General features: G+C 38.2%; 39 protein-coding genes and 8 tRNA genes. 12 read left to right on the top strand and 35 right to left on the bottom strand.

Features of this window, described 5'->3' with window-relative positions:
* From EXE10_RS14825 to EXE10_RS14815, 3 genes are all read right to left on the bottom strand, one after another.
* On the bottom strand, positions 1-1,514 hold a 1,514-nt coding region (locus EXE10_RS14825; RefSeq protein WP_130113874.1), incomplete at its 3' end, for a DHA2 family efflux MFS transporter permease subunit.
* A gap of 6 nt (positions 1,515-1,520) precedes the next feature.
* Positions 1,521-2,678 (bottom strand): HlyD family efflux transporter periplasmic adaptor subunit, encoded by a 1,158-nt coding sequence (locus tag EXE10_RS14820; RefSeq protein WP_130113873.1) that lies wholly within the window; start codon positions 2,676-2,678, stop codon positions 1,521-1,523.
* Between the two features lie 326 nt (positions 2,679-3,004).
* A complete protein-coding gene (locus tag EXE10_RS14815; RefSeq protein ID WP_130113872.1) occupies positions 3,005-3,532 on the bottom strand; it encodes a thioesterase family protein in 528 nt (175 codons plus the stop codon).
* Positions 3,533-3,637: 105 nt separating this feature from the next.
* On the opposite strand from EXE10_RS14815, the gene hemB reads away from it, so the two are divergent.
* Positions 3,638-4,651 carry a porphobilinogen synthase gene (gene hemB, locus EXE10_RS14810; RefSeq protein ID WP_165382304.1) on the top strand — a complete coding sequence of 338 codons (1,014 nt, stop codon included), beginning with the start codon at positions 3,638-3,640 and terminating at the stop codon, positions 4,649-4,651.
* 320 nt (positions 4,652-4,971) lie between these two features.
* On the top strand, positions 4,972-6,078 hold the full coding sequence (gene thiO, locus EXE10_RS14805) for a glycine oxidase ThiO (RefSeq protein WP_130113870.1): 1,107 nt from the start codon (positions 4,972-4,974) through the stop codon (positions 6,076-6,078).
* A 235-nt stretch (positions 6,079-6,313) separates the two neighbouring features.
* On the opposite strand, the gene EXE10_RS14800 is transcribed toward thiO, so the two are convergent.
* The 3 genes from EXE10_RS14800 to EXE10_RS14790 all read right to left on the bottom strand — a co-directional run bounded on the left by EXE10_RS14800 (position 6,314) and on the right by EXE10_RS14790 (position 9,552).
* Complete coding sequence (locus EXE10_RS14800; protein ID WP_130113869.1) at positions 6,314-7,216, bottom strand: TIGR01777 family oxidoreductase; 903 nt, start codon at positions 7,214-7,216, stop codon at positions 6,314-6,316.
* 35 nt (positions 7,217-7,251) lie between these two features.
* Positions 7,252-7,701 carry an ABZJ_00895 family protein gene (locus EXE10_RS14795; protein ID WP_087553891.1) on the bottom strand — a complete coding sequence of 150 codons (450 nt, stop codon included), beginning with the start codon at positions 7,699-7,701 and terminating at the stop codon, positions 7,252-7,254.
* A 639-nt stretch (positions 7,702-8,340) separates the two neighbouring features.
* Entirely contained in the window at positions 8,341-9,552 is a 1,212-nt protein-coding gene (locus EXE10_RS14790) for a multidrug effflux MFS transporter (RefSeq protein ID WP_130113868.1), read from the bottom strand.
* Between the two features lie 146 nt (positions 9,553-9,698).
* Here EXE10_RS14790 and yccS point away from each other — a divergent pair, with 146 nt between their 5' ends.
* From yccS to EXE10_RS14770, 4 genes are all read left to right on the top strand, one after another.
* On the top strand, positions 9,699-11,873 hold the full coding sequence (gene yccS, locus EXE10_RS14785; RefSeq protein ID WP_130113867.1) for a YccS family putative transporter: 2,175 nt from the start codon (positions 9,699-9,701) through the stop codon (positions 11,871-11,873).
* 99 nt (positions 11,874-11,972) lie between these two features.
* Positions 11,973-12,551: a YcxB family protein gene (locus EXE10_RS14780; RefSeq protein WP_068975849.1), complete on the top strand. Its 579-nt coding sequence runs from the start codon at positions 11,973-11,975 to the stop codon at positions 12,549-12,551.
* A gap of 179 nt (positions 12,552-12,730) precedes the next feature.
* The gene (locus EXE10_RS14775; protein WP_130113866.1) at positions 12,731-15,370 is read left to right on the top strand and encodes a PepSY domain-containing protein; all 2,640 of its coding nucleotides are present in this window, start codon (positions 12,731-12,733) and stop codon (positions 15,368-15,370) included.
* Between the two features lie 162 nt (positions 15,371-15,532).
* On the top strand, positions 15,533-16,318 hold the full coding sequence (locus EXE10_RS14770; RefSeq protein WP_130113865.1) for a YdcF family protein: 786 nt from the start codon (positions 15,533-15,535) through the stop codon (positions 16,316-16,318).
* A gap of 46 nt (positions 16,319-16,364) precedes the next feature.
* On the opposite strand, the gene EXE10_RS14765 is transcribed toward EXE10_RS14770, so the two are convergent.
* From EXE10_RS14765 to EXE10_RS14720, 10 genes are all read right to left on the bottom strand, one after another.
* The gene (locus EXE10_RS14765; RefSeq protein WP_068975852.1) at positions 16,365-16,838 is read right to left on the bottom strand and encodes a DUF2750 domain-containing protein; all 474 of its coding nucleotides are present in this window, start codon (positions 16,836-16,838) and stop codon (positions 16,365-16,367) included.
* Positions 16,839-16,912: 74 nt separating this feature from the next.
* A tRNA-Val gene (locus tag EXE10_RS14760) sits at positions 16,913-16,988 on the bottom strand.
* A gap of 124 nt (positions 16,989-17,112) precedes the next feature.
* Positions 17,113-17,189, bottom strand: a tRNA-Asp gene (locus EXE10_RS14755).
* Positions 17,190-17,219: 30 nt separating this feature from the next.
* A tRNA-Val gene (locus EXE10_RS14750) sits at positions 17,220-17,295 on the bottom strand.
* Positions 17,296-17,429: 134 nt separating this feature from the next.
* Positions 17,430-17,506, bottom strand: a tRNA-Asp gene (locus EXE10_RS14745).
* A gap of 32 nt (positions 17,507-17,538) precedes the next feature.
* Positions 17,539-17,614: transfer RNA gene (locus tag EXE10_RS14740), tRNA-Val, on the bottom strand.
* A 125-nt stretch (positions 17,615-17,739) separates the two neighbouring features.
* Positions 17,740-17,816 (bottom strand) — tRNA-Asp (locus EXE10_RS14735).
* Between the two features lie 45 nt (positions 17,817-17,861).
* Positions 17,862-17,938: transfer RNA gene (locus tag EXE10_RS14730), tRNA-Asp, on the bottom strand.
* Between the two features lie 23 nt (positions 17,939-17,961).
* A tRNA-Val gene (locus EXE10_RS14725) sits at positions 17,962-18,037 on the bottom strand.
* Between the two features lie 283 nt (positions 18,038-18,320).
* A complete protein-coding gene (locus tag EXE10_RS14720; RefSeq protein ID WP_068975238.1) occupies positions 18,321-18,716 on the bottom strand; it encodes a YbaN family protein in 396 nt (131 codons plus the stop codon).
* 232 nt (positions 18,717-18,948) lie between these two features.
* Here EXE10_RS14720 and EXE10_RS14715 point away from each other — a divergent pair, with 232 nt between their 5' ends.
* From EXE10_RS14715 to dapE, 3 genes are all read left to right on the top strand, one after another.
* Complete coding sequence (locus EXE10_RS14715) at positions 18,949-19,803, top strand: DUF1853 family protein (RefSeq protein ID WP_130113864.1); 855 nt, start codon at positions 18,949-18,951, stop codon at positions 19,801-19,803.
* A 196-nt stretch (positions 19,804-19,999) separates the two neighbouring features.
* Complete coding sequence (locus EXE10_RS14710) at positions 20,000-20,140, top strand: entericidin A/B family lipoprotein (protein ID WP_068975225.1); 141 nt, start codon at positions 20,000-20,002, stop codon at positions 20,138-20,140.
* A gap of 153 nt (positions 20,141-20,293) precedes the next feature.
* Positions 20,294-21,430 carry a succinyl-diaminopimelate desuccinylase gene (dapE, locus tag EXE10_RS14705; RefSeq protein ID WP_130113863.1) on the top strand — a complete coding sequence of 379 codons (1,137 nt, stop codon included), beginning with the start codon at positions 20,294-20,296 and terminating at the stop codon, positions 21,428-21,430.
* 106 nt (positions 21,431-21,536) lie between these two features.
* On the opposite strand, the gene EXE10_RS14700 is transcribed toward dapE, so the two are convergent.
* From EXE10_RS14700 to pilG, 6 genes are all read right to left on the bottom strand, one after another.
* A complete protein-coding gene (locus tag EXE10_RS14700; protein ID WP_068975227.1) occupies positions 21,537-22,001 on the bottom strand; it encodes a hypothetical protein in 465 nt (154 codons plus the stop codon).
* A gap of 8 nt (positions 22,002-22,009) precedes the next feature.
* Positions 22,010-26,485 carry an Hpt domain-containing protein gene (locus tag EXE10_RS14695; protein ID WP_130113862.1) on the bottom strand — a complete coding sequence of 1,492 codons (4,476 nt, stop codon included), beginning with the start codon at positions 26,483-26,485 and terminating at the stop codon, positions 22,010-22,012.
* A 138-nt stretch (positions 26,486-26,623) separates the two neighbouring features.
* Positions 26,624-28,693 carry a methyl-accepting chemotaxis protein gene (locus EXE10_RS14690; RefSeq protein ID WP_068975229.1) on the bottom strand — a complete coding sequence of 690 codons (2,070 nt, stop codon included), beginning with the start codon at positions 28,691-28,693 and terminating at the stop codon, positions 26,624-26,626.
* Positions 28,694-28,735: 42 nt separating this feature from the next.
* Positions 28,736-29,272 carry a chemotaxis protein CheW gene (locus tag EXE10_RS14685; protein ID WP_068975230.1) on the bottom strand — a complete coding sequence of 179 codons (537 nt, stop codon included), beginning with the start codon at positions 29,270-29,272 and terminating at the stop codon, positions 28,736-28,738.
* A 3-nt stretch (positions 29,273-29,275) separates the two neighbouring features.
* Entirely contained in the window at positions 29,276-29,644 is a 369-nt protein-coding gene (locus EXE10_RS14680) for a response regulator (protein ID WP_087553898.1), read from the bottom strand.
* Positions 29,645-29,664: 20 nt separating this feature from the next.
* Positions 29,665-30,048: a twitching motility response regulator PilG gene (gene pilG, locus EXE10_RS14675; protein ID WP_004827613.1), complete on the bottom strand. Its 384-nt coding sequence runs from the start codon at positions 30,046-30,048 to the stop codon at positions 29,665-29,667.
* Between the two features lie 282 nt (positions 30,049-30,330).
* Here pilG and EXE10_RS14670 point away from each other — a divergent pair, with 282 nt between their 5' ends.
* Together EXE10_RS14670 and EXE10_RS14665 are read left to right on the top strand one after the other, a co-directional pair.
* Positions 30,331-30,969, top strand: coding sequence for a hypothetical protein (locus EXE10_RS14670; RefSeq protein WP_165383026.1), 639 nt, complete (start codon positions 30,331-30,333; stop codon positions 30,967-30,969).
* Between the two features lie 232 nt (positions 30,970-31,201).
* Positions 31,202-32,917, top strand: coding sequence for a proline--tRNA ligase (locus tag EXE10_RS14665; RefSeq protein WP_130113861.1), 1,716 nt, complete (start codon positions 31,202-31,204; stop codon positions 32,915-32,917).
* 89 nt (positions 32,918-33,006) lie between these two features.
* Here the strand turns inward: EXE10_RS14665 and EXE10_RS14660 are convergent, their stop codons facing one another.
* From EXE10_RS14660 to EXE10_RS14620, 10 genes are all read right to left on the bottom strand, one after another.
* Positions 33,007-33,957 carry a DUF6160 family protein gene (locus EXE10_RS14660; RefSeq protein ID WP_130113860.1) on the bottom strand — a complete coding sequence of 317 codons (951 nt, stop codon included), beginning with the start codon at positions 33,955-33,957 and terminating at the stop codon, positions 33,007-33,009.
* Between the two features lie 93 nt (positions 33,958-34,050).
* Entirely contained in the window at positions 34,051-36,438 is a 2,388-nt protein-coding gene (locus EXE10_RS14655; RefSeq protein ID WP_130113859.1) for a DUF6160 family protein, read from the bottom strand.
* Between the two features lie 32 nt (positions 36,439-36,470).
* Positions 36,471-37,220 carry a DUF6160 family protein gene (locus EXE10_RS14650; RefSeq protein ID WP_130113858.1) on the bottom strand — a complete coding sequence of 250 codons (750 nt, stop codon included), beginning with the start codon at positions 37,218-37,220 and terminating at the stop codon, positions 36,471-36,473.
* A gap of 16 nt (positions 37,221-37,236) precedes the next feature.
* Entirely contained in the window at positions 37,237-39,393 is a 2,157-nt protein-coding gene (locus EXE10_RS14645) for a hypothetical protein (protein WP_130113857.1), read from the bottom strand.
* A 253-nt stretch (positions 39,394-39,646) separates the two neighbouring features.
* Positions 39,647-39,925, bottom strand: coding sequence for a hypothetical protein (locus EXE10_RS21930; RefSeq protein WP_228256845.1), 279 nt, complete (start codon positions 39,923-39,925; stop codon positions 39,647-39,649).
* A gap of 3 nt (positions 39,926-39,928) precedes the next feature.
* A complete protein-coding gene (locus tag EXE10_RS14640) occupies positions 39,929-40,987 on the bottom strand; it encodes a hypothetical protein (protein ID WP_228256844.1) in 1,059 nt (352 codons plus the stop codon).
* A 291-nt stretch (positions 40,988-41,278) separates the two neighbouring features.
* The gene (locus EXE10_RS14635; protein ID WP_130113856.1) at positions 41,279-42,973 is read right to left on the bottom strand and encodes a hypothetical protein; all 1,695 of its coding nucleotides are present in this window, start codon (positions 42,971-42,973) and stop codon (positions 41,279-41,281) included.
* Between the two features lie 282 nt (positions 42,974-43,255).
* Positions 43,256-44,584 carry a hypothetical protein gene (locus EXE10_RS14630; RefSeq protein ID WP_130113855.1) on the bottom strand — a complete coding sequence of 443 codons (1,329 nt, stop codon included), beginning with the start codon at positions 44,582-44,584 and terminating at the stop codon, positions 43,256-43,258.
* Between the two features lie 349 nt (positions 44,585-44,933).
* Positions 44,934-45,503: a dCTP deaminase gene (gene dcd / locus EXE10_RS14625; RefSeq protein WP_067665328.1), complete on the bottom strand. Its 570-nt coding sequence runs from the start codon at positions 45,501-45,503 to the stop codon at positions 44,934-44,936.
* A gap of 160 nt (positions 45,504-45,663) precedes the next feature.
* Positions 45,664-46,257 (bottom strand): LysE family translocator, encoded by a 594-nt coding sequence (locus EXE10_RS14620; protein ID WP_087553906.1) that lies wholly within the window; start codon positions 46,255-46,257, stop codon positions 45,664-45,666.
* Between the two features lie 474 nt (positions 46,258-46,731).
* Here EXE10_RS14620 and EXE10_RS14615 point away from each other — a divergent pair, with 474 nt between their 5' ends.
* Positions 46,732-47,286, top strand: a complete 555-nt coding sequence (locus EXE10_RS14615; RefSeq protein ID WP_130113854.1) for a DUF2062 domain-containing protein — start codon at positions 46,732-46,734, stop codon at positions 47,284-47,286.
* A gap of 82 nt (positions 47,287-47,368) precedes the next feature.
* On the opposite strand, the gene EXE10_RS14610 is transcribed toward EXE10_RS14615, so the two are convergent.
* From EXE10_RS14610 to EXE10_RS14600, 3 genes are all read right to left on the bottom strand, one after another.
* Complete coding sequence (locus EXE10_RS14610; protein WP_068974797.1) at positions 47,369-47,725, bottom strand: hypothetical protein; 357 nt, start codon at positions 47,723-47,725, stop codon at positions 47,369-47,371.
* 67 nt (positions 47,726-47,792) lie between these two features.
* Positions 47,793-49,100: an iron-sulfur cluster carrier protein ApbC gene (gene apbC, locus EXE10_RS14605; protein WP_130113853.1), complete on the bottom strand. Its 1,308-nt coding sequence runs from the start codon at positions 49,098-49,100 to the stop codon at positions 47,793-47,795.
* Between the two features lie 515 nt (positions 49,101-49,615).
* A partial coding sequence (locus tag EXE10_RS14600; protein ID WP_213073856.1) for a hypothetical protein occupies positions 49,616-49,866 on the bottom strand: 251 nt, incomplete at its 5' end.

Below are 49,866 nucleotides of genomic sequence, written 5' to 3'. Positions count from 1 at the left end.
CCTGGCCCCACACTATTGGTTGGTTTAGGACACAACCAAATAATCAATCCAGCAAAGATAAACACCATCGCAAAAATCAAAAACACATGATTGACTGAAAGTGTTAAAGCTTCCTTATCCACCAAATTAGAAATCACCCCCAATGCCTTTTCAGGACTAAAACCATTGTTGATTAATTGAGTTTGAGTATCTTCAACATGCATAGTCGAAACAATTTCACTTCGTGCAAGTTTGGTATGGTCATCCCAGATTGTGACTGCAATCGAAGCACCAATCGCCCCTGCCATGGTTCGCATAAAGTTCATCAAACCTGCTGCCGAAGCCACTTCATCAGGACGAACCACACCCAAAGCGATATTTGACAATGGGATGAAGAAGAACGGTACAGCAAAACCTTGAATGATCTGTGGCAAAGCCAATGCCATAAAATCAGCATCACTGGTCCAGAATGAACGCATCAAGGTCACACCGCCCAAGATCATCAGACCAAAACTGGACAATGCCCTCGGATCATATTTGGTTGCAAGTTTTGCCACAATCGGCGACATCATCAAACTACCGAAACCCATCGTCGCAGTCAGATAACCCGCCCAAGATGCGGTATAACCTAAATTAATCTGCAACCATTGAGGAATTAGGACAATACTGCCAAAGAACGCTGCAAAGGCAAACGCCAGAGAAATCGTCGCAATAGTAAAGCCACGGTATCGGAAAATTTGAATATTGACGATTGGATGCTTTTCATAATATTCCCAAATGAAGAAAGCAATAAATCCAACCACCAAAATCACGGCGAGAATACAAATAAACGTACTACTAAACCAATCCCTTTCATGTCCCAAATCGAGCATTAACTGAAGTGCACCAATCCACACGATCAGCAAAGTCAAACCAATGGTATCAATTGGAAGTTTAGCGATCGGTGTTTCAGCAGTTTTCATCAAACGCATTACACCCACAGCGCACAACACACCTACTGGTATGTTAATGAAGAAAATCCAATGCCATGAGAAATTATCACTGATTGTCCCCCCGAGAATTGGTCCTAAAATTGGTCCAACTACAGTGGTCATTGCCCACATGCCCATCGCTTGCGAATGCTTTTCGGGTGGGAAAATGCGCATCAACAAAGTTTGACTGAGTGGCATGATTGGACCACCAAATAGCCCCTGCCCAATACGACAAATCACGAGCATGGCGAGGCTATTGGATAAACCACATAGAATGGAAAATGTCGTAAAACCAATCAAGCTAATGGTAAAGACTCGAACCGCACCAAAACGCCCTGCTAACCATCCTGTCAGAGGTACACAGATTGCTTCTGCAACAGCATAAGAAGTAATAACCCAAGTCCCTTGAGAACTTGAAACCGCCAAACTCCCTGTAATATGTGGTACAGATACATTGGCAATGGTCATATCGAGTACGACCATAAAATTGGCGAGCGCTAAAAAAAATGCGGCTAAAAGTAAACGCCCGCCTTTAAGCTCACCTGAAAAAGTTGCTGTATTCATAAGCGATTACTTCGCTGTTGAGGTATCAACCTCTGCATTCATCGACAAGCCAACGCGTAATGGATGTTCAGCAAGTTCTTTAGGATCAAGTTTGATACGTACAGGAAGACGTTGAACCACTTTGATCCAGTTCCCTGTTGCATTCTGCGCAGGAATTAAAGCAAAAGCAGAACCTGTACCACCAGAGAAACCAATCACAGTTCCGTGATATTCAACTTTTTTGCCATAAAGATCAGAAGTTAATGTCGCTTTTTGTCCAACTTTGACGTCTTTCAACTGACTTTCTTTAAAATTTGCATCAACATAAAGTTCTGAAATCGGAACAATTTTCATCAAACTAGAACCCGCAGCAACACGTTGTCCTACTTGAATACTACGACCAGCAATCACACCATCTAGAGGTGCTTTAATTTCAGTACGTTGTAAATCTAAAAGCGCTTGATCGACAACGGCTTGAGCCGCCAAAACATCGGGTGTCGAACTTTGCGAAGTACCACGAATTAAGGCTTCATTGGCATCCAAATTACTTTGTGCAGCTTTGCGTTTAGATTCAGTTTGTGCCAATACTGCTTTTGCAACATTCACACTGGCTTTAGCATTGTCTAAAGCACTTTGCGCTTTGCTAAATTCTTCTTTTGAAATTGCACCAGTCGCATTCAATTGCTGACGACGTGAAAATTCTTGTTGCGCTTGGGTATAAGCCACTTCAGCTTGCGCCACTTGTGCTTTGGCACTGTTAATGTCGTCGCTACTAATCAAAATTTGAGAAGACAAAGAACTGCTATTGGCTGAACTTTGGGTAAATTGACGTTTGGCTTTTGCCAATTGCGCTTCAGCTTGGGCAAGCGCAATTTTCGCATCACGATTATCAATAATTGCAAGCACATCGCCCTTTTTCACTTGTTGTGTATCACTGACCAATACTTTTTCAACCTGACCACTGACCATGGATGTAACCGCAGCTGTTTCAGCACCCACATAAGCATTGTCAGTTTCTACGGTATTACCAAAAACTAAAGCCCAAATGGCATAGAGTATTGCGATGGCAATAACGATAAAGGCAAAAATCTTCAGCATTTTTTTACGTTTTTGTTTAGCCTGCAAATCCGCTTGAGCTTCAAGCTCATCATTTGGAGAGGCATTCGTAGTGGGCGCGTCAGTCATCGCATCTTCCTGGCTTACTTTAAATGGGTCAAAACATCGGTACAGTCTGTGCCACTAAGCTGAATATTTGCTTAGTGAGAATCAGGCATATATTTGATGTGATGATTCAGTCAATTTATAAAAATTGTGATGGATAATTTTACAGGTAAAAATCATATGGTGAGAATAAAAATATAACTCTAGAGTTTATCTCTATATTTTAGAACAATGTTATTGATTTTAATATTATTTTACTCAAAAAATAAGTCACCAAAATGCTCAATTTAGTGACTTCTATTGACATAAATTATACAAAGTGTACTTAAGGGTACACTTTGTCAACTTGATCAATAGGCATAAGACGCGATCGCAGTTGCAATTGCCTTACCTTCATCATTCACCATGGTCATACGCATGGTACAGCCTTTACGTCCCATTCTCAGCGTTTCAGCTTTGGCAATAAAATACTCACCACGACCAGGTGCAAGATAATCGACACGCATATCAACAGTTGCCAAACGTGAAACTTTTTTCAACGTATCAGGTAATTGATCTGGTTCGGCACGTTTGTACAACTCACCCATCGCCACAATTCCGCCAATACTGTCGAGTAAAGTGGCAGCAACACCACCATGTAAGATTTGAAAAGCAACATTTCCAATCAGGAAAGGTTTCATTTCAATATAGCCTTCAATTTCATTATCCACCACACGCATTTGCATACTGTTGTGTGAAAAATACGGCGAACCATTAAAGGCTTTGGTGAGCTGATTAAGCACCACATTTAAATCTGCTTTCGCGCCTAAATGTAAATTACCAGTCCACTTTTTTTGTGATTCGCTTGGTGCAGAATCAGTTTTAGGAGAATCACTCATAAGAATTTCGAAACCAATATTGAGAAAAAAATGTAGCTTTTCCCCAAAAAATATATGAAAGGGCTACAATATGTTCCTAGTTTAATACTGAAAATCGAGATTGTTATGACTTATACGTTCAATCGTCCTGCTTTCCCAGCCACTCGTATGCGTCGTATTCGTAAAAACGACAAGTTAAGAGCAATGGTTCGTGAAACTCAACTCACAGCAGATCATCTCATTTATCCAGTATTTGTACTTCCTGGGCAAAACCAAACTCAAGATGTACCAAGTATGCCAAACGTGCAACGTTTGTCTGCTGATTTATTGTTGAAAAAAGCAGAAACATTACTTGAACTGGGTGTATCTAAATTAGCTTTATTCCCTGTTACACCACAAGAAGACAAAAGTTTAACGGCTGAAGCCGCTTGGCATGAAGATGGTTTAGTACAAAATACACTGCGTCTTTTGAAAAAAGAATTGCCAGAAATGGTACTGATCACTGACGGCGCACTCGACCCATATACCACACATGGTCAAGATGGCATCATTGATGAAACAGGCTATGTGCTCAATGATGAAACTGTACAATGCCTCATTAAACAAGCACTCAGCCATGCTGAAGCGGGTGCAGATGTGGTTGCACCAAGTGATATGATGGATGGTCGTATCGGTGCAATTCGCCAAGCTTTGGAAAGCAATGGTCATATCTATACCAATATCATGGCATATTCAGCGAAATATGCATCAAGCTTCTATGGACCTTTCCGTGATGCTGTAGGTTCTTCTTCCAACCTTAAAGGTGGTAATAAATACAATTACCAAATGGATGTTGGTAACCGTGCCGAAGCACTACATGAAATTGCCCTTGATATTCAGGAAGGTGCAGACATGGTCATCGTGAAACCTGGTATGCCTTATTTGGATGTGGTTCGTGAAGTCAAAGACACTTTTGGTGTACCAACATTTGTGTATCAAGTCAGTGGAGAATATGCAATGTTGGCTGCGGCAATCCAAAATGGTTGGTTGTCTGACAGCGTGATCATGGAATCACTTATGTGCTTCCGCCGTGCAGGTGCTGATGGGATCTGGACTTACTTTGCGGAAGAAGCAGCACGTAAATTGAAAGAAATGAAGTAATCGTTTTATTAGACAATTAAATATTATCTGATACGCGTGAACGTCATCCGCAACGTGTTTGAGACAGGACTACTTTTGATATTCAATGTTTTTGCAACTCAATTAATCAAAAGATGGTAGTGAACGAGTTTTGCGGATGACAATGGTTTTGCCTACTTTTCCCGAAAGAAAAGTAGGTCGAGCCGAAGGCTAATCCCATCATTAAAACTTTAGATGTAAGACACCGCCTTAACTTCTTCTTAAATAGAATCTTATTCTAAATACATGAATATCTGTACAAATGAATCTGATTTATAATTAAATTCGGTACAAAATACACCATGCACATCGCAATCATCGGAGCTGGCGTCAGCGGCTTACTCACTGCCCTTGAACTCGTCGAACAAGGTTGTTCAGTCACTATATTTGACCAACAACAAGCAGGACATGCTGCCTCATGGGCAGGCGGTGGCATTTTGTCCCCAATGTATCCATGGCGTTACCCACGTGAAGTCAATCACTTGGCACAATACGGTAAACAACTGTATCAACAATGGAATGAAAAACTCTTACCTGAAACAGGGATAGATTTTGAAATCCATGAAACAGGTATGCTCATTTTTGATGAAGCTGATTTTGAAATCGGGCTCAATTATAAAGACCGATACCAAGAGCCGATGCAACATTGTGAATACTTAGAACGAGATGCACTCGAACAAGTCAATCCTCATATTTCCAAACAATTCCAACACGCAATTTATTTCCCACAATTGGCGAATGTGCGTAATCCACGCTTACTCAAATCTTTGATTCGCTATTTAAAACAACATCCCAAAGTTGAAGTGTTTGAAAATACGTGGATTGAAAAGTTTAATCTTCAAAATAACCAAATCCAGTCTATCCAAACTTCAAATGGACAACATTTTCAAGCCGATCAATTTGTGATTACAACGGGGGCTTGGTCGAACTGCTGGTCTGAACAGCTACAATTGTCAATTCCTGTCGAACCTGTGCAAGGTCAAATGCTCTTGTTCAAAACCCCTGAAAATTGGTTACCGACCATGTGCATGAACAATGTTATGTACCTCATTCCGCGTATGGATGGTCATGTGGTTTGCGGTTCGAGTATGAATCATCTCGGTTTTGATCAGCGCCCAAGTGTACAAACACAGCAAAATATTTATAAAGCCTGTACCGAAATGGTGCCTGAATTGGCGAATTTTCCAATCGTAAAACAATGGGCTGGATTACGCCCTAGTTCACCTACTGGCATTCCTTATATTGGGCAAATGCCTGAGATCAATAACCTTTGGGCGAATTTTGGACACTATCGTAATGGTTTATGCATGGGACCCGCTTCTGCACAATTACTTCGTCAACTCATGCTCAAACAAGAGACTTTGGTCGATGCAACAGCTTATTCAACACAGCGTTTACAACCGAGCTGAAAGCAGAACATTACCTTAATGCTAGCCAGTTAAGGTTTTTTTAATCCTCCCCCTTGCGGAACATGTTTCTCACCTTTTTCAAAGGAGGGATGAGTAGCTCAGCTACGCAAGATTACTAAAAATCATTTTAGTTGCAAGAAGTTCCCCTCTTTTTCAAAGAGGGATTAGGGGAGATTTTAGGAATTTTTTCCAATAATTTTGCTTAACTGATCAGCATTAGAACATTGCCTAGAATTTAATTGGACGAATGTTGTGTAATCAGCCTTAAAGCACTTTCCAAATCTGCATATTGAAAATCAAAACCCTCAGCAAGCAAAGCTTTGGGCTGAACATACTGACCATTTAACACCAATTGCGCTTGCTCACCCATCAGCAAACGCATCACAAAACTCGGTAATGGTAAAAAGGGCTTACGTTTTAATACTTTGCTCGCAATATTTACAAATTGCATTTGAGAAAGATGATCAGGAGCAACCACATTATAAATTTTCTGATCTGATGTACTTTGAAATAAGAATAAAATTGCTTGGATCACATCATCCACATGCACCCAAGTCGTCGGTTGCAGACCTGAACCAATACATCCAATTAAACCCATTTTAATCGGTAAGAGCATTTGTTGAAGGGCACCCTTTTGACCAAATACCACACCTAAACGCATGATTTTAGTATTTTGAGTCATATCTGCTAAAGCTTCCGCTTCCCATCGCTGACACAGTTCAGACATAAAAATAGCTTGTGATGGCGCATTTTCATCACATTTATTTTGCCATTGTTCTGTAGGATCTATTCCGTAATAACCAATTGCAGAACCTGACACAATACACTGAGGTTGAATCTGATAATTTTGTAAAGCCTGATACAGTTGTTGCGTCGTTTTAACACGACTTTCAATCAAGCGTTGTTTTCTTTTCTCTGTCCAGCGACCTTGAGCGATGCCTTCCCCTGCCAAATTCACCACATAATCAATGTGTGTATTTTCAAGTTCAGTAAAATTTTCTATCCACGTTAATTTTGCTTCTTGCGAATGTCGTTTTTGTCGAGAATAGGCGATGACCTCAAAACCATGCTGAAGTAAATAATCAACCAAATGAGTACCAATAAAACCACTAGCACCTGTGATTAAAACCTTCAGCATAAGATCACCTTTTTTGATTTTGGCGAAGATTTAAATTACGCACCAAACATTTTCAATGCCATACGTTGTGCCTGTTTACCATAAAACCAATACGTTATTAAATACAAAGGAATCGCTAACATTAACAACATAATCAATGTTGTACCTAGAAAACGTAAATTCGTCATATAAGCCACAAAAGTCTGCCACACTTCTGGATCACTATGCGAAAAGATCAACACACCTGCAAAAACGCCCAAAAAGTTATAACTCCAAAAAATTAAGGTATAACCAATGGTCAATTTTTTACGTTCAGCATCTGTCGGTGCACGGCGTTGTTGTTTTAAAAATCGCTGTAAAACAATAATCATTGCAGCCAAGTATGGAATCGCAGTTAAAACTCCGGCAATTTGATTAGGCAATAATGCAGCGAGTACACCTGCAATCATGGTTAACACTAAACAAAGGATAAAAAACCATAAAAAATATTTGTTTAAAGACACCATGAGCATCACCTAATTGGAATGAATAAACTGATTATAAAATTTTTTTAATTTTTTTTCATTTTCTTGTCAACCAAACTGAAACCTTTGTCGTTATATAAGTATAGGTCGCAGCAACCGAATCAGACGCACGGCATCCGCAGATGATTTGGAGACCTTAATCCCAGAGACGAAAAGCTTTTCATGCTTCTTGCAAGATTTAGAATAGCAGCCTAAATCGAAGATAACGAAGTATTTTGACCGACGATTTACTCATCACTCGAATCGTCGGTCTTATTTTTTGTAAAATCTACTTTCTATTTTTAAATTATAACGAACTGATGTTACTCAGTAACATCAAAATCACAAATTGCATCTCGTTAAAAAGTGGGTACGCGATAACGTCATCCGCATTTGTTTGAGGCAAGACTACTTCTGACCATAAATGTTTCTGCGATCTATTCAATATTTTTACGGTAGCTGACGAGTTCTGCGGATGACAATGGTTTTGCCCACTTTTGCCGAAACAAAAGTGCGGTCGAGCCGAAGGCTCATCCCTAAATCTAAACGCTTGATGTAAGACCCCGTCAAGCAAGCTTTAAAATAGTTTTTAAAAAACATCTTTATTTTAAAGTCATAACATCAAATTATAACAATGCCCATTTAAATCGCTTTGGCTTTTAAGTCTTTGCCTACTGCTAAAATTGCGACAAAACCCACCATCGTGAACAGTAGCATTAAAATTCCCATATTTAACACGTGATTCCATACAAGGAAATTTAAAACAACGCCGCCCAATAAACCACAAGCAAATTGCATACTGCCCATAATCGCACTGGCAGTCCCTGCTCTAGCGCCCTGCTCAGACATTGCAAAGGCCATCGCATTTGGTCCCGTAAAACCAATTCCTGAAACGGTTAAAAATAACCCAAACATGACCAAAGCTAAAGGTGCATGCGCCATCAAACCAGCAATCACAATAATGACCGAACCTGTTAATTGAATTACACCGCCGATGGTTAACCGACGAATCACCGAGAGTTTATGCGCTAAATGCTTATTTAAAGTTGAAAGTAAAATAATACCAAAGGCATTAAAACCAAAGGCAATTGCGAACTGCTGTTGTGTAAGGTGATAACCATCCATCAATACGGCTGATGCTGAACTGATGTAGCAAAATAATGCTGCCCCCGTAAAACAGCCTGCCATCATCGGTAATCTAAAACTTTTATCTTTAAATATAGAAGCATACAGGATGAAAACTTGATTGAAACTCAAATCTAAACGACGTTCTGGTTCAAGTGTTTCTTTAAATAGAAAATGCACACATAAAAAGCACATCACACCAATGATACATAGGGCTATAAATACAGCATGCCAACTAAAAAAATGCAGAATCGCTGCGCCCAAAGTCGGTGCAAGTATTGGGGCAATACCCATCACAATCATCATACTGGCAAAGGCTTGAGCAGAACTTTGCACATCTAAACAATCTCGAATCGCAGCGCGTGCCATCACCACACCGACGCAACCACCCAAAGCTTGTAAAACCCGTGCTGCAATCAAAGACCAATGATCTGGTGCAATAACACACAACAAGCTTGCGATCGCATAGAGTGCCATGCCGAAATATAACGGTTTCTTCCGTCCAATCCGATCACTAATCGGTCCGTAAATCAGTTGTCCTACAGCCAATCCAAAGAAATATGCAGGTAAAGTATTGGCAATCTGCTGGGTTGTGACATTAAAGTCTTGCGCCATTTCTGGTAATGCAGGCAAATACATATCAATAGACAAGGGTCCTAAAGATGTAAATAAAGCCAAAAGCATAATCCAGCCCGTGGAATACTGCTGTCCCGCGTTTTTTTCAGACATAGATCGTTTATAATTTCATGAGGATTGATGCAGACAAGTTTACACGCTCCATAGTATGATTTGTCATAAAGATAAGTGAAAATTCACACAAGCACCATCATTCAACTGACCGTAAAACACACTGAATATTTCATAAGGACACTCCTTTGAATAACTGGCTGTTAAAACTCAAGAAAGCAACTTATAACACAAGTTTTATGTATAACTTGAGGATGATTATTGCTTTTGCTGGAACGGCTTTTGTGCCCTATTTTATGGGGCAACAGTTAATGACCATCCCACTGACGCTTGGTGTGGTGGCAGCCGGTTTAAGTGACATTGATGATCGTTTCTCAGTACGTATCATGAACTTGGTGTATACCTACATTGGTTTTTTTGTCACAGCAGCCTCTGTCAGTTTGTTATTTCCATATCCTGTACTTTTTGCTATTGGTTTAATCGTGTCGTGTATCGGCTGGATTTTACTTGGTTCTCTTGGTCGTCGTTATGCCACCATTTCCTATGGCTGTTTGGTGGTTTCCGTATACTCCATGCTTGGAGTACACCTCTTTGACCAGTGGTACATTCAACCGAGTCTTTTGGTGATTGGTGCAATTTGGTATGGACTGATTTCAACGATTAGCTTTTTGCTTTTCCCCGTTCGTCAGGTTCAAGACAAATTATCACAATGCTTTTCGTCACTCGGAAATTTCTTATTTTCAAAATCTAACCTATTTGATGTCGATATGACTGCAACCAGTTACCAAGACAGTATGATTAACCTGTCTATGGAAAATGGCAAACTCATATCTATTTTCAATGATATGCGTGTGACTTTATTGACCCGTTTAAAAGGAGACCGAGGACAACGAGATACACGGCGTAGTCTGCAATATTATTTTGTTGCACAAGACATTCATGAACGTGCCGATTCAGCACATATTGATTATCAAAAACTGGCAAAAATCTTTGAGCACAGTGATATTTTATTTCGTTTCCAACGTATTTTATCCATGCAAGCCAAAGCCTGTAATGATTTGAGCGATAGTATTTTACACCGCACTACATATCAACATAATCAGCGCTTTGAACATGCTTTTAAAAATCTTCGATACTCATTGGACAAACTTAAAAGCGAAGGAAAATATGATTTGATCTGGGTCAATGCCCTATTTTCACTCTATCAAAATTTAAAATCGATTGATGCTCAACTGCGCAACCTTGAAACAGAACGCCATATCACTTTGGAACAAAGTAAGCATATCGAAAATCAACTCAAAGATGATGATTTAAAAGGTTGGGATGATATTGTCATTCGCATCAAGCAACATTTAACCCCAGAATCGGTACTGTTTCGTCATGCAATCCGCGTCTCGATCGTATTATTCTTTGGCTATGTTTTTGTACAACTGACCAATATTCAATATGGTTACTGGATTTTATTGACTGCATTATTTGTCAGTCAGCCCAATTTTAACGCCACTAAACGCCGTTTACGCTTACGAATCATTGGTACTTTAGGCGGAATTATTCTTGGCTATGCGATTTTATTCTTTGTTCCTTCTGTTGAAGGGCAATTATTATTGTTAATTATTAGTGGCGTATTGTTCTTTGATTTACGCAGTAAACAATATGCTCAAGCCACTGCATTTATTACGATTATGGCGCTGATCAATTTCAACTTAGATGGTTTAGGTTTTGAAGCTGCGCTACCACGTATGATCGACACCGTTATTGGCTGTGCCTTGGCTTGGTTAGGGGTGACATTTATTTTTCCAGATTGGCGTTTCCGTCGTTTACCACGGACCATTCAACGCTCTCTCGAAGCGCAATGTGCTTATCTTGAAAATGTCGTGAGTCAGTACCATCAAGGACGTAATAACAGTTTGGATTATCGTATTATCCGACGAGCTGCCAACAATACTGATGCAGATGTCGCTTCGTTAATTTCAACACTCGCCACTGAACCAGATTTTGACCCCAGCCAAAAAACTTTAGCCTTTGAATTTCTCTGTTTAAATCATACCTTCCTCAGCTATATTGCAGCCTTAGGCGCGCATAGAGAAAAGATTGAAGATCAAGAAGTATTAAATTTACTTGATCAAGCACTGGATGATATTCGTGGGGCGTTATTAAAAGATGAAATGCCTGATTTAACAGCACACAACATGCTACAAACTATTCGTACTCGGTTAAATCACTCTGAAGATAGGGATTCTAAATCACTGATTATTCTGCAACAATTATCACTTATGTTCAGTATTTTGAAACAATTGAGTAACTTAAAGCAAAACCTGAGTCATGCTCGTGATGATCAATCTACTGAATTGGCTTCTTTATAAAAGAGTATAAAAAATGCCTAGATATTTGGTACAATACGCGCACTAAAACTTGTGTTTTAGTGCTAAACTCTGACTAGATTTACATATACTACTGACACTATGACTGCCAAGAATATTTACGCTTATACCTTACAACCCGTTCCGTACGAAGTTTCAGAAACTGAACAACGTAGCGCTCAGCTCGCAATTTGGCGTAGTACCAATAAAATTGGTACCAAAGCTTGGGCAATTATGGGGGTGATTGTTGCACTTTCTATTCTTGGTCTAATTTTCGTTAAAAACTACTCAACAATCCTTTTTTGGGTACTTTTAGCCTGTGTTGCGATCTATCTTTTGGTTCGTAAATTTGGTCTTGAGTGGTATGTAAAACGTAAAATGAATGAGTTTCCAGTTCAGGAAATTAAAGGTATTAAACTTGGTGTACAACCGAGCGGTATCGTCATGCGCCAGCAAATGGCTGCTCCATCGGGTATGGGTATGCAAGAAGGTGTAGGAACGATTGGTTGGAAAGATATTTACGAATGGTATAACACACCTGACTTTTTACTTGTAAACTTTAAAGTTAAAGATCAACAAGGTGCTTATATCCTACCTAAGCGTATGGATAGTAAGAATTTCCCATTTGCGACACTGCGTAAGCACTTGAAAGAAACTGTCGGCGAAGCGAAAACACTTTAATCAAGTCCATTTTCAGATTTTGAAGAACCTCCTTAGTTGGAGGTTTTTTTATGTCTTTCATTTGATTGCTTTAATAAAAATGATAATGAGAATAAATATTATCTACAAATTCATTCTATCTCCTTTATATTCAGTTATAATTTGCGCACATCAAATTTAAGTCGCTCCCTTTTAGCATCATGTTTAAAAAAGTTTTCTTCCAAATACACTGGTTTCTAGGAATCACAGCAGGTTTAATCCTCTCCCTGATGGGGGTTACAGGTGCAATCTATTCATACGAGCAGCCGATTCAAAAATGGCTTAATCCGAATAGCTATACCGTTGCTGTTGAAAATAAAGAAAAAATGACACCTGTTGAAATTTATCAGCATTTTCAGACTAAAAATCCTGAAATGAAGATCAACAGTATTACGATTGCACAGGCACCTGAAGAAGCCTCAAATATCAACATCGTGAAAGAGGGTGCGCGCAAGGGTTATACCATGATGGTCAACCCGTATACGGCTGAGATTCTGCCTGAAATTAAAGGTAAAGAATTTTTCCAGTTTATCCAACAACTGCATCGTAATTTGACCGTAGGTGAAGTCGGTAAGCAGATTACAGGTGCATCTACATTGATGCTGATCTTCTTTGTACTCAGTGGTTTATATCTTCGTTGGCCGAAAAAGCATTCTGTTAAGCAATGGTTTGCGATTAAACCAAAACTCAAAGGTCGTAACTTTCTTTGGGACTTGCATGCTGTTGTTGGTACATGGGTGGTGATTTTCTACCTGTTACTAGCATGTACAGGCTTGTACTGGTCTTATGACTGGTGGCGCAGTGGAATGTTCAAAGTATTAGGTGTTGAACAACCTAAACCTGAAATGCAAGCTGGGCAAAAAGGCAAAGGTGGTGATACGAAAGGCAAACAAGGTTCAGAACAGAATCATGGCGCACGTGGGAATGAAGGCGCTTCTGCAAAATCTGATAAAAAATCAGACCATAAACAAGATGATAAAGAAGGTTTAAAACCTGAACAAATTCAAATTGCACTGACTCAAACTTGGAACGGATTTAATTCGCAGATTAAACGTGACTACTCTACCCTCACTGTTTCGATTCCTAAAAAAGCGGATGGTAAAGTCGAACTCACTTTTGTCGATAAAATTCCACAACATGAGCGCGCACGTAATAAAGCAACATACAATTATCAAACTTCAAATATTGAAAAATTAGACCTATACGAAAGCAAAGCACTCAATGAGAAAATCATGAGTAGCATGTTACCTGTGCATCGTGGTAGTTTCTTTGGGCCAATTTATCAATTCCTTGCAATGTTTGCTTCTTTAGCAATGCCGCTTTTCTTTGTGACAGGATGGATGCTTTACCTAAAACGCCGTAAGCAGAAGAAGCTCACCCTCGCAGCAAAACAATCTGGTTCAGCAGTTACGATTGATCCAAATGCAACACCGTGGCTCATTGCTTATGCGACACAAACAGGTGTATCAGAACAATTGGCATGGCGTACAGCAAGCAGCCTACAGCATGCTCACCAACCAACGACAGTGAAAGCTGTTCAACAAATCACTGTAGAAGATTTAAAACAAGCCAAGCAAGTTTTATTTGTGGTCAGTACTTATGGTACAGGGGAAGCACCAGACTTAGCATCAAACTTTGAGAAAAAGCTGATGCAACAAAACTTAGCGCTTTCACATTTAAATTATGCTGTACTTGCACTCGGTTCACAGGATTATCCTGAAACGTTCTGTAGTTTTGGTCATCGTATAGATGCTTGGTTAAAGCAATCAGGCGCTCAACAATTATTCGGTATGATTGAAGTAAATAATGCTAATCAAGCTGATATTCAAAATTGGAACGATGCATTAGCCAAAGTCACCAAGCTTGAACTACAAACAATGTCTATTGAAAAAACTTTTGATGAATGGCGATTGATTAAACGTGAATTGTTGAATCCGAATAGCTTAGGTGCACCTGCATTCAATATCGAATTACAATCCGATCACCTTATTGATTGGCAAGCGGGTGATATTGCAGAAATTCAAACGGGCAATAGCCAACAACGGATTGAAGCATTTTTAAATCAACATCAAATACATGCTGATACTCTAGTGGACAGTTTGCAACAAACTATCCAAGATGCATTATGGAATCGTGATTTAACTGTTGAAATAGAACCATTTGCCAATATGGATCATCTATTGGAACAGCTTCCTAACTTGCCTCCTCGTGAATACTCAATTGCCAGTATTCCAACTCAACAAATATTACGCTTAGTGGTTCGTCAGCAACGTGATGCCCAAGGTGAACTTGGTTTAGGCTCAGGTTGGTTGACTGAACACCTACAGCTTCGTAGCAAATTGGCTTTACGTATCCGTAAAAATGAATCGTTCCATTTAATTACAGATAATCGTCCAATTATTTGTATTGGAAATGGAACTGGAATTGCAGGATTAATGAGCCTGATTCATAGCCGTGTTCGTTTGGACTATACTGAAAATTGGCTCATTTTTGGTGAACGCCAACAAGCACATGATTATTTCTTTAAAGACACAATTCAAGCTTGGCAAAACACTGCAATGCTCAGTCGTCTTGACCTTGCCTTTTCACGTGATCAAGCTGAAAAAGTTTATGTTCACCATAAACTGCGTGACAATGCGGAACAGCTTAAACAATGGGTCAACAATGATGCTGTGATCTATGTCTGCGGCAGTATCAATGGTATGGCGAGTGATGTTGATCAAGCTTTGATTGAAATATTGGGTAAAGAAACAGTAGAGCAACTCCGTGCTGATGGACGTTATCGTCGTGATGTTTACTGATCGTATAATTTAAATTTAATACCACAATAACCGAGCTAATTTGCTCGGTTTTTTATGATTTTTTTATGATTATTCACAATTCATAGTAAAAACATCAATTCTTCACACGAGCAGAGCACTTTACACCTTAGAATAGGCACTTTAAATTTTTCTAGTTAAATCATGCAGAATAATAAATTTTTCCGCTGTATTATTTTCATCATTGGGCTCATTTTATTTCTAGATGGCTTCATTCTGATACTTTTTAAAAAGTGGCATCTTGGTACTATCCTCCCCTTACTGATTGGTTTGGTTTTTATCATTAGCACGTTGAATCACCAGCGCATACAACAATTTTTAGCACAGCATCTGAAATTAAAGAAATTTTGGCAATGGGGATGGCGTCTTTTTAGTATTTGGTTAATAAGCTTGCTTGCATTCTTTGGCTATATTCATATCAAAGCGCAACAAAATAATCTCACAGATCATGTACAAACCATCATTGTATTGGGCAGTGGTATTACACAAGGCAAAGCCTCACCTACACTTGCTAAACGCCTCGATAAAGCTGGAGAGATCGCAAAACAACAACCACAATCACTCATTATTGTCAGTGGTGGTTTAGGCTTTGGAGAAAGCAAAACCGAAGCTGAAATTATGGCTCAATATTTACAAGACCGTGATCAGATTCAAGCCTCAAGAATTCTACAAGAAAATAAAAGTACCAGCACTGAACTGAATCTCAAAAATAGCCAAGCCATTCTTAAAGCACATCAACTAGACTTGAATGCAAAAATTGCTATTGTCACCAGTGACTTTCACACATTGCGTGCAGGGGCAATTGCCAAGAAACAAGGCTATGATAATTTTGTGACGGTCGGTGCCGAAACTCCGATCACCACACGTTATAACGCATGGTTAAGAGAGTATTTTGCATATTTAAGTGGTTGGGTTTTGGGTGAATATTAAATTTTCACCCAATCAAAAAATTACTTATGAATACGAATCTTACAAATTACACCTTGTGATGGATACGTATCTTTCGAGGTAAGGGAAGATTGAGGTTTTGTCTAAATAATTCAGGTTGAGTTGTATGAAGTTGATATAAATAATTTTTAATATCTATTAAAAATTTATGTCCTGAAACCAAAACATTTTGTCCTTCAGGGGTTAAATTAATCGAAAGTAAAGTATTGTTGAGCTGAATAAAAGGAATCATTTTCTCAAGAAAAGGGATAAGCTCAACTTCTTGTACAGAATAGCGGCTCCAATTATCTTTGACCATCAACTGTGCCAAACTTCTACTCTGCCAAACTGCTAAAGACTGTTGACCTGTTGGTGTCGCACACAATGCCCAACCTTCATCATAAAGTGCAAAAACCTTAGTTTGCGAAACAATCGTTTCGATAAAGACTTTATACTGATCTATAGCTTGAATAGGATTTTTTTGGATCGAAGGTGCAGCTTTACGCTGATATGGATTTCTCATAGAGCATTTATTTTTATAAATAGTTAATACGCTATTTTACACAAAAGTTTAAATAAATAAAGAGAGGGAAAATATGGTGGGCGCTGACGGGATCGAACCGCCGACATTCTGCTTGTAAGGCAGACGCTCTACCAACTGAGCTAAGCGCCCTGAGGAGTAAAAATAGCTTCGCTATTTTTATGACGCAAGACAAACGCAGTGCGTAGTTCTTGCAAAAAGTAAAATATCATTGCGATTTTCACTTATCATCTTCAAGATTCAGGTATCAAGAAAATGGCGCAGCGGACGGGACTCGAACCCGCGACCCTCGGCGTGACAGGCCGATATTCTAACCAACTGAACTACCGCTGCACTGTTACACCTTGTACGATACAAAGTATATGGTGGGCGCTGACGGGATCGAACCGCCGACATTCTGCTTGTAAGGCAGACGCTCTACCAACTGAGCTAAGCGCCCTGAGGAGTAAAAATAGCTTAGCTATTTTTATGACGCAAGACAAGCAAAGCGCGTAGTATTTGATAAATCAAATAAAACAAAAGCTTTTCAAGCTTACTAAACTCACCTATCCCAATCTCAGGATTTAAGATAAATGGCGCAGCGGACGGGACTCGAACCCGCGACCCTCGGCGTGACAGGCCGATATTCTAACCAACTGAACTACCGCTGCGTAACGGCATTTATACACAAATGTATAAATTATGGTGGGCGCTGACGGGATCGAACCGCCGACATTCTGCTTGTAAGGCAGACGCTCTACCAACTGAGCTAAGCGCCCTGAGGAATAAAATTAGCGAAGCAAATTTTATGACGCAAGACAAACACAATGCGTAGTATAAAACTTACAACCAAACTTAAAACTCAAGTTAGGTATTAAACCTGATTTGCAATCTTCTTGTAAAGTGGCGCAGCGGACGGGACTCGAACCCGCGACCCTCGGCGTGACAGGCCGATATTCTAACCAACTGAACTACCGCTGCACTTCTACAATTTACACTGCAATACAAACGAGTCTTGAATTTAAGTGGCGCAGCGGACGGGACTCGAACCCGCGACCCTCGGCGTGACAGGCCGATATTCTAACCAACTGAACTACCGCTGCACTATAAATTCAACGTTAAAGCTTGGTGGGCGCTGACGGGATCGAACCGCCGACATTCTGCTTGTAAGGCAGACGCTCTACCAACTGAGCTAAGCGCCCTAACGACTTCATCGTTTGTGAGGTGCATTATAGAGAATCCTGACGGTGTGTCAAACGCTTTTCTTACTGTTTTAAGTATTTTAAGTTTGAGTGATTAAAAAATAGATCATTTCGCTCTAATTTCAGCTTTTTTGTTTATTATTTATCTATTTATGCTGTGCTGGCTAATTCATATTTCATAAAAACCGTTGCTATTTTATACAAGTTTCTACTGATGTAATTCGCTTAACGAACATTTTATAAAAAATTCATGCTTTTGAGCGAGACGACATCTATTTTTTCTTTATTCCACTTTTTCCATGACATCCTGAATAACGGTAAGTTTTGGCTCAGGTCTTAACCATAACCAGATAGCAACAATTAACATGGTTAGATCAGTAAAAATTTTGATAGCGAGTGGTGCATTGGTAAACAACATGATAATCCCACTAATGAGCATCATAATGCTGGCAATCCATTTAGCTTTGCGAGGTACCGTTCCATTTTCACGCCAAGCGCTGAGCGTTGCACCATATTTAGGATGATTCAATAGCCAAGCATCAACCTGAGGCCACCCTTTTGACGCTGCCCATGCTGCTAAGATCAAGAAAACAGTTGTCGGCATACCTGGTAATATCGCCCCAATAAATCCAAGGATAATAAATACTACGACCAGTGTTCGCCAAAACAAAATTTTCATAACACAACCCAATTTGCCTATGTGTGAAGTATAACGCTCTACACTAAAGCCTGCATGATTTAACACAGATTCACTCATTATATTTTAAAATGATCATATTCATATTTTCCGATTCCCCCAGTTTCTCAAATCAAATTAGGCTTGCATCAAACTGGAGATTTTTGTTTATATGACTATGCTCAATTCATTTTTTATCAGGACTGAGTATCTAATTTGATTAGGGTTTATGGCAATGACTGATTATTTTGAGCCTTGGCAGCACTACAAACACCCGATTGTTCGGCAATTGGCATTCTGCATAGCAAGTCCCAACATTCTTCTACATGTTCCCAATGCGCTAGAAATAAAAAATCATTTTGAATTACATAATGACGCTTTTTGGCAACAGCAGTTTAATCTATACAAACACCGTCTGGATGCCTTAGATCAAAATCCAACAGAACTGATTGAATTTGTTCAAAAGCTCAAAAGCACTCGTCTTGGATTACGCTTTGAATATTTGTTTTGGTTTTGGTTACAAGATCAAGAGAATCAACAATTTGAACTCATTCAACACAGTATTCAAATCATTGAAGCTAAAAATACCTTAGGTGAAATTGATTTTTTAGTGCGTAATCGAGTGACACAACACATCGAACACTGGGAAGTCGCTTTAAAATATTACCTTGGCGAAGCTGATTTAAGTTTGAAGTATTGGTATGGTTTGAATCGCAGCGATACCTTGCACCGTAAACTTAATCATTTTTCAGAGAAACAATTTCAATTTACCCATGCTTTAGATTTCAATATTGATCAAAAATTTGCTGTTATGAAAGGGCAACTTTATACACCTATGTATAAACAATCTGATCAATTGCCCGATTGGATCAATCCACAACGGCGCATCGGTCAATGGGGGCATCAAATTCGTAATGAAGTACACACCAATTTCTATCGTTTACAACGTCATGAATGGATTTGCCCTGATCAAAATGCAACCTCTGACAATGCATGGTGGTGGTGCAATGGACTTTATCATGATAAATCAAGCCAAACTTTTTATATGTATCGTCAACCACCTTTAATTGCTTTACCACTAGAACAATAGATGTAAAACATCAATAGACCTTTAATTTTTATTGATTTTAAGTCATTCACCCACAAGAACCTATAGGAATAATATGTAAATTTTCACGCTTTAAATCACATGTTTTTACCATTTCTCAAATAAAAATGACATGCGTTACTCAGTGCTTGGTTAAACTTAAAGTTGCTCTAATTTAAAAAGACGCATGGAGATAAGCATGAAAAAAATATTACTCGCTTCTATTGCTGTGACTTTCATCTTGACAGGCTGTAATACTTTTAAGGGCGTAGGTAAAGATGTATCTAAAGCTGGTGATGCAGTCACAAACTCTGCTGAAAAAGTTGAAAATAAACTTTAATTTTCAGTTTTAATTCACAAAGCCTTATCTTGATCGATAAGGCTTTTTTATTTCTCATAAAAAATAGTTTTTTATATGCTTTGTCTTTTTAATTTTCTTTCGGTTTTATCTTCCACTATCATATTACTTCATTCACTTAATTGATCAATGTTCATGAACCATTCGGATACCCTAGAACTGAGTTTACAGCTTCTGCGCCAACCTTCAGTAACACCAGTCGACCATACTTGCCAAACCATCATGGCAGATCGTTTATCAGCAATTGGCTTTAATATTGAAAATATGCGTTTTGAAGATGTAGATAATCTTTGGGCAAGACGTGGAACTGAATCCCCTGTTTTTTGTTTTGCAGGTCATACCGATGTAGTTCCAACAGGTCATTTGGATGCATGGGAATCTGACCCATTTTTACCTGAAATCCGTGATGGCAAATTGTATGGACGTGGCAGTGCCGATATGAAAACGGCTTTGGCTGCCATGGTGGTTGCTTCTGAGCGTTTCGTCAAAAAACATCCGAATCATAAAGGTTCGATCGCTTTTTTAATTACTTCCGATGAAGAAGGTCCATCGATAAACGGGACTGTCAAAGTCGTTGAAACTTTAGAAGCGCGCAATGAAAAAATGACATGGTGTCTGGTCGGTGAACCATCGAGTACCAATACTTTAGGTGATATTGTTAAAAATGGTCGTCGTGGTTCTTTGAATGCTGTACTGACGGTAAAAGGCAAACAAGGTCATGTGGCTTATCCACATTTGGCAATTAACCCAATCCATACTGCATCTAAAGCCCTAGCTGAACTGTGTGATACAGTTTGGGACAATGGTAATGAATATTTTCCTGCGACAACATTCCAAGTTTCTAATATTCAGGCAGGCACTGGGGCAACCAATGTTGTACCTGGAACTATGACTGTTACATTTAACTTCCGTTACTCTACAGAAGTAACAGCAGATCAATTAAAAGCACGTGTGCTTGAAATCCTTGATCGTCATGCTGTGGACTATGATATTTCTTGGACATTGTCTGGTTTACCGTTCTTAACGCCTGTAGGTGAATTGGTCAATGCAGCTAAAACTGCGATTAAAAATGTTACAGGTACAGAAACTGAGCTCTCAACCAGTGGTGGAACATCCGATGGTCGCTTTATTGCGCCTACAGGTGCTCAGGTGCTTGAATTAGGTGTTTTAAATGCAACGATTCACCAAATCAACGAACATGTGAATATCGACGAATTAGAGCCATTGGCTGAGATTTACGAACAAATCTTGGTTGAGTTATTAGCTCAATAATTTGATCTAAACAAACCCTCAATATTGATCTGATCAATAGAATCTTTAAAAAGAAAAAGGACGCATCAGCGTCCTTTTTCTTTTATATCAATACAAACTCAGGACTTTATTTCTTTTTCAAACCAATTTGGAGCTGGATTTGATCTAAGTCAGGTACATGATAAATTGTTTCACCAATTTTCACATGCTGCAAAATAGTTTTGTCTTCATGACTTCCCTCGGCATCCACCACTTCCGAAATACGTAAGCGAATAGAATCTGGCATTTCATTGCACATCAAAGCAAAACGCTCATCAGCCTCCTCACCTTCAATGATCAATGCCACACCTAGAGTTTTCTTTGGGTCACTGACACTAAAAGCAGGGAGTTTCTTGTCATGCCATTCCACGACTTTCACATGGGTTGGACTATCCTGTGCAGATAGGACGATATTTTGTGGCAACAACATCGGTGCTTTATCAAAACAATCAATGATATACGCATCAATAAAACCAGTAGATACCGTAATTAAATGCTGTAACTCTTGGGTACTAATTTTATCTAATGCTGATTTTTCGACATTTTTAACCATGAGTACTCCTATTTAACCGTCAACAAAGCATCAATATTTTGCAATAAATCTGCTTCTTGGAATGGTTTACCCATATAATTGGTCACGCCTAAGCTAAAGGCACGTTCACGATGCTTTTCACCAGTACGTGATGTAATCATAATAATTGGTAAGTCACGATGTACTTCGTGGTGGCGTACAAGATTCGTCACTTCGAAGCCGTCCATACGTGGCATTTCAATATCCAGTAACATCAAGTCTGGTTTGACATTTTCAAGTTGTTCAATTGCATCTACACCATCTTTGGCCGTGATGACATCAAAACCTTGTCGTTCAAGTAAACGTGTCGTAACTTTACGTACAGTTACCGAGTCATCGACAATCATAATCAAACGGCGTTGATCACGATGACGTTGCTTATCTTGTTGTAACTGTTCCGCACCACCACGGGTTGAACTTTGCACTTGTCGTGCAATATTTTGTCCATCAAGAATTAAACAGACTTGACCATCACCTAATATCGTTGCTCCTGCAATCGCATTGATCGCCGCAAATTGCTTACCAATTGGTTTAACCACAATTTGTGAACGAGAACCAATCAATTGATCGACTAAGATCGCAATTGACTGTCCCATATTTCCTTTAATTAATAAAACAGGAAGTGAATGGGCAATACCATGCAAACGTGGCGTTTTTTGATTGGCAGTAAATTCACCTAAGTAGCGTAATTTGTAGCTTTGGAAATCAATGTCAAAGTAATCATTTTGTGTTTCAAAATACTCTTCCAACGCTGTTGGAGAAATTCGAACAATACGATCAATTTGTGATAATGGAACAGCAAATTGTTGATCGCCAACTTTTACCATCAAAGCATCACTAACCGCAACAGTTGTAGGCACGCGGATTGTAAAGGTTGAACCTTTGCCAAGTTCTGAGCTTACAACGACCTGACCACCCAGTGACTTAATCTCACTTTGCACAACGTCTAGACCGACACCACGACCAGAAATTTGCGTCACTTGTTGTGCTGTACTGAAACCAGGATGGAAAATGAATTGTAAAATTTCATTCGGTTCGAGTTGCTGATCCGCTTTCAACAGACCTTTTTCACGCGCTTTAGCACGAATAACATCTGGATCAATACCTTTACCATCATCATTGAATGATACTAATACATCAGTACCTTGACGGCTAATGTTCAACTCAATACGACCAGTCAATGACTTACCAAGTTTCTGACGCTGTTCCGTATCTTCAATTCCGTGGTCAATCGCGTTACGAAGCATATGTTCAAGCGGTGACACCAGTTTTTCTAAGATATTACGATCCAACTCACCTTCAGTATTATTCACTAACAATTCTGTTGGCTTATTTACTGTAGATGCAGTTTGACGTACTAAACGTTGCAAACGTGGCAATAGTCGTGAGAATGGTACCAGACGTGTACGCATCAAACTTTCTTGAATTTCAGCTTGAATACGTGACTGTTGTAATAATAAACCTTCAGTATCACGAATCTTATCCGACAAAGTCGTTTTGAAGTCGACCAAATCCGATGCTGATTCTGCCAATGATTTTGATAATTGGTTTAATGACGAATATTGGTCCATCTCCAATGGGTCAAAGTCAGTATAGCGCGAGTTAAAATCACCATGTTTGGCAATAATTTGACTTTCTAGCTCACCTTCCATTCGACGTAACTGATCTGCCAAACGTTGTATTGCCAACTCCATATCAGTCAGTGTTGTGCCTAACTGACCGAGATCCATTTCAATACGTGAACGGTTAATCGCATTCTCACCTGAAAGGTCAATCATTTTCTCGACCAAATCAGCAGAGATACGAATCATCTCATTACTGGCTTCTGCCTTCTCTGATTGATCCCATTCACCCAACATTGATGGTGGCTCAGTACCATCCCCTTGAACGAATTCATTACTCGCTTGTTCAAACAATAAATTGGTACGTGCCAACTTCTCAGGCAGTTGTGCAGAAACATCAACATATTCAATACCATGTAAATTTGATTTCAATCCATCAAAATTTTCATAGTCACGTTTGAAAATTGCTGCATCTAACCAACGGAATGTTCTTTCCAACAAACCATCATAAACATTCGAGTTAAAATTATGTAAACCGAATTGTTCGAAAGCATTCTCAAGCTCATAAGCAATTTCTGCAACTTGCTCTAAATGCACCATTTTTGCACCGCCTTTTAAGCTGTGTGCAATACGTTGTAATTGAAGTAATAAACTACGATTACTGCGTTGTTCAAACCATTGAGATAAATTCTTTAAACCATCATCAATTAACTCACGAGCTTCTTCAATGAAGGTTTCACGTGCAACGATATCCGCTGGATCTAAATCTGAACTTGAATCAAAAAGCGATTCTACATCAACAACTTGAATACTCTCAGCAACATGATCATTTTCCGCAATATGTTCAATTGCAGTAACAATATCATCTTCCACATGCTCAATTTCTTCAACATCAGCTGAATCATTTACAAACTGTTGCTTCGCTGTATCTGATTCATCATAAGCAGATGTACTTTCCGCTGGACGTTGTTGATCAATATTTTTCAGCACTGCTAAAATATGATCTGCTGGATAATCAATTGATTTTTCACGAATCAATTGAATTCGGTCAGCAATGTCATCTTGAATCAAACGGATTGACTCAATAATTTGTGGCGTTGCTTGTAATTGACCTTTGATGATTCGCTCATAGATTGTTTCTAATTCATGCGCAATTAAACCAATATTATTGGCTTGAACCATATTTGCGCCACCTTTTAAAGTGTGCAAATAACGCATCAAGTTATTTAAAGCCGTTGTATCTCCAGGATTCTCAGACCAAGTATTTAAATCCTGATCCATACCATCCGATAATTCATCCGCTTCCTCAATAAAAATGTCTAAAACATCCATATCGAATTCACGTTGACTCAAATCTGAGTCAATAGATTGTTTATCTTTATTAATTTCTGCAAAAACATAACGACCAGCAGATTCAATTGAACCACTCGGCTGCGTAGCAACTTCTGGTTGCATCGATTCAACCGCATCAAGCTCTACATTGACATCAATTTCTTGAAGTAAATAGTCATGCAATTCAACTAAGGTCTCTTTTACTTCATCTGTTAAACTAACACGCTGTCCTGAAGCCAAAGTATCAAATAAATGAATAAACTCTTGATGTACTTTATCAAAAATTTCATAAGCATAATCTGTATTCAGTAGAGCAGGATTTGCAATAACTCGCTCATACGCTTCTTTTAATTGAACACTAAAATCATGAATACCTTGAGACGCACGATTATTGGTATGTTCTATCAACAACTGAGTTTGCTGACTCAGGCTTTGAAAATAAACAGGATGTTCAACAGGCGCACGCTTATCAAACTCAAATTCAGCATCCAATAATAGATCAATTTCCAAATCGACAAGCTGCGTAACTAAGCCCACTTGTGAATCCTGATCTTGTTGGTATTGATGTTGGAAGTCATAACGATCCCATGCATCATTGAATTTTTGATAAATGTTGTGTAACTCTGAACTCTCCCCGCCTTTCTGCTTAAGAATATGTAAATAATCGCTTACAAACTCAGCATAATGGGTCAATAAAGTATTTTCATTTTTCGACGATTCTGTATCTTCTTGAACCAATACTTTAAAGAGATGCTCAACTTTACTACTCGCCTCAAATACATCGTCCACATGCGCCATGGAAGAACTTCCACGTAGTGTATGTAATGCACGAATCAAGCGGTTATACTGATCAGGCGTATGTTGTTCTAAATGCAAGAATTCATTGATCGTTGCCAAGTGCTCTTCTGATTCTTCAACAAAAATCGCTAAAGTTTCAGAATTGAAATTCTCATCAGTTGTTGCAACTGCATCAACATGTACAGATTCTTGAGCAACGATAGCTTCAACTTCAGTTGACTCAGTTGGTGCCACCACCTCAACACTAGCAATTTCTAAACCAGTCACCACATCAGCACTATTAAGTGTTGTCGCTAAACTTAATAAATCTTCTAAAGCAGGTTCTAAACTTATTTTTTGCTGTAATTGCTGACCTAACAATACCAATGGTGCCAAATTCAAATGATGAGGCAGCTTATTTAAAAATTCAGAAAAAAGTTTGAATTTATAAATATTAAATACTGTACTGACATATTGTTGAATCTCAGTATTCAGCTCTAAATTATTTGCAATCACACGGTTTAATGTGTCTTCAACAGTCCAAGCCAGTTCCCCAGAACTTTTAGCTCCGACCATTCGCCCAGACCCTTTAAGCGTATGGAAATAGCGGCGTACATTGACGAGTTCGGCATCTTTAGATGCTTCTTTTTGCCATAAATCCAGAGAGATTTGTAACTGTTCAAAAATATCTTCGAGCTCTTCTACAAAAAAATCTAAAATTTCTTCGTCCTGATCAAGATAAGTATCTTCAGGTAAAGTGACGTTTTCCACTAAATGTTTTAATATTTCTTTCATAGCTCAGGCTTCTACGTTAGTTCCCTTCTGTGGGACTAAAACCCTTCAAATACAGTCGAATGGCTTTAGAAGGCTTTTCTACTCTGCGCAATACCTACCTAAGACAGTAGATATTGCATATATAGAGTACCAATCATTTTATTCAGGTAGTTTAAAGTCTGAAACAGATTGACGTAATGCATCCGCCATATTTGCCAACTCAGATACCGAACGCGCTGTATCAAAGGTAGCACCCGTTGTTTGCGAAGTAATTTCTTGTACGACGTTCATCGTATTTGCAATATGACCTGCCGATGCAGACTGCAATTTCGCAGACTCAGAAATGCTTCCAATCAATCCCGCCAAGTTCGTTGATACTGTTTGAATTTCATCCAGTGCAACACCCGCATCTTTCGCCAAGTTCGCACCACGAACAACTTCCGACGTCGTTTGTTCCATCGAAATTACCGCTTCGTTGGTATCTGTCTGAATCGTTTTAACCAGTGTTTCAATCTGCTTAGTTGCTGATGCTGAACGTTCCGCAAGACGCTGTACTTCATCCGCTACCACGGCGAAACCACGGCCAGCTTCACCTGCCATAGACGCCTGAATCGCTGCGTTCAATGCCAAGATGTTTGTTTGGTCGGCAATATCGTTAATCAGAGAGACAATGTTACCAATCTCTTGAGATGATTCACCCAAACGCTTAATACGTTTAGACGTTTCTTGAATCTGCTCACGAATTGTATCCATACCTTCGATTGAACGGTTTACAACGTCTGCACCATTTGTTGCAATTTGTACAGAACGTTGTGCTACCTCTGCTGACTCAGCAGCATTTGCAGATACGTGGTCAATCGATTGTGCAATTTCGTTAATTGCCGTTGATGCTCCAGCAATCTCTTGCGCCTGATGCTCAGATGCTTCAGCTAACTGGTTGGTAATCTCTTGCGTATTCTGCGTATATTGTGCAACTTCTTGGGACGTTTCGTTAATACGAGATACAAGGTCACGTAATTGGTCAATCGCGAAGTTAATCGAGTCGGCAATTGCCCCTGTAAAATCTTCAGATACCGTCGCGTACGAACTCAAGTCACCATCTGCCAAATCGGCGATTTCATCCAGTAAACGTAAAATCGCATTCTGGTTACGGTCATACTCATCTTGTAAACGTGTTACACGAACCTTATCCGACTCACTACGCAAACCAAGCAATTTGAATACTGCAAATAAGAATGCACCCAAAGCTAAGATTAAAATCAAAGCAGGTAGAATCGTTGCAACACCTGTATTTACAGATAGACGATCTAAGCCTTTTAATAAGTTATCAGACTCAGCAAAAATATTGGATGAAGCTTGACGTACTTTGAAAATTTGATCTGAGTTTTTCAACACCGAAGTTGATGCTAATTGCACAATTTCGTTATAGTCTTCTTTAATACTTTCTAAAGATTCACGTAAGTTTGGATTATCGATTCTTGTTACACCTAACTCCGCATTCCCTGTTAATTGAGCATTAAGATACGCACCAAACGTTTCCGTATCAGCATTAAAATCCTCTGCTGAAGCACGTGTATTATCTGAACCACCCAATACAGAACCAATCGAACGTAAAATACGTTCCGCAATAAATACTTGGTTCTTCGCAATTACCACCTGGGTACTTGGCATGTTATCACGCGCCATTTGGTCAACCATTAGGTTATATTCAGCCTGCATCCCAGGAATCACGTCTGCAACTGCAATGTTTGTATCATATAATTGGTTAATGATTTTCTGGTGAGTTGTGATCATGTCAATATCTGACGACACTTGTTTCCAAGTTTTTTCAACACCTTCGACTTGATTCGATGATGGATGAATATCTTTAACAACTTCTAAGTTTTCTTTAAATTTCTTTTGCGATGCAACTAAAGCATCAATTGATTCTTTAGAACCAGAAGCAGTTGCTTCTGTTGCTTGGCGCGATAATGTTTGTGATAAAAGTTTTAATTCACCCAAACTACGAGTCAAGTCGTTATTTCGAGGAACCGTATAGAATAAAACCAAAAGTAAAATAATCGCAATGACGATACTCACAATCGCCATTTGAATAAATGGCTTAGATTTGTCACTTTCCCCAAATAACTTTGCAAAATCATCAATTTTCGACTTGAATTTCGTGAATACGTTAGAACCACTTTTTTGAGCAGTATCCCCTGTATTTTTCTTTTTAAGTTTAAAGCCCATTCAGCTTCTCCCGATTCGCTTAACTCTAATTAGGCGTCAAAGCTAGTTTATAAATTTTTCTGATGCATTCATGTATTGTGGATCATTTAACAAACGGCTAAACAAGAAGACATTCCAAGCCTGATTATGCTGCTGGAAATACCCCTGGCAATACGTTTGAAGATTTCCCTCTAAATCATTATTTTTAGAAAAAAAACCTTTTTTATTAAAATGTTGGATCCCCAAAACTTGATCTACAACCAAACCAACATAATGATCATTATGACTAATACATAAGACTTTCTGAGTAGGTAAAAATTGGCTTCTTTGCCCCGTTAAATAAAAAGCCAAATCAGAAACTGATAATAACCGTCCGCGAATATTGGCTAAACCTTTCACCCACCCTTGAACATTGGGTACGGGCGTATATTTCGGCGGATAAATAACTTCTGAAACCTCACCTAAAGGAGCAACAAAGTATTGCCCCATCATTTCAAATGCAATGCCTGACCATCGGTTAACTTCACTCTCGTTGTCAGCGTAATTTTTATTTCCTCGCTTAGACAACCGAAGTAATTCGATAAATCCATTTGCTGCCATACATTATCCTGCTTGAAGATGCTGCTTAATCGTATTAATTAGCTGATTTTCATCGATAGGTTTTGTAAGGTAATCACACGCACCTTGGCGCTTGCCCCAAACACGGTCAGTTTCCTGATCTTTTGTACTTACAATCACTATAGGAATATGCTTAGTTGTCGCACCGCGAGAAATCTGGCGCGTTGCCTGAAAACCATTTACCCCAGGCATCACCACATCCATTAAAATAAGATCTGGTAATTCTGCTTGTGCAGTCGTAACACCGTCAGCACCGTTCGTAGCTTCAATTACATCAAATCCATGTCTACCTAAAATTTCTTTAAATCGAAACATTTCAGTAGGTGAATCATCGACGATTAGAATTTTTGCCATTATTTTCCCCAAGCTCACCGTTATGCACTTACGTGATTGCGTATTGCATTTAATAATTCATCTTTACTAAATGGTTTTGTTAAATATTCATCAGAGCCGACAACACGACCTTTGGCCTGATCAAACAAACCATCTTTACTTGATAACATAATGACTGGAATATTTTGATAATTTTGAGAATTTTTGATTAAAGCACATGTTTGATAGCCATCTAGACGTGGCATCATAATATCGACAAAAACAATATCAGGATTCGCTTCTGCGATTTTAGACAGTGCTTCAAAACCATCTACTGCAGTAACAACTTCACAACCTTCTCTTTGCAATAGCGTTTCGGCAGTTCGACGAATAGTTTTAGAATCGTCGATCACCATGACTTTTAGATTTTGAAATTTATCGTCCATTTAGTGCCCCTTTCCGTAAGCTTGGATAGAATTGTGCTGTACAGATTTATTTTTACAATTAATCATGTTTTTTTAACATATTTTAACTAAAAAGATCAATGAACATTTACTGTCAAAAATCTCACTTCAAACTAAAAACAATGTAAATCTCACACAAAAAAAAATATTCTATCGCTTTTTGAAACTTAATTGTTTATTAAAAATTTGTAAAGCCATAAAATGGTGTGGTAAGAACTTTATAATCATACAAATTGTTTATTTTTTGGGGATGGGACACTTTGAATGAATAGAACAATCTATCTTCAAAATACGAATATAAAAACAAAAAAAATATTTCGTATTTTACTAGCAACACTCTGCATTTGCAGTTCAGCATCTGTCTATGCTGAATCACAAACCAAAGCTGTTTGGTATCGTTATTACGATAAGAATGGGGTTGCCAATATCAGCACATCAGTTACTCCTGCACATATTAAACATGGATATGAAGCGCTTGATCGTAACATGCAAGTGGTTCAGCGAGCAAAATCTTATAATGTGGAGAAAGATTTACAACAATCCACATCACGTGCAACAGAAATACGTAGATTAGAACAAGATACTCGCTTGAAACGCGCATATGGCAATTCATCTGTTGCAACCAACAAACGCAATGAATTATTAAATAACTTGAAACAACAGATCGCCTTACAAAATCAAAGCCTTAAACAATACCAAGCAGATCGTATCACATTAAAAAGACAAGAAATGGAGTTTTACCGCAAAGGCAAGACCATACCCACCGCGCTCAAAGAGCGAATTAAATACAACACAGAAAATATTGAACGCACAAAAAGCTATATAGAAAATCTACAGAATACGTACCGCAATACACAAACTCACTATGATGATATTATTTCACGCTTAAAAAAACAGGAATAATCACCTAATTATTTTACGTCCATCCCAATTTATTATAAATAATAAATTAACAAAGTAAGCTAAACAGTGAAATTTCTTTATAACGCTTAAATATCATACGCTCTCACTTATAAAGTTGAGTAGATCGAAATTTTAAATCAAACTAACATCAAAAATAGCCAGCTAATTTTTTTATCGTATTTTTTTATCGTATAATCTCTGCTTTAAATCTAAAAATTTTAGGACAGTTTCCATGCGCGCGAGTCGCTTTTTATTTGCAACGTTAAGAGAAACCCCAAATGATGCTGAGGTCATCTCACATCAGCTTATGTTACGTGCGGGGATGATTCGTAAATTAGCTTCAGGTTTATACTCTTGGTTGCCGATGGGTGTACGCGTGCTCAATAAGGTAGAGGCGATTGTTCGCGAAGAAATGAACCGTGCAGGTTCATTGGAAACTTTAATGCCAGTCACTCAACCCGCATCACTTTGGGAAGAATCTGGTCGTTATGTGCAATATGGCCCTGAACTTTTACGCTTTAAAGACCGCCATAGCAATGATTTTGTTCTTGGTCCTACGCATGAAGAAGTGATTACTGACTTAGCACGTAATGAGCTCAAAAGTTATAAACAACTTCCAATGAATTTTTATCAAATTCAAACCAAATTCCGTGATGAAATTCGCCCACGTTTTGGCGTAATGCGTTCACGTGAATTCATCATGAAAGATGCTTATTCTTTCCATGTAGACCAAGCATCTTTACAAGAAACCTATGATGTCATGTATGACACATATTGCTGTATCTTCACACGCTTGGGTTTAAACTTCCGCCCTGTGCAAGCAGATACAGGTTCAATTGGCGGTTCAGGTTCGCATGAGTTCCATGTGCTTGCTTCAAGTGGTGAAGACGATATCGCATTCTCTACCGAATCAGATTATGCTGCCAATGTTGAAATGGCTGAAGCAGTGCTCGTTGGCGAACGTACTGCACCGACACAAGAATTAAAAATTGTTGATACGCCAAATCAAAAAACCATTGATGATGTGTCTGCTTTCTTAGGTTCTAACCCTGCACATTCTGTTAAAGCACTCCTTGTTCAAGGTGTTGCAGAAGAAGGGAAAGCAGCTCCTGTTGTTGCATTATTCTTACGTGGTGACCATGAACTCAATGAAATTAAAGCTGAAAAACATCCTTTAATTGCAGCACCATTAGCTTTTGCAACAGAAGCTCAACTCCAAGAAAATGGCTTAACCGCAGGTTTCTGTGGCCCTCAAGGTCTTGTTGAAAAAGGTTTAACAGTCATTATTGATCGTGCTGCTTCTGTTTTATCTGACTTTGTTGCAGGTGCAAATGAAGTAGATAAACACGCAACAGGTGTTAACTGGGAACGTGATGCGAAATTTACCGAAGTTTATGACTTACGTAATGTTGTGGAAGGCGATCCTTCTCCAGATGGTCAAGGCACGATTTTGATTAAACGTGGTATCGAAGTCGGTCATATTTTCCAACTCGGTCAAAAATATTCAGAAGCACTCGGTTGTAAAGTTCTAGGTGACGATGGTAAACCTCTTGTTGTTACAATGGGTTGTTATGGTATAGGTGTAACACGTGTTGTTGCCTCTGCAATTGAGCAAAACTTTGATGATAAAGGAATCATTTGGCCTTCTGCTATTGCACCTTTTGAAATTGCAATCGTTCCAATGAATGCTCAGAAATCACCACGTACACTTGAAGCTGCTGAAACACTTTATGCTGAACTGCAAGCTGCGGGTTATGATGTGTTACTCGATGACCGTAATGAACGTCCTGGCGTTAAATTCTCTGACATTGAGCTAACAGGTATTCCACACCGCATCGTGATTGGTGAAAAAGGTTTGGATGCAGGGACTTTTGAATATAAAGGTCGTCGTGATGAAGAGTCTGTAAATCTATCTAAAGAAGAATTATTAGCTAAATTAGCTAAATAGTTTTAAGTTAAATATAAAAAATCCCGCTGAATGCGGGATTTTTTATGATTTATACAAATGCTCAGATTATTAGATAAAGCCAATAAAGATCAAAAACCACTTATTTTCATTTTTAAATCTGTCACAGTTGCCCCTACTGCACCAAAGTTCCCCATAGAACCATTGGCTAAACTGTTAAATGCACCTGTTGCACTCGTAGCATTATTGGTTCCCATCGTCATTTGATTCAGTGCAACGTCAAATTTACTTGAAGTGCCTGTATTAGCAAAAGTAAAACCTGTAGGGTCTACACCAGCAGAAAAACCATTGAGCGAGAAACCACTAGCATCCGTTGCTTTAAACTGAAATTTAAAGCTCGCACCTACATCTGAATTATCTGAAAGTAGTGAAATAGAACAACCATTCCCCGTCCCACAAATCGACTGAATTGCACCACCAAAGCGGATTAAACTACTTTGTGGTGTATTGCCCAACTGAACATTCAATACAGGCTTCACACTGGCAAAATTAATGTCTATTCCATCATCAAAACGCATGAATTTATTCACATCAGACTGCTGGGCCGTTGTAGCAATAAAAATTGATTTCATTGCGGTAGGGGTCGAAGTTGATCCATATCCTGCAAGATAGAATGCAAATGGTGAAACCTTAATTCCAGTCACACCAGTTGCAAAACTTACACCTATATTTGCAAATGGCTTACCACTACCACCATCAGCATCAAGCACTAAATTCAAGGTTGGTGCAGTAGAAGATGCCCCGATAAAACTCACATCAAATGCTTGATCCGCAAGTGTAGAGAAGCCCTTCCCTGCCATTACAATGGAGGCTCTCGCAGTGGCACTCGGTGTACTTCCTAAACCATCTGTGTCAATGATGCTCAATTGATTCATTTGAACCTTGGTCACACCTACACCAATGTTGATGCCGTCTTGTCCAGTCGTCTGAGCAAGGCTCTTATCATCTAAAGGTTGCATAGCCATAACCGTAGGGCTACAAAATAATAAGGCAATACATCCTAACTTTTTATTTTTCTGCATTATCCTAATCCTTAGGAAATATTTATCGTCAACTTAGTCACATTCTAAATGCAAATATATTGAGCTTAAATCAAAAACCGACCAATAGCATTTTCAGTTACGAGGAATGATATTCAATTGACTAGTCAGCTTTCCACCTGTTAAAGCAATTTCACCTAGACGAGAACCACTTGTCGCATTTGGCGCATAGAAGTTCAAATCACGCGCTCTAAACACACCACCTACAGTTTGATTTGGGTTTAAATTTAAAGTGGTATTAAATCCAATCTGCCCTTTACCTGTTGGTGTATTCTCAGTTTTACTAATCACAATTGCGTTATTAAATGCAACTTCACCAGTTAAATTATCCAAGCCTAAAGATGCGTCACCAACTGAACCAGTATCACTAATTTGAATGGTATTGTTTGTGCCAGTTAATGCAAGATCACCAACAATCATCATGCTATTACCAGTACCATCCGCTTTAATCTCACTATTTGGTATAAGAGATAAATTCATATTCCCACCAAAGCGCATTTTCAAGCCCATTAATACATCATCAGTTTTTGAAAAATTCGTTAAATTATTCTTCTGTGCACTTGGTAACCATCCTGCTGCTAACTGCGCAGACATAACAACTAACATATCTTTCAAACTTAAGTTGACACTACCGTTTTCCAACCCCATGGTGCCATAACCTTTAAGCAACATATCAATGTTTCTTAAGCCCAAATAATAGTCTTTATCACCGTCAATCACCATAATGGAAGTCGTTTTACTTCCATCTGCATTTCGCCCATCAGTCGTCATACCTAATGAAAAACCAAGTCGAGGTGTTGTGCCAGATCCAACTTCAGTTCTTACACCTTTTGCATCAAAATAATATGATGTAGCGGCATCATCATTTACACCGAACATAGCCATATTGGCATTAAGGTTATAAAAGGGTAATGCTAAGCCCCACTTGTTGGATTTACCATCATCTGCAAATAAATAATTTGCATCTGTTATACCCGCACTAGAGGTAAAACGCCCACGGCGAGAAATCGCTTGGAACTCAGCGCCACGAATCGCAGCCACTAAACTATATGGCCGGTTATTGGCAGTCGAATTATAAGTATCATAGATGGTTTGATTATAGTCAGTTATAGATGTCAACTTACTACCATTTCCAAATGCTGTATTTTTAAAAGTATTATTCTCAGGTAAAGTTACTTGCTTAGAGTCAGTCAAGTTTAAATACACGTCACCTGTGCTGAATGTTGCTCGTTTATCCTTCTGCAAACCAGTCAAGTTACCAAACTCAAAGCCATAACTCTTTAAGCCTGCACCACCAATTTCCAAAGTAGTCGCTTCACCTGATTTTCCTACAGTGCCTGCACCTAACATCGTATCATTATCTTTAGTGAACTCTGTTTGCATACGGAAACCAATCGCAGAAGTCCCACCAATGTCATTCGTTGTCGCTGTCTTATCAGATCGTACTGCCTTGCCGATCAGTGTACCTGTATTTTGCACACCGCGTACTTGCAACGAACCATTTACCATACGACCACTAGCACCAACACGAATTAAACCCTTCGCACCTTTAGGGGAGTTAGTTGCTAGATCCAAAGCATAAGGATCAGCGGTAGTCACATTGTTATTCACCAAAATTTCGATATTTAAACCAGAATTTGTCGTTTTGCCATTACTGACATAACTTCCAGTATTTGCAAAACCACTATTTGCAGAAGCAGAATCTTCTACACGTGTTAAGTCCACATAACCATTAGTAACACTTGGTGTTGCTGTAATACTCGCTACATTATTCAGTAGATTCGTTTGCAGCTTCAAGCCTTCTGTCGCATCGACAAAAGCATAAGCAAATCCGCCAAAATTAAAGTTGAAATTTTTCAAAATTAATTGATTAAGCTGGCCACCAGTTGCCACCTGCCCCAAATAAATATTGGCATTTTTAATACCTAAATCAATTTGACCCTGATCATTTTTACTAAAAAGACCATTCTTAGTTTTTAAATTTATACTTGTGTCTGACGTTGTTTGAACAGCCATAGTTCCAATCGGAGCACTACAACGTGTATTACTACTATCACTATCACATATACGGAAATTACCCACACTCAAGAGCATTTTAGATAAAGATAGATCTAATCCAAATCCTGCTTTCGTACCAACAGAGCCTGTATTAAGTTTTAAATCAAATTTGAGTGGATCAGTTGTGGTATTACTTTGTTTTAAATTCACCGTATCCGCGATCGCCGTCAACTCCTGACTTGTTGCGTCCGCATCAGCGCGGCCCACCTGATCTGTCCAATAAAGCGTCTTAATATTGGCTTCCTTCAGACTAGTTTCAATATGCACACCATCCTGTCCATTGACATTTCGCATATCAGCATCATCTAAAGCCTCCAGTGCATACGCTGGCATTTGCATCGCCAACATACTTACAGCCACAGCACTTAACACAAATCCATTTTTTTGTTTTTTTTCTAGTTTCATTCCCTAACCCTCAAATTCTTTAAATGAGTCTCTTAGCAACGCGCATTACTTGTTGAGTTACAACTAAACATGAGCATAGTGCCTTGTAATGCAAGATTGCCATTCATCTTCATACCCATAAAGCCTTTTTCGCGCCCTTGATCATAAAATGAATTTGGCGCATCCGATGCGCTATATTTTCCTGTTTTCAAATATGCATATTGATCTGCTGTCGCACCAGAAGAATTTTCGGTAACAACCCCAGTCGTTGCATTTGTTTGACTGGTAAAATCATCCTTTTCAATAGACAAAGCATCGAAGCCGAAATTACGAATTTGAATAGGTAATGTTGCATCGTAACTGAGCTGAATTGCAGCCTTCGTCATCGTCGTACCACCAGCATTCTTATAAGTAACATCCATACCATCCAGCCCTAGCTTTTGCAGATTGATCGTACCTTGCAAACCTTTAAAAACAACCCAAAGCTTATTTCCACTGGTACTACTCGCTACATCACCTGTTTGAACATAACGGTTATTGACTGAAAGTGCTAAACGACAAAATTGAACATTTTTACATACACCAGCCTTATCTAATTGATAAGCATTTTTCTGATAAGCACTGGTATTACCACTCACATAATTCGCATCACTGGTATTAATTTGGTTCAAAATCAACTTCAAAGACAGGTCTGCGCCTGCTTGACCTTCGACTTGTTGCATCGCTGTATCAGTCAAAGGCTCCATCGCTGCCAGTTGAAAACTCATCACACTCGATAATATAAGAAGCGTCGTTTTTTTCATTATAATTCTCCCTACCTTACAAGCCTTTGGTGGTGATTTTCATATGTTGGATAAGCATGCCGTCGATCACCGCTGAACCTAAATTGTTGAGTGGTGTTAAAGACGCCACCGGTGCAATCGCCTGATTTGTCGTTGGCAAAACCATTGCAGTTCCACCTGTAACATTAATCAAACCATCTACAGCCGTGTTAGTTCCTGTACGCCATGAACCTCCATTTAGATTTGAATCAGACCATGTTCTGTTTACTACTGTTCCATACAATGGATTAGTCGAGCCATCTGGAGAGTCTCTCGTACAAGAGTATCCACAAGTATCTGAATCTGTTGGTTTTTTTCTAGGATCAACAATAACACCATTGTACGCCCATTCATATAGATGCCCAGTTATACTTGTTGAGCATTGCCATAACGCATTACATTTATATTGCTGTCTCCAAGTAGTATCCTTTAATTCCCTTTGAGCATACTGATAAATATCTGAAGTTACTGCCGCTGATGTTTGTGCACCTGTCTGAGCAAAGCCCCCAAACATAATCCCAACGGAGTCTGCACCCGTATAAGCCTGCAATGTTTTACCACCATCCGAACTACCTACACTACCAATACTGATACTGCTGTGCGTTGCATTATTTCCTTGATAACCCGCAACCGTACTCGTACCGCACTGATATACATTACACGTTGACCCAAAGTAACCACCATTGGTTGCCGTGTTATAGTTGTCATAATTGGTATAAATTTTCTTATAGATTGATTCTTTATTTGGAATTCTTGCGATTTCCAAACTAAAATTCTTACCATCAGAACCTAAAATCAAAGGCTGATACAACGAACCTAGCACCAAGTTAGTATTCAAGTTATAAATTGAAATACCTTCATTTGCCGCAAAAGTCGGTGCCTTTGCCCCAAGCGTGGTATCCAAAGCCGGCGTATATAATTTATCAGTATCTGTTGTTTCTTGAGTACTTAGACGCAATACTCTATTTTTATAAGCATCCGTCACTCCCCAGTTTGAAGCAGAAAGTGTTTTTGTGTCTGTCCTAGTTTGTTTTTGAACAATGTATTGACAACCAGTACCACTATTTATAACTCCTGTTCCTGCATTGCCACAATTCCCTACTGTAGCCGTTTGCATACCTAAGTTAGAGTTTTGCCCACTGTGGATAGTCTGCCATGTTGAAGTGGTTGAATTCTCAGTAATAGTACCACCATTTCCTGTAATTCTAATGCCACTACCATCACCACTATTTAAACGAATCACACCAGCCAAACCAAGTGTGTTGTTATAGAAAGGACTCATTCCCCCAGAAGTAGTTGCACCATTCAACGTTTGAAAGAGCTGAATCTTACTGCCGTTTAAACTAAAGTTATTCCAAATGGCTTGTAAGCGAATTCGGTTTGCACGTGTACCATCAGCATCAGTCCCATTCACATTCCCAACCAAGCCATTATTGGTACCATAAACAAACTGTCCAGCATCACCCTCTGCTTTATTCGGGTTCCGCACAAAAGCATCTGCCCACATGCCCAATTTTAACTTATAAGCATCTGAACCCGCCGCGTCTAAAACCCCAGTTTCAAAAGCAGGTGCCTCAAATGAGAGATAAGCCACATCAGCTTTATCAGTATTCTTCCCACCTACTGGATCAGGGGTGAAAGTAGGTACATCTGGGGCATTTGCAACTTTTAGAATCCACGGGTTGCTTGCCGTTCCCCAACTCCTGATTGCGTTTATCGAAGTTGGCTTACCTGAAGCATCTTTAATCATGCCTACACGCTCATTGGCATCATTTGGATCCGCATCATTTGCTTTTGATAAAGCCAAACCATACAAGAATATATCAGCTTTACCAACGGCCAAATCTTCAGAATCAATACCGTTTTTCTTATTCGTATCAGCCGCAGTTTGACTTAATGGTCCAACGGGTACATAGTTGATATAACCGATATCTTTCGTACGGTCTAATAATTGACTTTTATCTTCATTAGGCCCTACACCACGAAAAACCATATAAGTATCTTGAGGAAGAAGTGCTATCCCTTCACCCGTGGTATCACCTAACTTTTCATCAGACATGGCTTCGAGTGCGAAGCAAGATTGGCTTATACATAAACCAATAAAACTCGCTAAAACGGTTTTATGAAATTTTACCGTATAATTGAGTGTAGTCATCTGTGACCTTCCTTTGTTATACGATGCTCCGCACCATATTTTATTTTATTTCTAAATTCCTACTACTATGTAAATCTTCAATCCTATGTTACACAGTATTGTTAGCTATATCACACTTTATAATATGTAATTTAATTCATTATGACAAAGTTTTTTGGTTAAAATATCTTACTTTCCGACAAACGTATTTTTATAGCCATAAAAAAAGCAATAGCATTTCCATCCTATCACTTTCTATACTTTCATAAAAACTCTAGCAAAATTTGAGGCTACCATAGCAGTTTGGTTGAAAACTCTGCGCTCCTAGCTTCAAGTTCTCCAAAGGTAAAGTAACTCTTTGACCTGATAAATTAATTGGATCTGTAATAGGTAAATCTCCCCCTAAACACCCACTATATCCATTACAAGTAATATAATTAGCATATAAATAATCATTTACCTTTGGAAGAACTTGCTTCAATAAAGCATCTTCAATTTTTATACCTTTCGATGGTGTTACATCACCTAGCTTAATATCATTTTCAAAAGCCATCCACTACCCTCTCTCAGCAGGAGCTGCCGCATTAGCCCATTGTATTTTTTGACTTTGTAATGAAAGCGAAAAAGGATTCCCATTAACAGGAATTTTATGAATCATGCCCAAACTTTCATCAATCGTAATATCCGCTGTTAAATTTGTAATCTTCCCCGTAACATTCTTCCCCAATGTAATTGGAATAAATCCAGCGATATTGATTGTAGCATCTAAAGGACCTGCGAAATTAATCGCTGGAATAACAGCTGTTGCATTTAAATTAACTTTAGACATTCGACTACCAGAAACTACAATTGGCGCTGTAGAAAAAGGTACACTTGCCTCATAAAGCGTTAAATTAAATTTATCCGAAACAAAGTCTCTCGGTGTTGAGCTTAAAGGAAAAGCATTTTGTATTGAAATGCGCCCCGTCATATCACCGATAGCTTGAGTCATCTGCCTTTCAATTGTTTTCGCAGTACCACTCGCTGAAGCCAGTTTCAAATACCCACTCAGGCTTCTTATTCCATAAGAAGGCGTGTCATCATTACTTAAACCTAAGGTCATCAATCCTACAACTTTTTCCGCACTTACACGAAACCCTTTTATTTCTCGGGTAGAAGCAGATCCTGGATTCTTTACAGCAAACTCAATAAAAGGATTGGTTAATTTTGCTGAAGACTGTGCTCGCTCTTCACGAGTCATATCTAAAGGTTCACCTTTAGCATCCAACTTCAAACCACTTAAGCTTAAATTTTCGATATCAATATCACATGCACCTGAACCATTTACACCACCACAACCTAATTGCAATCTTTTTATATTTGTATTGAGTTCTAATTCAGCTTCCATTCCTAACTTATAGAAACCAATATTTTTATCACCACCATTACGTGCAGTCTCTAGATTTGCTTTATCTGTTGGTGCTATATAAGACAAGCTCATCAACGCTTGCCCTGTTGTTTCAGCAAGTTGCTCATCCGATAAATTGATTAATGTAGAAGGCTGAGCAAATGTTGATGAACTAAGCGCAGTATTTAGCGCTAAGATTGTTAAGCACAATAAATTTCCTTTTAACATGAAAATTTCCATATGAATAATTATTAGTCAAAAACAAAAACCAAATATCACAATTAAAATCAGGCGATTACATTTAAACAAACTACACAAATAAAAATAATCAGAAATTATTTCGTATTATTTTTATCGTATTTATTTAAAAATTGCGACAAGATTAACATAATTTATATGGGAGACAATATTTTTGATAATTTATTTTAAACAATATTTTCTTTATTATTGATTTTCATAACAAATAAAAAAAGCAGCCGAAGCTGCTTTTTGTAAACAAAAACTAAACATTTAATTGTTCTAACAAAACTTTAATGAACCATAGCAGTTAGGTGCAAAGTGCTGAGTAGCAAGCTGCAAATCACTAATCGTTAAATTAAATCCATTTAATGCCACACCATTTGCATTTTTTGGATCGTTAATCAAAACTGCCAATGGTGCAGTTCGACCAAGCATACTCCCTAAATCACTCGTTTCTGCTTTATTAGTCTTAAAAAACTCATTCGCTTGTTTAATAAACTGTGGATAAGCACAACCACTAATACTGGTCATACCACCTGGACAAAGACTTACAGCATTGCTCGGCAATAAATCTCCTACATAAACTGGGTCAGACATACTCAACCACCAACCACGCTGAGCAACATCATCACTTTTAGCATTTGTCCATTGAATATTTTGCTTTTGTAAGCTTAATGATGCTGCGGAATTTACCTCCAAAGCATGAATAAAGCCTAGTTTTTCTTGAAACGTTACATCGGCTTTTAGCCCAGAAATTTTACCGAACATTTTGACATCAAACTGAGTTTTCCCCTCCTCAATACCTAGCCAATCACAAGGTATCAAACCAAGCGCACTACAATTATAAGTCAATGCAGTAACCAAACCACCTTGCGTTTTCAAAACATCATTCACCGACTGATATGCTGCTGGATTGGTATAATTTCCATTTGCATCCGTTGTATAAACACTAGAAGAAACAAATCCACTTGTAACACCAAACTGGTTACAGCTTGCCGAACCTAATACTGCACATTTTTGATCATTATTATTTGTGGATGATGAGTTTCCATCAGGGTTAAATCCTAAGATAGCATTGGGTAATACTACTGTATTGGGAACAATTTGCACTCCAACTATTCGGTTACCATTAATTTTTCCACCACCATTGATTAATGTTCCATCCGCTTTCATGCCTCTTAATGTGCTTAATTGAGCTGTAAATTTAACGTCTTTCACCCCAGGAATCCAAAATCCACCACCATTTACTTTAAAATCTGAGGATGCAATTCCTGCCGCTGACATGGAACCTTGTAGTGGCTCAATCGTCGAACCATCATCATATTTTTTACCCGCATTATTAAAATACCATCCTGCATCTAAATAGCCCGGCGCTGTATTAAGTTGTCCCTTTATGTTATCTGCGGTACTGTCTGATGCAATTTTCATATAGCCAGATAGTGTATTTATACCACTAGGTGTTGATGAGTTTTCCACACCCGTCGTCAATAATCCTAATATTTTTTCAGCACTTAACCTTAATCCTACAATCTCACGCTGTGAAGCTGATGTCGGATTTTTAACTGCAAACTCAATAAATGGATTTGTTATTTTTGCTGAAGAACCTACGCGACCGTCTCTTGTACTTGAAATACCACTTAAACTTAAATTATCAATGTCGATATCACAACCGCCTGCACCGTTAACACCTCCACAACCGAGTTGTAATTTTTTAATATTGGTATTTAACTCTAATTCTGCTTCCATTCCTAGCTTATAAAAGCCTATTTTATTATCACCACCTACACGCTTTGCTTCCAAGTTTGCCACATCACTTGGGGCAATATAAGACAAGCTCATAAGCGCCTGTCCTGTTGTTTCGGACAACTGCTCATCTGTCATATTTTTTAATGTGGTAGGCCCTGCGTATACATTCATAGTTGTGCATGCACTTAAAGCAAGCAGAGAAAAACACAATACTTTGATTTTAAACATGAACATCTCCTTATCCTTAGACTATGTTCAGAGAATTAAAGTTCTATCGTTACCCCTAATATGAGCGTAGGTTTACTTAACAAAATACAATCTTTTATACTTATATTTTCTAAACAAATTATCTATACAACACATATATTGCGATTAAGTTAACACAATCATACTTTGGATGAACATTTTTCCGACAAATGAATCCGTAATTTTACTTTTTATTTTTTATTCTTCTTAAAAAATAAAAAGCAGCCTAAGCTGCTTTAAATAAAATCAAGATCCTTATTTACACTAACAAAATGTAAGATTTCCATAACAATTTCGATAAGGAGCGGGTAAGCCGACAATATTACCATTTTTTGCAGCTCCACCTAAAATAGCCGAAGTAAAAACATCTAAAGGTTGGCTAATATTCAAAGTAAATGCTGCAGGTAAATACATCCCCCATCCTCGAGTCATGGCAACAGGTGTAGTCGTCGCATTACCAGCCTGATCATATGCAACATAACCTGGATAATACAAATTTTGACTTTGCAATGTGATGCCAAATGATGGCGAATCAATATCCAACGCCCCCACATTAGAAAGGTTATATTTCAAATTGAAATTTGATAATTGAGATGTCGATATACCTAAACCAGAAGCCAATTGGGCTTTAACCTTATCTTTCACTCCAGATTTTAATGCTGGGAATAAAAGATCATATAATCCACCTAAACCATCCTTACTAGTAACATTATCAACCGAATCAACAACATCATTTACAACACTATCTAAATCAGCACCAACAATCTGTGCAAAATTAAACCGATTACCAGCATTTGAAACAGCCCATTTACGAGTAATATCTTTTGTAACATCTGCACGAACATCACTTGCATCAACCCATAATAGAATATTCCAATCTGCCAAACCTAAATTACCATTAGTATCTTTATCATTTGCATATACAGAATTTGTGGTGAATGCCATTTTTGATTTTGCCAGCATTGTTATATCTGCAGTCCCCGACAAATAACCTGAAAAGCTTATAATGTCATTAAAGCTCATAGGTCCTTTAGCATTTTCAGCACCAATCCTTACACCAACAACTTCACGCGTTGAAGCACTATCAGGATTTCTAATTCCAAATTGAAAAAAGGGATTTGTTAATACAAAATCTTTAATTTGATTTGCTTTGCTTATATCCGTAATAGTGCTACTGCTTGTTGTATGGGTTGCAGGATTATTTGTCGCATTCCCCGTAACATTAGGAAGAAGCGACAAGCAATGACCACTCGAATCAGCGATACAACCTAAAGAAAAGTTACTAATTTCAATATCACAACCATTAGCACCATTTACACCACCGCAACCTAACTGCAAGTTTTTAATATTTGCATTTAAACTTACATCAGCTTCAAGTCCAAGTTTATAAAACCCAATATTACCATTTGTCTTATTGTAATAATTTCCACTATCACCAGGTGCAGTGTAATTAAGAGAAAATAATGCCTGTCCAGTCGTTTCAGACATTTGTTCATCTGACATTTGCTGTAGCGTTGCAGCATAAACAGAACTTAATCCTAAAGTGCTTAACGTAAGCATCGTAAGCTTTAAATATTTTAAACTGAACATCATCACTGCCCATCCCTAGCAAACTTTTGACCTTATTTTTATGCTGTCACTAAAATTATTGCGATACTTAATTTCGAATCAGATTTGATATGAAATATTTCACATAAATTTTAATGCATATATATGAGACTTTTTAACATGAATCAAATCGACAACTAAAACAATAATTAGTTATTTCCGATAAAAAACAATATTTTAAATTATATTAAACATACTGTCTATTTTAGCTAATCTATAAAATCGTTCAATCTTGTTTTTACAATATTTACGAGAAATATATCACGTTTTTCTTGTTTAAATAAAAAAGCAAGCGATATTCGCTTGCCTTTATTCACCACTTTAAGTATTTGATTTAAGCCTTCGGTAAAGTCACACCTGTTTGACCTTGGTATTTCCCACCACGATCCTTATACGAGGTTTCACAAACTTCATCAGATTCAAAGAACAACATTTGCGCCACACCTTCACCTGCATAAATACGTGCAGGAAGATTAGTTGTATTTGAGAACTCAAGTGTCACATGACCTTCCCACTCAGGTTCAAGTGGTGTGACATTCACAATGATGCCACAACGTGCATAAGTTGATTTACCCAAACACACAGTCAAAACATTACGTGGAATACGGAAATACTCTACTGTACGTGCCAATGCAAAAGAGTTTGGTGGGATGATACATACATCAGATTCGATATCGATAAAACTACGATCATCAAAGTTTTTCGGGTCTACAATTGCAGAGTGAACATTGGTAAACACTTTGAACTCACGTGCGCAACGTACATCATAACCATAGCTTGAAACGCCATAAGAAATGAGCTTTTCACCATTTTCATCATAACGAACTTGGTTTTCTGCATACGGTTCAATCATGCCGTGTTTTTCGCTCATTTCACGAATCCAACGATCAGACTTAATTGCCATTTATTTCTATCCCAAAACTGTGCTGTATACTGCGCTGTACTTTAACTGAAAATGCTTTTGAAAGGAATGTTTCTGGAAAAATAGACCCACTCAAGTCTGTATCTACAAACTTGAGGCATATTAAAATTAAAAATAGCGATGAAGATTTTAAATAATGAATTTAAAGACTTAAAATTGCTGAATAGCTTAAAGGTACAGTAAAGCTAACTAAAACCAATGATGCAGTTCTCTGCATATTTCGTTGATTCAACCACGTGACTTTATTGCTACAAAGTACTGAACCAATAAATGTCCAAAAAAACGCGATCGGAATAATCAACATTAAAAACACAAGCATATGTGAAATATAGGCAGATAAATTGTGCCATACAAATGCAGGGAAAATCGCAGAAGCAAAAAGCAATGCTTTCGGGTTCAAAAGCGTTGCTATAAATAACTCACGGATACCAATTGTAGCTTGATCAAAGTTTTCGACATGATCTGAAGTACGCCATAGTTTTAATGCTAAGAATAGAATATATCCAGCACTAAACAGTTTTAAAATAACAGGGATACTTGGAAAATGCTTTGACACACTTCCAATAATTACGCCCCATAAACTAATTGAAATAAAATAACCAAGCGCCTCTGCGGGGATGAGCCCGAGAGATTTACGAATTCCAACTTGAATTCCAGAAGATGCTAAAAGCGTATTGGTTGGTCCAGGTGTCAAAAGAATTGTCACGACCAAGCCAACAAAAAACCATGAAATCATTAACTGACCTCACAAATCGAATAAGCGCAGATTAATTGTTTTGTTTTAAATAGGCAAAAAAATATTTGTAAGAGAACTTATTGTAAATTGTCATAATTTTTCAACATTTATATGTTAATCAATACATTAGATCACAAATCAGAATTTAGAACTACAAAGTCACATGCAGATTAATGTTTATTAAACATCCAAGACCTGAATGAATCCCTTAATTAACATACAGTTAATGTGTGATTTAAATCACTTTACACCCCAAAATTTAGAACAATTTTTCATAGATTGGTATGCACATTTGAAGCAACTTTTTATCCCCCCTAATTACTTGTTGAATTTAAGTTTTATTTCAGCTTATTCGCCTATTCTTTACTCAAGTTGCTTCTTCCACGATTTACCTCATTTGTAATAGGTGGATAAATACTGTCGTTTTTTGCACGATTCAGGCACAATAGTAAGGTCTCTTTTATTTCTATTTTTATGGCAAAGCATTTTTTTCAGTCTTGGCTTCCTTCTCCTGAACGAGTCAAAAAATTGAAATTCATGAAGATTTTTGGCAATAAAGCCTTAAGTCCAATGCTTTGGTATGTCAATCGAAAATCTATTTCTAAAGCCATGTTTATTGGAACGTTTTGGGGAATTTTACCAATACCTTTTCACACCGTTCTAATTGTTTTTACAATTTTAATTTTTGAAGCCAACCTCCCGATTGGATTACTGCTTTCTTGGATTATGAATCCATTAACGATTGTACCAATTTTGTTTTTAGCTTTTTGGATTGGTTCAAAGATTTATCATGTCCATATGATCAATAAAGACATGTTAATCGGTGTTTTCCACCAAATTATCAATTGGATTAAAAATTTTGGACATGGTCATATTGATTTGAGTTTAGCTAAAATTTTAGCGACTGGGTTATTAATCGAAGCCCTAGTCTTTGCAGCCTTGTTATTTATCATTACGCGTATTTATTGGCGTTGGAGTGTGGTTAAAAAATGGAATAATCGCAATAACAGCGAATTACATCACCAATAATCCTTTTTATCTTTGAGCTAGAATCAGGGCTTTATCACGATTAGTTATTCCATAAAGTTAGAACAAATAAGCTGACTGATTTTTAATTTAATACAACTTCGATTAGCTCAGAATGCCCTGTTGAAAGATCCCCATTTAGCCATTGCCAATCTTCAACAAGTTTAATGACATCATTTTCGAGTAATTCGATTTTGGTTTTACAATAACCAGTTCTTAATTCACCTGTTACTGTTAAATGTTGATAGCAAATTTCAAAACTATCTTCAGTGAGCATTTGCCCGATGATTGAACCAACTTGCACCACCCCACCTTCATATTTTGCCGTGATTACTTTGCCTTTTTGATTATAATAAAAACGTGTTGCTCCATTTACATCCCCATTGGCTGTATTGGCAAGGCTCATAAAGATTTTATTATTAAGTAGATTTAGATTTTTCATTGTTTCCTCAAACTATTTTGATGCCCTCTCTATCATACAAATAGAGAGGTATTGTTTAAGGACAATATCAGAAAATTCTCTGTGGGTCTTTTTCGACTTTAGGCAAAGATTGAGCAATTTTTTCTGCTATCGCAATATAGTTTTCCGCTACAGCATCCCCTGCAACCACAGATGGTTTCCCTGCATCAGCATTTTCACGGATTTGCACATTTAAAGGTAAGCGTCCGAGGAGTGGAATGTCATATTGTTCTGACAATAGATCACCACCACCTGTACCAAAAATTTGCTCTTCGTGACCACAGTTTGAGCAAACATGTGTCGACATGTTTTCAACCACACCAATCACAGGAATTTGAACTTTATTAAACAGTTCAATCCCTTTTACTGCATCCATCAAGGCAACGTTTTGTGGCGTTGTCACGATTACAGCCCCTGTCACTGGAATACGTTGTGCAAGGGTTAATTGAATATCACCTGTACCTGGTGGCATATCAATCACCAAGACATCTAGGTCTGGCCAAAGTGCTTGATTAAACAATTGCATTAAAGCACCTGTTGCTTTCGCACCACGCCATGCGACTGGCGTATTCTGTTTTCCAATCAAATGACCGATCGAAAGTGTTGCCATGCCATAAGCTTCAAGCGGAACAAAGTTTTCACCCTCAATCTTCGGTGTTTGACCTTCATTGCCAAGCATGGTTGGAATACTTGGTCCATAAATATCGGCATCTAAAACACCCACTTTTAAACCTAGCTTTTGTAATGCTAGAGCCAAATTCACCGTCGTGGTTGATTTACCTACACCGCCTTTACCTGAAGATACAAGAATCACATTTTGAATGCGCGGATGTTTCGGAATATCACGTTGTTGCGGTGCAGCTTTTTGAATCGGCGGATTGTTCGGATCTTCTTCTGCATTCTTACTTTCAGTCTGCTTTTGAACTGGTGCTCCTACACTTGAAGAAGCATCAACCACTGGCGGTAATTTTTTATTTTCAGCTTTAGGTTTAGACGAACAACTATGCCCTGACTGACCATGTGAATCACTTGAGCAACTTTGTCCATGCGCATGACTATGTGAATGATCATGCTGAATTTTCTGTTGAATTACATGCATATTCAATTCTTCGATGCCACATTTTTCCAAAGCATCAACTAAATCATCATGAATTTTTTGTAAATGGTCTGCCTCATCAGGATATGTATTGATGGTGAGTTGCAATACACGACCTTCCACATTCACCTGTATAATGCGGTCTTTTAATCCATTTTGAGAATTGGGCAAAATATAGTTTTGCAAAACAGTTTGGATTTCTTCCTCTTTCACCTCCTGTGCAGGAGAAAAAACGGATTTAAGCGAAGAAAGCCACGACATAGATTTGCTCCAAATTTGCAAATACACCAAATACTGAATGCTTAGTGTAACTGTAAATCGCATCAAGGTTAAGCATACTTCTATTCAGCTTTTTGAATGTGCTTATAAATCCAAGTGATTTAGTTGGTTTAATCAAATATTTCCAGTTTAACATCATGATATTCAGTGTTATTAGCTGATGTTATTCAGTGAGATAAAAATTATATTCTAAACCTTGAAGAATATGGATACGCGAAAACGTCATCCGCAACTGTTTGAGGCAGGACTAAATATACAAGTTAATTTTTCTGTGAAATATTGAAAGATTTGACGGATGTTGACGAGTTTTGCGGTGAGAAGCGAAGCTTCGCAAGATGGTTTCCTTGCGCAGTTTCACTGCTCATTTTCCCGAAAGAAAAGTAAGGCGAGCCGCAGGCTAATCCCTAAATCCAAATTATTGATGAAGGACTCCGTCAAGCAAGCCTTAAAATAATTTTAAAAAGATACCCTTATTTTAAAGCACATAACATTGGTTATTAATCTTGAGTTTTTCGCTCTCGATAATAGTCTATGAACAATTGACCAAAAATACGCGCTTCACCTTGTGCTTTAATTTGATCAGATGAAATCACTTTTAATTTTTCTTGTGACCATGCCATAAATTCAGGATCTACCAATATTTTATCTAACTCCGCTTGAGGAATTCGTCCAAAACGCTGTGCATAGCCCATTGCATCTGACATCATTTGACCTGATTTCTTAGACATTCGATAGATAAATAAACATC

Origin of the sequence: Acinetobacter sp. WCHAc060033 (genome assembly GCF_004209125.1) — a bacterium.
GTDB classification, from domain to species: Bacteria; Pseudomonadota; Gammaproteobacteria; order Pseudomonadales; family Moraxellaceae; genus Acinetobacter; species Acinetobacter wuhouensis.
The sequence above is the reverse complement of the archived record's forward strand: the minus strand, read 5'-3'. Positions and strand labels throughout refer to the sequence as shown.

Bases quoted from the DNA above. Each gene is read 5' to 3' on its own strand.
- EXE10_RS14820 (WP_130113873.1), bottom strand. From the start codon at position 2,678: ATGACTGACGCGCCCACTACGAATGCCTCTCCAAATGATGAGCTTGAA.
- EXE10_RS14815 (WP_130113872.1), bottom strand. From the start codon at position 3,532: ATGAGTGATTCTCCTAAAACTGATTCTGCACCAAGCGAATCACAAAAA.
- hemB (WP_165382304.1), top strand. From the start codon at position 3,638: ATGACTTATACGTTCAATCGTCCTGCTTTCCCAGCCACTCGTATGCGT.
- thiO (WP_130113870.1), top strand. From the start codon at position 4,972: ATGCACATCGCAATCATCGGAGCTGGCGTCAGCGGCTTACTCACTGCC.
- EXE10_RS14800 (WP_130113869.1), bottom strand. From the start codon at position 7,216: ATGCTGAAGGTTTTAATCACAGGTGCTAGTGGTTTTATTGGTACTCAT.
- EXE10_RS14795 (WP_087553891.1), bottom strand. From the start codon at position 7,701: ATGGTGTCTTTAAACAAATATTTTTTATGGTTTTTTATCCTTTGTTTA.
- EXE10_RS14790 (WP_130113868.1), bottom strand. From the start codon at position 9,552: ATGTCTGAAAAAAACGCGGGACAGCAGTATTCCACGGGCTGGATTATG.
- EXE10_RS14780 (WP_068975849.1), top strand. From the start codon at position 11,973: ATGACTGCCAAGAATATTTACGCTTATACCTTACAACCCGTTCCGTAC.
- EXE10_RS14775 (WP_130113866.1), top strand. From the start codon at position 12,731: ATGTTTAAAAAAGTTTTCTTCCAAATACACTGGTTTCTAGGAATCACA.
- EXE10_RS14770 (WP_130113865.1), top strand. From the start codon at position 15,533: ATGCAGAATAATAAATTTTTCCGCTGTATTATTTTCATCATTGGGCTC.
- EXE10_RS14765 (WP_068975852.1), bottom strand. From the start codon at position 16,838: ATGAGAAATCCATATCAGCGTAAAGCTGCACCTTCGATCCAAAAAAAT.
- EXE10_RS14720 (WP_068975238.1), bottom strand. From the start codon at position 18,716: ATGAAAATTTTGTTTTGGCGAACACTGGTCGTAGTATTTATTATCCTT.
- EXE10_RS14715 (WP_130113864.1), top strand. From the start codon at position 18,949: ATGACTGATTATTTTGAGCCTTGGCAGCACTACAAACACCCGATTGTT.
- EXE10_RS14710 (WP_068975225.1), top strand. From the start codon at position 20,000: ATGAAAAAAATATTACTCGCTTCTATTGCTGTGACTTTCATCTTGACA.
- dapE (WP_130113863.1), top strand. From the start codon at position 20,294: ATGAACCATTCGGATACCCTAGAACTGAGTTTACAGCTTCTGCGCCAA.
- EXE10_RS14700 (WP_068975227.1), bottom strand. From the start codon at position 22,001: ATGGTTAAAAATGTCGAAAAATCAGCATTAGATAAAATTAGTACCCAA.
- EXE10_RS14695 (WP_130113862.1), bottom strand. From the start codon at position 26,485: ATGAAAGAAATATTAAAACATTTAGTGGAAAACGTCACTTTACCTGAA.
- EXE10_RS14690 (WP_068975229.1), bottom strand. From the start codon at position 28,693: ATGGGCTTTAAACTTAAAAAGAAAAATACAGGGGATACTGCTCAAAAA.
- EXE10_RS14685 (WP_068975230.1), bottom strand. From the start codon at position 29,272: ATGGCAGCAAATGGATTTATCGAATTACTTCGGTTGTCTAAGCGAGGA.
- EXE10_RS14680 (WP_087553898.1), bottom strand. From the start codon at position 29,644: ATGGCAAAAATTCTAATCGTCGATGATTCACCTACTGAAATGTTTCGA.
- pilG (WP_004827613.1), bottom strand. From the start codon at position 30,048: ATGGACGATAAATTTCAAAATCTAAAAGTCATGGTGATCGACGATTCT.
- EXE10_RS14670 (WP_165383026.1), top strand. From the start codon at position 30,331: ATGAATAGAACAATCTATCTTCAAAATACGAATATAAAAACAAAAAAA.
- EXE10_RS14665 (WP_130113861.1), top strand. From the start codon at position 31,202: ATGCGCGCGAGTCGCTTTTTATTTGCAACGTTAAGAGAAACCCCAAAT.
- EXE10_RS14660 (WP_130113860.1), bottom strand. From the start codon at position 33,957: ATGCAGAAAAATAAAAAGTTAGGATGTATTGCCTTATTATTTTGTAGC.
- EXE10_RS14655 (WP_130113859.1), bottom strand. From the start codon at position 36,438: ATGAAACTAGAAAAAAAACAAAAAAATGGATTTGTGTTAAGTGCTGTG.
- EXE10_RS14650 (WP_130113858.1), bottom strand. From the start codon at position 37,220: ATGAAAAAAACGACGCTTCTTATATTATCGAGTGTGATGAGTTTTCAA.
- EXE10_RS14645 (WP_130113857.1), bottom strand. From the start codon at position 39,393: ATGACTACACTCAATTATACGGTAAAATTTCATAAAACCGTTTTAGCG.
- EXE10_RS21930 (WP_228256845.1), bottom strand. From the start codon at position 39,925: ATGGCTTTTGAAAATGATATTAAGCTAGGTGATGTAACACCATCGAAA.
- EXE10_RS14640 (WP_228256844.1), bottom strand. From the start codon at position 40,987: ATGTTAAAAGGAAATTTATTGTGCTTAACAATCTTAGCGCTAAATACT.
- EXE10_RS14635 (WP_130113856.1), bottom strand. From the start codon at position 42,973: ATGTTTAAAATCAAAGTATTGTGTTTTTCTCTGCTTGCTTTAAGTGCA.
- EXE10_RS14630 (WP_130113855.1), bottom strand. From the start codon at position 44,584: ATGATGTTCAGTTTAAAATATTTAAAGCTTACGATGCTTACGTTAAGC.
- dcd (WP_067665328.1), bottom strand. From the start codon at position 45,503: ATGGCAATTAAGTCTGATCGTTGGATTCGTGAAATGAGCGAAAAACAC.
- EXE10_RS14620 (WP_087553906.1), bottom strand. From the start codon at position 46,257: ATGATTTCATGGTTTTTTGTTGGCTTGGTCGTGACAATTCTTTTGACA.
- EXE10_RS14615 (WP_130113854.1), top strand. From the start codon at position 46,732: ATGGCAAAGCATTTTTTTCAGTCTTGGCTTCCTTCTCCTGAACGAGTC.
- EXE10_RS14610 (WP_068974797.1), bottom strand. From the start codon at position 47,725: ATGAAAAATCTAAATCTACTTAATAATAAAATCTTTATGAGCCTTGCC.
- apbC (WP_130113853.1), bottom strand. From the start codon at position 49,100: ATGTCGTGGCTTTCTTCGCTTAAATCCGTTTTTTCTCCTGCACAGGAG.